39 protein-coding genes (2 of these 39 cut by a window edge) are annotated in these 57,671 nt (G+C 65.8%); 12 read left to right on the top strand and 27 right to left on the bottom strand.

Translation table 11 applies throughout. From position 1 onward, the window contains the following. The 4 genes from ACFYOW_RS38695 to ACFYOW_RS38680 all read right to left on the bottom strand — a co-directional run. Positions 1–24,891, bottom strand: the 5' portion of a protein-coding gene (locus ACFYOW_RS38695; protein ID WP_387295187.1) for a hypothetical protein. The gene continues 1,668 nt to the left of window position 1, outside the view; the window shows 24,891 of its 26,559 coding nt (coding positions 1–24,891); the start codon lies at positions 24,889–24,891; its stop codon lies beyond the left edge, outside the window. Positions 24,892–24,907: 16 nt separating this feature from the next. Continuing rightward, positions 24,908–25,423 (bottom strand): YbaB/EbfC family nucleoid-associated protein, encoded by a 516-nt coding sequence (locus tag ACFYOW_RS38690; protein ID WP_387295185.1) that lies wholly within the window; start codon positions 25,421–25,423, stop codon positions 24,908–24,910. Between the two features lie 10 nt (positions 25,424–25,433). After that, on the bottom strand, positions 25,434–25,748 hold the full coding sequence (locus ACFYOW_RS38685; RefSeq protein WP_387295183.1) for a hypothetical protein: 315 nt from the start codon (positions 25,746–25,748) through the stop codon (positions 25,434–25,436). Between the two features lie 150 nt (positions 25,749–25,898). Further along, on the bottom strand, positions 25,899–26,810 hold the full coding sequence (locus ACFYOW_RS38680; RefSeq protein ID WP_387295181.1) for a cupin-like domain-containing protein: 912 nt from the start codon (positions 26,808–26,810) through the stop codon (positions 25,899–25,901). A 242-nt stretch (positions 26,811–27,052) separates the two neighbouring features. Here ACFYOW_RS38680 and ACFYOW_RS38675 point away from each other — a divergent pair, with 242 nt between their 5' ends. The 3 genes from ACFYOW_RS38675 to ACFYOW_RS38665 all read left to right on the top strand — a co-directional run bounded on the left by ACFYOW_RS38675 (position 27,053) and on the right by ACFYOW_RS38665 (position 31,045). Further along, positions 27,053–28,810 carry a hypothetical protein gene (locus ACFYOW_RS38675; protein WP_387295179.1) on the top strand — a complete coding sequence of 586 codons (1,758 nt, stop codon included), beginning with the start codon at positions 27,053–27,055 and terminating at the stop codon, positions 28,808–28,810. 45 nt (positions 28,811–28,855) lie between these two features. Further along, entirely contained in the window at positions 28,856–29,287 is a 432-nt protein-coding gene (dtd, locus tag ACFYOW_RS38670; protein WP_040686614.1) for a D-aminoacyl-tRNA deacylase, read from the top strand. Positions 29,288–29,542: 255 nt separating this feature from the next. Beyond that, the gene (locus ACFYOW_RS38665) at positions 29,543–31,045 is read left to right on the top strand and encodes a hypothetical protein (RefSeq protein ID WP_387295177.1); all 1,503 of its coding nucleotides are present in this window, start codon (positions 29,543–29,545) and stop codon (positions 31,043–31,045) included. A 63-nt stretch (positions 31,046–31,108) separates the two neighbouring features. Here the strand turns inward: ACFYOW_RS38665 and ACFYOW_RS38660 are convergent, their stop codons facing one another. From ACFYOW_RS38660 to ACFYOW_RS38650, 3 genes are read right to left on the bottom strand one after another with little or no spacing between them, the layout of a single operon-like run. Beyond that, the gene (locus ACFYOW_RS38660) at positions 31,109–32,401 is read right to left on the bottom strand and encodes a glycoside hydrolase family 130 protein (RefSeq protein WP_387295175.1); all 1,293 of its coding nucleotides are present in this window, start codon (positions 32,399–32,401) and stop codon (positions 31,109–31,111) included. Further along, complete coding sequence (locus ACFYOW_RS38655; RefSeq protein ID WP_387295173.1) at positions 32,401–33,411, bottom strand: glycosyltransferase; 1,011 nt, start codon at positions 33,409–33,411, stop codon at positions 32,401–32,403. Before ACFYOW_RS38655 ends, ACFYOW_RS38660 begins: the two co-directional genes overlap by 1 nt. Beyond that, complete coding sequence (locus tag ACFYOW_RS38650; protein WP_387295171.1) at positions 33,408–34,589, bottom strand: glycosyltransferase; 1,182 nt, start codon at positions 34,587–34,589, stop codon at positions 33,408–33,410. Before ACFYOW_RS38650 ends, ACFYOW_RS38655 begins: the two co-directional genes overlap by 4 nt. 245 nt (positions 34,590–34,834) lie before the next feature. Between ACFYOW_RS38650 and ACFYOW_RS38645 the strand changes: the two genes are divergently transcribed. Continuing rightward, the gene (locus ACFYOW_RS38645) at positions 34,835–35,926 is read left to right on the top strand and encodes a glycosyltransferase family 4 protein (protein ID WP_387295169.1); all 1,092 of its coding nucleotides are present in this window, start codon (positions 34,835–34,837) and stop codon (positions 35,924–35,926) included. A gap of 17 nt (positions 35,927–35,943) precedes the next feature. On the opposite strand, the gene ACFYOW_RS38640 is transcribed toward ACFYOW_RS38645, so the two are convergent. The 3 genes from ACFYOW_RS38640 to ACFYOW_RS38630 form a co-directional block, all read right to left on the bottom strand. Then, the gene (locus ACFYOW_RS38640) at positions 35,944–36,393 is read right to left on the bottom strand and encodes a DUF5994 family protein (RefSeq protein ID WP_387295167.1); all 450 of its coding nucleotides are present in this window, start codon (positions 36,391–36,393) and stop codon (positions 35,944–35,946) included. Positions 36,394–36,434: 41 nt separating this feature from the next. Beyond that, entirely contained in the window at positions 36,435–36,884 is a 450-nt protein-coding gene (locus tag ACFYOW_RS38635; RefSeq protein WP_357466739.1) for a DUF5994 family protein, read from the bottom strand. Positions 36,885–36,970: 86 nt separating this feature from the next. Then, positions 36,971–37,093: a DUF6131 family protein gene (locus ACFYOW_RS38630; RefSeq protein WP_387295164.1), complete on the bottom strand. Its 123-nt coding sequence runs from the start codon at positions 37,091–37,093 to the stop codon at positions 36,971–36,973. Positions 37,094–37,154: 61 nt separating this feature from the next. Here ACFYOW_RS38630 and ACFYOW_RS38625 point away from each other — a divergent pair, with 61 nt between their 5' ends. Continuing rightward, positions 37,155–37,868, top strand: a complete 714-nt coding sequence (locus ACFYOW_RS38625; RefSeq protein WP_387295162.1) for a TetR/AcrR family transcriptional regulator C-terminal domain-containing protein — start codon at positions 37,155–37,157, stop codon at positions 37,866–37,868. A gap of 14 nt (positions 37,869–37,882) precedes the next feature. On the opposite strand, the gene ACFYOW_RS38620 is transcribed toward ACFYOW_RS38625, so the two are convergent. Both ACFYOW_RS38620 and ACFYOW_RS38615 read right to left on the bottom strand, forming a co-directional pair. Then, positions 37,883–38,296 (bottom strand): DUF5994 family protein, encoded by a 414-nt coding sequence (locus ACFYOW_RS38620; RefSeq protein ID WP_387295160.1) that lies wholly within the window; start codon positions 38,294–38,296, stop codon positions 37,883–37,885. Then, positions 38,262–39,047, bottom strand: coding sequence for a TetR/AcrR family transcriptional regulator (locus tag ACFYOW_RS38615; protein ID WP_387295158.1), 786 nt, complete (start codon positions 39,045–39,047; stop codon positions 38,262–38,264). Before ACFYOW_RS38615 ends, ACFYOW_RS38620 begins: the two co-directional genes overlap by 35 nt. 173 nt (positions 39,048–39,220) lie before the next feature. On the opposite strand from ACFYOW_RS38615, the gene ACFYOW_RS38610 reads away from it, so the two are divergent. The 3 genes from ACFYOW_RS38610 to ACFYOW_RS38600 all read left to right on the top strand — a co-directional run bounded on the left by ACFYOW_RS38610 (position 39,221) and on the right by ACFYOW_RS38600 (position 41,596). Beyond that, complete coding sequence (locus ACFYOW_RS38610) at positions 39,221–39,394, top strand: hypothetical protein (RefSeq protein ID WP_387295156.1); 174 nt, start codon at positions 39,221–39,223, stop codon at positions 39,392–39,394. A 20-nt stretch (positions 39,395–39,414) separates the two neighbouring features. Next, positions 39,415–40,641, top strand: a complete 1,227-nt coding sequence (locus ACFYOW_RS38605; protein ID WP_387295154.1) for a fatty acid desaturase family protein — start codon at positions 39,415–39,417, stop codon at positions 40,639–40,641. 133 nt (positions 40,642–40,774) lie between these two features. After that, the gene (locus ACFYOW_RS38600; protein WP_387295152.1) at positions 40,775–41,596 is read left to right on the top strand and encodes a class I SAM-dependent methyltransferase; all 822 of its coding nucleotides are present in this window, start codon (positions 40,775–40,777) and stop codon (positions 41,594–41,596) included. Positions 41,597–42,129: 533 nt separating this feature from the next. Here the strand turns inward: ACFYOW_RS38600 and ACFYOW_RS38595 are convergent. The 11 genes from ACFYOW_RS38595 to rpsH all read right to left on the bottom strand — a co-directional run bounded on the left by ACFYOW_RS38595 (position 42,130) and on the right by rpsH (position 48,227). Then, positions 42,130–42,477: a type II toxin-antitoxin system PemK/MazF family toxin gene (locus ACFYOW_RS38595; RefSeq protein ID WP_387295150.1), complete on the bottom strand. Its 348-nt coding sequence runs from the start codon at positions 42,475–42,477 to the stop codon at positions 42,130–42,132. Continuing rightward, on the bottom strand, positions 42,474–42,692 hold the full coding sequence (locus ACFYOW_RS38590) for a ribbon-helix-helix protein, CopG family (protein ID WP_387295148.1): 219 nt from the start codon (positions 42,690–42,692) through the stop codon (positions 42,474–42,476). Before ACFYOW_RS38590 ends, ACFYOW_RS38595 begins: the two co-directional genes overlap by 4 nt. A gap of 44 nt (positions 42,693–42,736) precedes the next feature. Further along, on the bottom strand, positions 42,737–43,534 hold the full coding sequence (gene map / locus ACFYOW_RS38585; RefSeq protein ID WP_063046906.1) for a type I methionyl aminopeptidase: 798 nt from the start codon (positions 43,532–43,534) through the stop codon (positions 42,737–42,739). A gap of 6 nt (positions 43,535–43,540) precedes the next feature. Further along, entirely contained in the window at positions 43,541–44,086 is a 546-nt protein-coding gene (locus tag ACFYOW_RS38580) for an adenylate kinase (RefSeq protein ID WP_063046905.1), read from the bottom strand. Next, positions 44,083–45,405: a preprotein translocase subunit SecY gene (secY, locus tag ACFYOW_RS38575; RefSeq protein WP_387295145.1), complete on the bottom strand. Its 1,323-nt coding sequence runs from the start codon at positions 45,403–45,405 to the stop codon at positions 44,083–44,085. Before secY ends, ACFYOW_RS38580 begins: the two co-directional genes overlap by 4 nt. A gap of 138 nt (positions 45,406–45,543) precedes the next feature. Continuing rightward, positions 45,544–45,987, bottom strand: coding sequence for a 50S ribosomal protein L15 (gene rplO, locus ACFYOW_RS38570; RefSeq protein ID WP_063046903.1), 444 nt, complete (start codon positions 45,985–45,987; stop codon positions 45,544–45,546). A gap of 1 nt (position 45,988) precedes the next feature. After that, positions 45,989–46,168, bottom strand: coding sequence for a 50S ribosomal protein L30 (gene rpmD, locus ACFYOW_RS38565; protein WP_387295143.1), 180 nt, complete (start codon positions 46,166–46,168; stop codon positions 45,989–45,991). 2 nt (positions 46,169–46,170) lie between these two features. After that, complete coding sequence (gene rpsE, locus ACFYOW_RS38560; RefSeq protein WP_063046902.1) at positions 46,171–46,833, bottom strand: 30S ribosomal protein S5; 663 nt, start codon at positions 46,831–46,833, stop codon at positions 46,171–46,173. 31 nt (positions 46,834–46,864) lie between these two features. Next, positions 46,865–47,272 (bottom strand): 50S ribosomal protein L18, encoded by a 408-nt coding sequence (gene rplR / locus ACFYOW_RS38555; protein ID WP_063046901.1) that lies wholly within the window; start codon positions 47,270–47,272, stop codon positions 46,865–46,867. A gap of 2 nt (positions 47,273–47,274) precedes the next feature. Next, positions 47,275–47,814 carry a 50S ribosomal protein L6 gene (gene rplF / locus ACFYOW_RS38550; protein WP_063046900.1) on the bottom strand — a complete coding sequence of 180 codons (540 nt, stop codon included), beginning with the start codon at positions 47,812–47,814 and terminating at the stop codon, positions 47,275–47,277. A gap of 14 nt (positions 47,815–47,828) precedes the next feature. Further along, positions 47,829–48,227: a 30S ribosomal protein S8 gene (gene rpsH / locus ACFYOW_RS38545; RefSeq protein ID WP_062983150.1), complete on the bottom strand. Its 399-nt coding sequence runs from the start codon at positions 48,225–48,227 to the stop codon at positions 47,829–47,831. Between the two features lie 274 nt (positions 48,228–48,501). Here rpsH and ACFYOW_RS38540 point away from each other — a divergent pair, with 274 nt between their 5' ends. Both ACFYOW_RS38540 and ACFYOW_RS38535 read left to right on the top strand, forming a co-directional pair. Continuing rightward, entirely contained in the window at positions 48,502–51,273 is a 2,772-nt protein-coding gene (locus ACFYOW_RS38540) for an ATP-binding protein (protein ID WP_387295140.1), read from the top strand. Positions 51,274–51,470: 197 nt separating this feature from the next. Next, positions 51,471–52,124, top strand: coding sequence for a Uma2 family endonuclease (locus tag ACFYOW_RS38535; protein ID WP_387295138.1), 654 nt, complete (start codon positions 51,471–51,473; stop codon positions 52,122–52,124). 129 nt (positions 52,125–52,253) lie between these two features. Here ACFYOW_RS38535 and ACFYOW_RS38530 read toward each other — a convergent pair whose 3' ends face one another. From ACFYOW_RS38530 to rplN, 4 genes are read right to left on the bottom strand one after another with little or no spacing between them, the layout of a single operon-like run. Next, complete coding sequence (locus ACFYOW_RS38530) at positions 52,254–52,439, bottom strand: type Z 30S ribosomal protein S14 (RefSeq protein ID WP_014981705.1); 186 nt, start codon at positions 52,437–52,439, stop codon at positions 52,254–52,256. A 4-nt stretch (positions 52,440–52,443) separates the two neighbouring features. Beyond that, positions 52,444–53,007, bottom strand: a complete 564-nt coding sequence (rplE, locus tag ACFYOW_RS38525) for a 50S ribosomal protein L5 (RefSeq protein ID WP_062983164.1) — start codon at positions 53,005–53,007, stop codon at positions 52,444–52,446. Position 53,008: 1 nt separating this feature from the next. Further along, on the bottom strand, positions 53,009–53,326 hold the full coding sequence (gene rplX, locus ACFYOW_RS38520) for a 50S ribosomal protein L24 (RefSeq protein WP_040686592.1): 318 nt from the start codon (positions 53,324–53,326) through the stop codon (positions 53,009–53,011). A gap of 1 nt (position 53,327) precedes the next feature. Beyond that, a complete protein-coding gene (gene rplN / locus ACFYOW_RS38515) occupies positions 53,328–53,696 on the bottom strand; it encodes a 50S ribosomal protein L14 (protein WP_040686591.1) in 369 nt (122 codons plus the stop codon). Between the two features lie 344 nt (positions 53,697–54,040). On the opposite strand from rplN, the gene ACFYOW_RS38510 reads away from it, so the two are divergent. Both ACFYOW_RS38510 and ACFYOW_RS38505 read left to right on the top strand, forming a co-directional pair. After that, the gene (locus ACFYOW_RS38510) at positions 54,041–56,086 is read left to right on the top strand and encodes a M13 family metallopeptidase (protein ID WP_387295135.1); all 2,046 of its coding nucleotides are present in this window, start codon (positions 54,041–54,043) and stop codon (positions 56,084–56,086) included. A gap of 98 nt (positions 56,087–56,184) precedes the next feature. Further along, positions 56,185–57,671 carry the 5' portion of a M13 family metallopeptidase gene (locus ACFYOW_RS38505; RefSeq protein ID WP_387295133.1) on the top strand. 550 nt of this gene lie beyond the right edge of the window, so only the first 1,487 of its 2,037 coding nucleotides appear in the window; its start codon is at positions 56,185–56,187; its stop codon lies off the right edge, out of view.

The raw sequence follows: 57,671 nt of genomic DNA, 5'->3' as shown, positions 1-57,671 counted from the left end.
ACGCGCTGCGCCGTCGGGGGACTCGTCACTCGCAGAATCACGACGACCCGCATCCTCGGGCAGATCCTGGCCATGCTGCGCGCCCGGATCCGTGGCCGACTGATCGTCTGTGCCCCGCAGCTCACCGGGTTCCGAACCTTCGCGAACCGGCGGCACCTCGGGCGCGGACGATTCGCCATCGCGATCACCATGGGCCGTGGCTTCAGACGAGTCGGCGCGATCGCGGCTGTCTGCGGTGTCCGGCAGACCATGACCGTACTGCGGGCCCGGATCGGTGGTCGAGCTCTCGTCTGTGGTCAGCGGCTGTGTCGGCTCCGAATCTTCGCGAACCGCAGGCACTTCCGTTGTCGGCGGTGGCGCGGTGGCCTCGGAGGGCGAAGGTCGTGTTTCGGCCGGTGCTGGTTGTGGGAGTTCGTTGATTGGGGTCGGGGGGAGAGCGAGGGGGGCGTCGGGGTTCGGGAGTGCGGGTGGGGGAAGTTGGGGTTGGTGGTCTACTCGGGGTGGGGCGTAGGGGATTTTGGTGCGCCAGTCGGTGCGGGGTGGGCGGTTGGCGTTCCAGTCGAAGCCGATGCGGATGGCGTGTTGGTTGGCGTCGTGCCAGGCGGCGATCGGATTGTGCCGCAGGTAGTTCGATTCGGCGAGGGCGTCCTGCAGGAGCAGGATGTCTTGTGGCAGTGGGGTGCCCGCGATCAGGCGGTTCCATGCCTCGGCGACATCGGCGACGGCGTCGAGTGGGCGGCGACGGAGGATGCCGTCGTTCGGGTCGTGCACCAGATGCGGATCGCGCATGAGGTGGTTCTTGATCCGCTCGATCTCGGCGTGGGTGAAGGCGGGAGTCGAGCTGTCGAGTCGGTCGGCGACCAACCTGGTCAATTCGGCGCGGTCGGCACCCAGGTTGCCGAGCTGATCGCAAAGATTGTCGACCAATCGTCTTGCGTCACCCGGCTGTTCGCCCCGCAGCTGGCCGGTGAGCGCGTCGACGATCGGGTCGAGGTCGCCGGAGCTGTCGAGTCTGCGGGCGATCTGATCGACGATCTCCGCGGCCCGCACGGCACGTGCCGCACCTTCCGCATCCGGATGCGCGGCGAGGTGATCGACGATGCTGTCGATATCGCTGTCGTCGGCGCGGAACCGCTGGTATTCGGTGTCGGCCCAGTCCTGCACGCGCGCCCACGCCGCCTCCTGATCCCGTTGGCGCTGTTTGTATTCCTCCGACAACTCGCCGCGATCGGGCACCCGATCCTGCGGATCCCATTCACGCGCCATCGGCTGCACATCGGCCGCGCGCGGACGGAAGTAGGGATGTCCCTTGAATCCCGGACTGATACGGCCCGGATGGTCCTTATCGCTGCACCAGGTGAATCCGGACAGCTTCGCCGATTCGAGGATGATGCGCATGGTGTTGTAGAACACGCCCGCCATCGGCGGCTCGAAGGTTGGCACACCCGGATCGAGTGGGTCCATCCCGGGGATCCGCGGCAGTAGTTCCTCATCGATCGCACCGGGTGGCGGATCCAGGAACGGGTCGACAATGGACGACTGGAACGGATCGACCGCCCAACCACTGACGCCCTCCGGAAGTACGCGCGGCTCGAATGCCTTTGGCACCCTGGGACCTTGGCGGTTGGTCGTCCAGTCCGGGCGGGTCGGATTTACCGGATGCCAGTCACCATTGGCGTCCTGCCACCGGGTGAGATGGATGCCGGGCGAGCCTTCGCGCCAGCCCGCGGTGAGATAGTCGCGAAGCGGTGGTGCGAGTTCCTCGATGCGCACCGGCATCTCGCGCTCGGCGACGATCACGCGATATTCGATTCGCGTCTCAGGTCTTGTCATCGCCTGTGCCACTGCGGAATTACGTCGGATCGCATCGGCGAGTGCCGCATCGTGGCCCGCGCGCGGATGCTCCAATGTGCCGCGCGGGGCCACCACGATGATCCGCGGATGTTCGCCCTCGACGAGGCCGACGCGATCCGTGATCGGCCTAGCGCCCTCGGCGGCGAAGACGTCGCGACACGCTCCCGCCAGTTCGGCCATCAGATCCTGGATGCGGCCGATCCTGTTGTCCGCCTGGTTGACTCGGTCGGCGGCCGCACGCAGCAGTCGCAGTTGCCTGGTGTTCTCCTCGGTCGGCGCGAGACGGTTCGCCGCATCGCGCAGGGTCTGGTCGATCTCCGCGGGGCCCAATGCGTCTCGGTTCACGCCGAGGCGGTCTGCCAGGTCGTCGCACATCCCGCGCCATGGCTTACTGGCGAGCACTTCGGTGGCCCGTTCGGCACCGAGCCGGTCGAGCTCGGCGCGTGTTTCTGCCGACAGCGGCTGGTGTGCAATGACATCCGCGCCCTCGAGTGCGGCAATCCGCCGATCCAGTTCGGCGAGGGCGGAATCGGCTTCGTTGAAGCGCTCCGCCGCGTCTTGCAGCTTGAAGATGTTGTTCTCGCGCTGGGTGCGTTCGGCCGAGCCCACCAATTCCGGTTCCGGCCTCGATGTTTCGTCGCCGGTGCCCGCAATGTCCCTGGTGCCGACCATATCGCCGCTGAGCTGCCGCAGCGTCGGCTCCAGGTTGTCCTGGTTCAGGGCGTGATCGGGATCGCGAATATCGAAGCGTTCGGCGCGGTCATTGCGCTTGGCCCGCCAGAACTCGCATTCGGCCGCCATTGCGGCACGTTCCCGCACCAATGCGGCGTGCACGGCCTCCGGTGTTCCGGACAGTTCGAGCGTCGCGATCGCCTCGTCGAGCCGCGCCACTTCGGCATCGGCACGGTTGAATTCGTCGGCCGCGCGCTCGAGTGCGTCGATCCGCGCATGCCGCTCGGCCTGCTCATGAACCAGCATGGTCTGGTTGCGCAGCTCTTCGAGGGTCGTCTCCAGCGGCAGGCCAGGCCGCAGCCCCTGCTCGACATCGACCGGTAGTCCTTCGGCACGAAGCCGGCGGAGATCGCGCAATTCCTCGCGATCGGCGACCGCCACGGCACGTTCCGCACGCAACCGCTCGAGTTCGGCTCGGACCTCGTGGGTCAGAGCGTCCGGATGCGGCGCAGTGTCGGGCGCGGTTCCAGGGTCCGGCTCCGAACCGTCAGCGTCTCGTGGTTCGAGCGTGGAGCGCGTGGGATCCGAATCGGCCGCGCCGGTGGTCCGTGTTTCCGGCGAAGGTCGCGTCGGATCCGAGCTGTCTGCAGCGGCGTCCCGTGTCTCGGGCGCAGATCGCGTCGGATCCAAACCACCCGCATCAGTGCCCCGTGTTTCGGGCGCGGATCGCCTTGGATCCGAACCATTCGCATCGGCCCGGGTCTTGGGCGCTGACCGTGTCGGATCCGAACCGTCCGCAGTAGGCCCCTGCGCCCTGGATCGCGTCGGATCCGAACCATGGGTATCCGCGCGAAGTGTTTCCGGCGATGACTGCGTCGGATCCGACTGTGCCGCAGCGCGTTCCGGCGGCGCTGCGGAACCCGAGCCCGGTTTCTCCGGCGGACCTGTCGGGCGAGCCGGTACCGCTTCTTCGTCGGGCGGGCGGATCGGGGTGACGGTGACGACTCCGGATTCGTCGACCACGACGTGCAGATAGTCGACCTGGACGCCCTGATCGGTCAGCTGTCGGCGGAGCTCGGCGGGCATGACCTGCTCGGGTGCCGACGACGGCGACGCGACAACCACGCGCTGCCCATCAGGTGCGATCCCGACGCCCTCGGCGACCATATGCGCCTGTTCCCCGGCCAGCACGTCGCGAGACGCGAGCACGGCGGCGCGCTGCCGGGCCACGTTCTCCTCGCCCATCGCGTGGATGTAGCGGCGCAGCTCGGCCTGATATGCACTGGCCGCATCCCTGACCTGGGCGGCACGTTGCTCGGCGGCCCGGAGATCCGCGAAATGCTGCACCATCTCGTGGCTCGGGACGTTTTCACGATCCCGTATCGCGGCAGCCTGATCCTCTGCCTCGCCCACCAAATCGTTGACGGCACGCTGTATTTCGTGCGGACTCAAACCGTCAGGGTTGACTCCGAGCCGCCTCGCACCTTCGGCGATGCCCGGTTCCATGGCCTGGCGGGCAGCCGCAGTCTCCGCAATCCGCACGGCCAAACCAGGCAGCGCATCACGCAATTCCGGTGTGACAGGCTCGTGTATCCGCGAGGGCCCATCCTGCGGCCAACCGCCCGAACCCGAATCCCCCGGTTCCGGTTGCCCTGGACTTGGCGGCTCCTGCGGCGGATGCTGGGATCCCCCATCACCACCGGCCTCCGGCGCACCCGCTCCCTCCTGCCCACCGAGTGGCCAAACCCGCACGTCCCCGGGCTCACCACCGCGCCGCCCGCTCGCCTCCTCCGACGCCGAATCCCGCCGTGATGCCGACGACTCCTCGCCGACACCCAAGGCCGAATCACCTGGTCGCCCAGTAAACGACCCCTCATCCGCTGCCGAGGCGGAATCCTGCCTCCCCGCTGACGATTCACCGTCCACCGGCAACGCCGAATCACCGGACTGCCCCGCGTGCTGTTCCTGGGCCGCCGCCGGACCCGAATCGGGCTGGCCGCGCTCCAGAGCACGACCACTCGCGTCGGAGTTATCCCCCTCCAGCACTGTCGCATTCAACCAACGGTTGAACTCGTCGAACCTGCGTTGATTCGCCGCCAAAGCCTGTTCGTGCCAGGCATCGATCCGCTGCTGCAACTCATCCAGCCCGGCCCGGGCACGCTGGCGAAGCTCGTCGATCCTGCGCAGTAGATCGCTCTGCTCGGCGCCATCGTCCGGTAGCGGCCGCTCAGCCAGTGCCCGGAGGGCTTCTTCATGCCTCCGCTGGTTGGCCGCCAGCGCCTCCGCATGCCACGTATCGATTCGCCGCTGCAACTCATCGAAGCCAGCGGCGGTGCGTTGGCGGATCTCTTCGATCTCACGCACCGGATCACTTTGCCGTGCAACAGGATCCGCAGCTAGCGGGTCAGAACTCGTCGGCGGACCGGGATCAGCCAAGGCACGCATGGCCTCGTCGAAGCGACGCCCGTTCTCTGCCAACGCCTCCGCATGCCATGCATCGATCCACTGCTGTAGCTCATCGAATCCTGCCTCGGCACGCTGCCACGTTTCCTCGATCCGCCGCACCGGATCAGAGCCGACCACATCCGGATGTCGCGAAGTCGCAGAATCAGGTTGCTCGACACCGTCCGAGAGCGACGCTTCCCGCACCGGAGTCGATGAATTGTCGCGCCACACCGGCGGCTCCGGCGCACTCAGCGAGTTGATGGCCTCCTCATAGCGGCGCTCGTTTTCCCGCAACGCTTCCGCATGCCAGGCGTCGATGCGGCGCTGCAACTCATCGAAACCGGCCTCGGCGCGCTGACGGGTCCGCTCGATTCCTTGCACCGGGTCGGTGGGTTCGTCCGGAGATGCCGGGGTCGGGGGATCTTGGGGTGGACGTCGTGAACCACCCTCACCAGTCGCTTCGGGCGAGGTATCAGTACCCGAATCACCGTGCCGTGTACGCCCATCCACCGAATCATGATGGTTCGCTTCAGTTTCCGCGATGTCGTTGGCGACCGCACGGCTCAGTTCCTCGTTCAGCCGCGTCAGTTCTGCATCGGCCTGGTCCAATCGGCGTGGGGCGGCCTGTTGTGCGTCCGCGTGTTCCAGGCTCGGGTCGGCCATAGCCTCGTCGAGGGCGGTGCGCGCGTCTTCGCGGGCGACGAAAGTAGCCGCCCATTCGTTCGCGATGCGCCCGATTTCCGCCTGTCGAGCGGCCGCATCGGCATCACGCCCCGGCGCAGCGCCTTCCGGTTGAACCTCCGGCACGGATTCCGGCTCCGCACCGGGTCGCGTACTTCCAGCGGAGCTCGGCGGATCCGGCGGGTTGGCACCCAACTGCGGCACATCCGGCGGCGGTGGCAGCTCGGGCCCGGCGTGCTGGTCGGGCGGCGACCAGGACGGATCAGGCGCGACGATGTCGACGGCGTAGGGAATGCCCGCACGCCAGTCGGTGAGCGGCGGGCGGTCCGCGTCCCAGTGGAAGCCGAGGCCGATGGCGTGGGTGTTGGCGGCGCGCCAGGTGGCACCGGGATTGGCGCGCAGGAAGTCGGATTCGGCGCGCGCATCCTGCAGCAGGACCAAGTCTTGGGGCAGCGGTTCGCCGGCCATCAACCGGTTCCATGCCTCGGCGACATCGGCAAGGCGGTCCATCGGGCGACGGACATACGCGCCATTGGGATCGCTGTAGTCGCGCACCAGATGCTCATCGACCATCAGGTGGTTCTTGATCTGCTCTATCTCGGCGCGCGTGAAATCCGGTACGTCGTGGCGCATGTGCTTGGCCAGGATCTGGGCAATGGCGTCCGGATCCGCGCCCGCGCGCAGGAGTTCGCGAATATCGGCGATGGTGTCGCGCACCGCATCCGGATCATCGACCGTGAATCGATTCGCCAAATCGTCTGCGACACGGTAATTTTCGTCCTGCATCCGCAACAACTGCGCATCGACATCGCGGGTCGGATCGATACCGCGATCGGCGGTAACCAGCCTGTCCTGCACGGTCCCGACCACATCCCGTGCCGCGGCCACCTGCTGGGCGCGGCGGTGGGCGTCGAGCCCGTCCATGATCCGATCGATATCACTGTCATCGGCGCGGAACCGCTCGTACTCGGCATCGGCCCAGTCCTGCACGCGACGCCAGTTCGCGACATCGCGGTCCCATTCCCGTTGCAGCCCTTCGGAAATATCCACCCGATCCGCGGGATTGCCGTGTTCGGCCGGATCCCACGGCCGATGCATGGGCTGAATATTGCGCTCCGGTCCCGCGAACCACTCATAGTTGCGGAAGACGGTGCCGAACGGCGGAATCTTCTGCAGCCACGGCCGGGCCTGCACCCACTCACCGATCTCCGGATGCGCCTGGATCCAGGCCTTCACCGCCGGATGCTTCGGCGTCTGCGCGGCCATCAGAATCAGCCGGGTGATGTTGTAAGCGTCGCCGCCCCAATGCTGTTCGAAGATCGGTGTCCCCGGCGGCACGGACGACGTGTCGTAGCGTGACGGCGCCTGCGGCATATTGACCGGCAGCGTGCTCTCCGCGATCTCACCCGGCGGCACATGATCGGTCGGCAGGGTGATGTCGTTGACGACATCCTCCATGGCCCAGCCGCTGACACCGTCCGGTGGGTCCTTGGGCGTGAACTTCTTAGGCACGGTCCCGGCATCGCGATTGCCGACCCAATCCGGGCGGGTCGGATCGACATGGTGCACAGTGCCTTCAGCGTCGACCCACGACGTCATATCCATGCGTCTGCCGTTGTGCCAGCCGGTGCTCAGTCGTCGGATCTCGGGTGGCGGCATTCGCAGCGTCCGGGTACTGCCCTCGCGATCCGCGAGCACCTGGCGGTATTCCACGCGGGCTTCCGGACGCACCATCGCCCGGGCGACCGCGGGATCGCGACGCAGCGCATCGGCGAGGGCTCGATCGTGATCCGCACGCGGCGACGCCGGATCAGGGCGCGGACCGTACACGATGATGCGGGGCCGCTCGCCCTCCACGATGCCGACCCGGTCGGTGATTATCCGGCCGCCCTCGGCCTCGACCTGCTGCCGCCATACGCCCGCGGCTCCGGCCATCTCGTCCTGGAGTCGGCCGATCCGATTGTGCGCCTGGTTGACATCGTCGGCGGCCTCGAAGAGTCCGTCGATCTCACGATGGCGAGCCTCCGACTCATCCGGAGACATCGTGCCATCGACCACCTCCTCTTCCACATCGAATCGCAGGTTGTCGATCGTTCTGCGCAGCCGATCCGGTTGCAGCGCAGCCTCATCCGGATTGCCCGACTCATCGACGACACCGAGCCGGACGGCCAGATCGTCGCGCATGGCCCGCCGGGGCTTGATCTGCCGGAGTTCCTCCGCCCGCTCCCGTGCCATCCGATCGATCTCGGCAGCACCCTCCTCCGACGGCGGGCGGTGCCGCGCGACGCCCTGGTCCTCCAACTCGGACAGCCGCTGATCCACACGGCGGACCTGATCGTCGAGGGATTCGAAGTCCTCGGTCGCCGCAATGAGTTTGCGCAGCGCCTCTTCGCGCCGTCCCTGCTCACCGGGCTCGACCGGGCTGCGCACCTGCCGGTTCGCCTCCTCGAGACCCCCGAGGACATCGACGACATCGGTCCGTGCGTGGGCATGCAGTGCTTGAATCGCCTCGTCGCGCGCATCCGGGTCGCCGCGCACCCATTCGGTCGAATCGTCCAGACCCAAATTGACGGCGCGCTCATTGGCCTTGGCGCGGACGAACTCGCGCTCGCGCACCAGATCTCGTCGCTCCTGCAGCAGCCGGTCGTACTCGTCGACCAGTCCGATACGTGCCGCGAGCTCGCCGACCTCGGCATCCACCCGTGCGAATTCCGGTGCGAGCCGCTCCAATTCGGCTACAACGGCACGATCGGCATCCGAAAGCAGTCGCCGCCCCACGAATTCGGCAACGGTCGCCCGAATTCGGCGCGGCGTCCACGCATCCGCATCCTCCTGTGCCGGAAGTCGATCGGCCAGCTCAGCGATCCGGGCCGCCAGCGCATCCCGCCGCGCGACCGCATCCGCATGTGCCCGCACCGCCTCCTCATGCTCCGGTCCGGTCCGGGCTTCGGCCCCTGGCTCCGAGTTCCCGGCTGTTTCCGTGTCATCCCGCCGGTTATCCGCGCTGCTCTGTTCACCATCCTGGTTCCGACCCGATGGTTGCTCCGGCGCGGACGTCGGCGGGGCAGGTAAGTCATCGCGCCGGTTATCCGCGCCGCGCTCTTCATCACCCTGGTTTCCACCCGACGGTTCCTCCGGCTCGGACGTCGGCGCGGCAGGCGGGTCAGCGCGCCGGTTATCCGCGCCGCGCTCTTCATCACCCTGGTTCCCGCCCGACGATTCCTCCGGCTCGGACGTCGGCGCGGCAGGCGGGTCAGCGGGCGGCTTCTTCGAGCCACCAGCAGATTCCGCGACCGGTTCGGTGCCCTCATCCGGACCCGCCTCTTCCGGACGAACCGGCTCCACACCATCTGAATCGTCGTCGAAACGAACCAGTACAGGCTCCTCGGCGCGCGACGGCTCGGACGGCTCCGGGATCGGTTTCGCACCAGAAGCCGGACTGTCCGACGGATCGTGTCGCGGTCCCGATGGCGATGCCGTCGGCTCAGGACCATCCTCATCCGACCGCGGCGGTTCCTCGGAAGCCCCCTCGAGACGCCGCACCATCTCATCGAGTTCGTTTACCAACGCTCGATACTCGGCGTCTTCATCCTGATGATGGACCGAATCCTCGCCATCCGCCGAATCACGGGTCGACGCCTCATCTACAGGTGGCTCGGAATCAGCCGAATCCGGTTCCTGACGCACAGGCTCCAGACCGTTCGAAGCCTCGTCAGCGCCAGCCGGATCAGGCTGCTTCCCCGCCTCGGCGCGGGGCGGCTCGGATGGTGGCTCCGAAATATGGTGCGGGACATCGCCGGATCCGCCGGGCCACAGTTCGACCGGCACGGACGGATGTTCGGCCGGGTTGGCCGACGACTTCGGTTCTCCCCCATCGGTATTCGTATCACGAGCGCCGTTCGCCTCATCCGGGACGGGGATCGGCTTCGCGCCGGAGGCGGGGCTGTCCGGTGGGTCGTGCGGCGGGGCGGGCGGTGTGGCTGCGGGATCGGGGCCGTCCTCATCCGGTCTTTCATCCAACTGTCGGAATTCGTCGGCCGCCTGCTCGAGTCGATTCGCCACCTCATCGAGGTGATCCATCAACTCCTGATGCTCGGCCTCGGCCTGCTCATCGCGACGCCGGAATTCCTCCTCGGCAGCAGCCTGCTCACGCGCCAATGCTGCTTCGATCCGCGACGGCGGATCGGCCTCTGGCGCAGCGGTTTGCGGGTCATCGAGATCTCCGAACCGCTCCTCGAGCCGACGGGACAGCTCGTCCAGATGATCCATCAACTCCTGATGCTCGGCCTCAGCTTCCTCATCACGACGCCGAAACTCCGCTTCCGCGGCGGCCGACTCACGCGCCAACGCGTCATCGATCCGGGACCGTGGATCCGCCGAATCTTGCTCCGTTGCAGTATCTTCCGGCTCGTCGGCAATTTCCTCCAGCCGACGCGCCACCTCATCGAGGCGATCCATCAACTCCTTGTGCTTGGCCTCGGCCTCCTCATCACGACGCCGGAACTCCTCCTCGGCAGCAGCCGACTCACGCGCCAACGCAGCGTCGATACGCGACCGTGGATCCGCCGAATCCTCGCCCCCACCCATCTTGGCGACCCACTCATCGAGTTCCGCATGCATGCGCGCGTTCCACCCGGCCTGTTCGGCATCCATCTGCCGCTTCCAGTCCGATCGAGAATCCGGCTCGGACGCCGCGTCCGACTCGCCGCCCCCGGGCCTGACTGGCGGATCGCCCACACCACCCGATCCAGACTCCTGCTGGACACCAGGTTCAGACTCATCGCCCCCAGACCGGACAGCGGGATCGACCGCACCGCTCGACCCCGGGCCGACGGGCTTGGGCCCGGGTCCGCGCTCGTCCGGCCCACCCAACCCGCGGGGCGCACCAGCCAACTCACTCGGAGCGTCATAGAACTCATCGAGGAGCGCCGCGAGATTTCTGATCTGTTCGGCGCGAGTCTGGATCTCCGCGCGCATGCGGCCGAGTTCCGCGGTCAGTTCGCTCGGACTGAGCCCCTCGTGCTTCTCGATCTTTCCATCGCGGTAGGCCTCGTACACCTTGCGGAAGGTCGCATCGTCGGCACCCGCGATATCGACACCGACGAGCCGGGCCCAGTCGCGATTCGGTTCGGGCCGCCCCCGCCCCTCGGCGGATGCGCCGTCGGTGCGGCCCGGATGTCCCGCGAGCACACTTCCGAGATCGAGCGGATCACCGGATTGCATTGCCTCAGTGAGGAGTTCACGCAACGCCTGCACGCATGCCAGTTCGTGGACAGGCGGCTCGCCGGCGGCCCGCGGATCGGCGGACAGGTCGCCCCGCGGCACATCGGAGTACGGATCGACATCGATCAGCGCGCGCATATATTCGGTGAGCGCGTCCACCACCTGATCGTGCTTACCGTCACCTTCGAGGCCCGCGATCACCTTGCGCAGCTTCGCCGGATCGAGTCCGTTCGCGTCCAGTCCGCGCAGGATCTCACCGTCATCGGCGATCCGAATCTTGGGCGGCTGCAACGATTCCGGGCCGGCCAGGCCGAGCTGTGCGGCCAAGCGATCACGTGCGGCATTGACCGTTCCCAGATCGATATCGCGCAGTTGCTTGGCGTAATCGGCCAGATCCTTGAATTGCTGTTCGCGGCGCGCACTGCGCCATTCCGGATCGGCCAGCGCCTCGGCAACCCGCCGAGGCGTGAGCTCTGACTCCGGAATATCGAGCCGGTGCGCGAGTTGGCCACGCGCATCGCCGATATCGTTGAAGTTCTCGATCTCGTTCATCGTGCGCGCGAAGTCGGCCAGCGCCTCGACCTGACCGGCGCGCAGAGCATTGGCCAGCTTCAGTTCCGCGATGGTCTGCGCCAGCCGATCGGGATGCAGCGCCTCCGGTCCGAGGCCGAGTTCGTTTGCCAGATCGACGATTTCGGCGACCATCTCGGCCCGAGTGCGCGGCGGCGCATCGCTTTCGTGGCCGGGCGAATGGCTCGTCGGCTCCTCGACGGGTGCCTGCACGGCGCGCCACTGACCGTCGTTGTCGCGCACCATCGTGACGACCAGCTCGCGGCCATCGATCGTCTCCCGATGGTGGTACACCTCGGGTGTTTCGACCGGATCCAGATGAATCTGGCCCACGCGATCCGTGCGCGCGTTCCGGTAATCGAGTTCGACCTCACCACGATTGAGCGCATCGGCCAGGGACGGATCATCGGCGAGCGCCCTGGCCAGCGCATCCGCCCGGTCCAGCGGCCCATTGATCACCACCAGCCGGTCCGGCGCGCCCTCCTCGACAGGCACCCGAGCGACCTGATCGCCGTGGATCTCCCCGACCGGCTCCTGCTCTCCGGCACGCAGATGAGGTTCGGCGGCATCGGCGAATTCGGCGACCCTGGCGGCGCGCGCGTCGTTCTCGGCCCACAGCCTGCGCAAAGTGGCATCGAGATTCCGCGGGTTCACATCGTTGAGGTTCAAGCCGAACATCTGCGCCCACGTGGACGCCTCGTCGCGAAGTTGGTCGCGGCGCAGGGCATGCTCGAAGTACACCCTGGGCCCCTGGTCGCGGCCCAGTTCCTGGCCATCCCCGATATCGCCCCATTCGCGCAGCGGGTCGGCGCCATTGCCGACGGGCCGGAAGTTCTGCAGACCGGGATCGCCGCCGAAGGCTCTGATCAGCTCCTTGAGGAAGCGGCCCATCGGATTGTCGTCGAAGATGCTGACCTGATCGGCCAGCGGCACCGGACGGCCCGCCGCATCGGGCGCGCCCAATTCGGGGCCGGACTCACTGGTCGGTTCGTCCTCCTCGTAGTAGTCCTCGTCCTCATCGAGCCGCCGCGCATCGGGATCCTCGATCTCCCCCGCCACCGGCTGTCGACCGTGCAGCTCGGGCGCCGAGTCACCCAGCAGGTCGGCATCGACGTACGGACGCGTGACCTCCTCGTTGAAGCGATCGGCCGCCTCCGCGAGGCCCGCGATCGCGGCCGCCTCACGCATCGTCCGGTATTCCTGCTCATCGAGCACCCGGCGAATGGTCTCCGGACTTTCGTCGGCCAGGTCGAAACCGAGCCGGTGTGCCTTATCGGTGAGTGATTCGTCTTCCGGTGGCGGACCGTCGAGTTCGGTGGTCGGCTCCGGATGCGTCGGCTCGTGCTCGAGTGCCCTGGCCTCCTCGTCGGAGATCAGACCGAAGTTCTCCAGGTCATCGATGATCCGCTGTCGCTGTTCCGGATCGGCGACGGCCAGTGCCTCTTCCAGCACCGCCCGCGCCTCTTCCGGCGCGATGGCCTCGACCTCGAGCAGTTCGGTGACGGTCTGGCGCACCAGATCCGGATCGGCATCGCTGACCCAGAACCGGTATTCCTCGCCATCGGGTGTGCGCGGCACGACGAAATCGCCTGCCACATCCCGAATTCGACTAGAGAGCCTGTTCAGGATCGGCAGATGCTCCCGGTTGCGCCAGGCGGTCCAGCCCTCCTTGGCGATTCGGGCCATATTGAGGCCCCCGCCTTCACTCTCCGGGGCCGGTCGAGCGACGGTTTCGTGCCCCGGTGTCGCCTGCGGCGGATGTGGCGTATTCGGATGCGATTCGAACAGGTCCGGCGTATGCTCGACGCCGTCCTTCAGCGCGTTCTGCCCGCGGCGGTCCTCACCCGAACCCGACGGGTACTTCGGGTAGTCGCCCACGTAACCACGCACGCGCACCTTCTCCCGAATCCGCTCCCACGCTCGGCGCAGCGGCGACTTCTTCTCGGGTGGCTCGGAATCTGCTGGGCGAGCGGGTGTTCCGGATTCTTCGGAAGCTTCGACTCGCCAGTGCCCCTGGTCGTCGGGCCGCACCTGTAGCGGCACCTCTTCGCCGTTGGCATCGATGACGACGCGGCGCGGCTCGTCCGGATTCGCCGGAGCGAACGGCCGTCCCGCCGCCTCCTCGGATCCGTTGCCGGAGTTCGCATTTCGTGAGTGATCCGGATCGTCGGGCATCCCGGCGGGGACGGGAGGCTTGGACGGCGGCTTCTTACCGCCCCCACCGGCCTCGGCGGGCCGCTCGACCTCTTGCCGCGCCCCCGGATCATCGACGCGCAGCACTCGTGTCTCGCCTTGCGCGCCGATCCGCAACTCGCGTACGACAGTGCCGTGTTCGGCGCGCAACTCCGCGAGCTGCGGATGTCGAGCGGCAGCATCGTCCAGCACGCGAACCGGATCACCGTCGCCCCAGCCGACCACGAACACGCGCGCCGGCTCATCCGGCACCACACCGACCCGATCGGTGACCGGAATCGCGCCGGCCCGCAACAGCGCATCGCGCTGCAGTGCGATCGCAATCGCCTCGTCGAGCCGTGCGACCCGCTCCTCGGCCCGCGCGATGTGTTCCGGATCGCCTGCGGCCCTTGCCTCGTCGCGCTCGCGCACCGCCGCCGCATTCTCGGCCGCCAACCGATCCAGCACGTCTTGTCGCTGCTGCTGGGCCTGTCGCCGCTCTGCGCCGTCATCCGGATGTGCCGGTGGGAACTCCGGTGCGTCGAACGAATCGTCTTCGGGCCGTGGACGATCGATCGGTCGTGGCGCGGAATCGCCCTGGTCGGAGGGATTTCCGAACGACAGTCGGTCGGTAATTCTGCGCAGCAGGCCCTTCGGCGCACTGTGGTCGTGCAGATCGGCCGAACCGTCGAGCAGGATTCGGGTTATCCGCTCCCCGAGCCGCCCGGTATCGGTATCGGACATGCCCTGGAACTGTCTGGCCAGCACATCGCCCGCACTGCCATCTCCGGTGGGCGGCGCCACCCGCCAGCCGCCATTGCCATCGGACTGCAGTACGACCGGGAAATCCCACGCCCGCGTCTTAACCTCGGTTCGAGTGAACTGCGGCCAGCGACGTTCCCGACCCGCCGCATCAGCTGATTCCGGCATGGCCACCTGTCGCGTCAGCAGACGACGCGCCACCTCCGCCGGATGCGGCTCGCCGATCGACGGATCCGCTTCGGCCAATTCGTAACCGCGGGCCATGAAGTCCAGACGCAGTCTGCCTTCGAGGTTCGGGGACGCATTTTCCCTGGTATCGAAGGCATCCGGGCCGAGCTGGCGCACCCAGGCATCGAACCCGAGATCCGTGTGTCCGGCGGCGCGGTAGCGCAGGTAGTGCGCGAGTAGTTCGGTGGCCGCCTCGTCTTCGCTCGGGCGACGGTAGGGACCCTCGGCAGCGTCGGCGTCGATGAACCGGGCATCGTGCAAACCATCGGAACCCGGCCCCACTTGCAGATATTCGATCCGTTGCGTGCCGTCCCACAGCACACTGGTGTATTCCGGATGCGTCGCGGCCAGTTCGCGCAGCGCGTCCATGTGCTGACCCTCGGGTGCCACCACAACCAGACGTCCGCGTCCCACGGGCTGGTGACCCGGAAATTGGGCGACCCGTTCGGTGCGCCGGGCGCCACCCGGATCCCGCGCCAGCTCGTCGTCGAGGGCGCGACGTACCCGGTCCGCGGCTTCCTCGGAACTCATCTGGCGCGGCGGCGCATCCTGATCGGCCGGACGCCCGCTTTCGGGCTCGGACGTATCCGTCCACGGGCGATAGTCGTCGACGTTGTCGCCGGCGTGCCGAGCGACATCGAACGCGACCTCGGCGGGTTCCAGACCGACCTTGTCGATGTACTTGCGCAGCGCTTCGCGACCGGCTTCGTAACCCGCCCGCTCCGGCCGGATCGCCGGATCATTCGAGCGAGCCGCGGCCCGCTCCGCACGCTGATAGGCGCGATCGTAGGCGTCGACATAGGCGCGTTCGGCCGGACCGACCGGCACGAAACGACCCGAATCACGCAGCAGCCGAAGGGATTCGATCTCCACCGCGTATTGACGGCTGCGCTGATCCCGGATCGCCGGGGTGTCGGTGTGGCGCGTCGACGGCCCCTCGCCGGGTGCACGGGTGATTCCACGCGCGCTGTCCCACTGCGCCCGATAGAACGCGGCGAGGTCATTACCGTCGACGCGCGGCCCCAACTCCACCAACCGACTTCGCACTTCACGGGCGGCGGCATGGTGTGCGGCCGCATCGATCATGCTGTCCGCTACCTCACGGTTGTCGCGGTAGGCCCGCAAGGCTTGCTGCTCCGCCCGTTTGAAGGCGTCCTCATATGCCTTGGACAGCAACGTTTCCGGAGCCGGTGATGCTTCCGTCCCGAACTGCCGCCACCGGTCGAATTCGAAGGCTCTGGCCTGCGCCACCGCCTCCCGATCCAACATCAGATCGACGTATTCGTCACGCCCGAGCGTGAATCGCTCGAGCGGACCGTCGCCGAGCTGTTCGGCCAGATATGCCGCCCGAATCGCTTCCGCCGCATGCTGGGACGGTGCATCGGTCAGGCCGAGCAGCACGGTATTCGAGGCCGGGTCGTATCCGGCATCGACGCCGCGCTGCTGTCTGCCGTCGTAGCGGCTGGAATCCACGTCGAGGCCGAAGCGGATCTCGACCCCGTGTCTGGCCAGTACCTCGGTCGCCCACCGTCCGAGTTCGTTGCCCCTGAGGATGCGCTGCAGCCGGTCCGACGCCACCTGCGCGGTGTCCACTATCGACTGGTCTGGCAATGCCGCGGCGGGTTCGTCCGGCGTTCGCGGTGCCACCAAGTGGTCGACCTCCGCGCGCACATCCGCTGCGGCCGCGTCGACCCAGGCGGCGCGCAGATCCACCGGCTCCCGGCGCACCTGGACGGCCCCGGAATCGTCGACGCTGACCCGGACCCGTTCCGCGACGGCATCGCCGTAGCGGATGGCGCGATGCAGGTCGCTGCCTCGATCCGCCGCCGCGCGCGATATCGCGGCATGGTCACCGCGAGCATCGACCACGATCACTCGCAGTGGTTCACCCGGCAGCACCGCGACGCGGTCGCTGACCCAATGCTGCTCGGGGACTTCCGGACTGAGCACGTCCCGACCGACTCGTGCCGCGATCTCATCGAGCAGATGGTTACGCCGCGCCTGCACCTCGGTATGTCGACGGGTCGCCTCGACCAGCGCTCGCACCTGCGCGGGGCGCTCGGAATTCAGTGCGCCCACCGGCCGGATTCTGTCGTCCGCCACCGCCTGTCGGCCGCGCTCGAAAAGCTCCCGGTCGCCGCGGTGGGTTTCGGGGTCGAAGGCGCCGAACCGCCGGACCGCACGATCCCAATCGCCCTCGACCGCACGCAGTTCCCGGGTGAGCGCCGCATATTCGCGGACCAAGCGCTGTAGTTCCCGTGCCGATTCCGGGGAAGTCGGCTCGTGCATTCCATCCGGATGCTGATGGGCATCCCAGGTACCGCCGTGGATATCCCGCAGACTCGCGCCCTCGCTCGGATACAGCGGCGAGTCGAACAGATCGCCGGACAGCAGCGCCTCGATGCCCGCCTCACGGCCGATTCGGCGCAGTTCGTGCTCGCCCAGGCCCGGATCCGCCGCGGCCACGGCCGCGTCGCGGGCAGTCAGATACTGCTCGTGCAAGGCACGGGTGTAGGCCGAATCCGCAACATCGTGTGTGGTCGGGGCCGGTTCCGGATATCCGGCCGCACCCAGCTCACGGCGCAACTCGGCCTGCCTGCCGAGCACCTCCGCTTCCGTGCGCAGCTGTGCGTCGACATAATCCGCGCGATCGGTGGCGCGGATACGGGCCGGATCCACCTCGACCCGACCGGACAGCACGGCGTCCGCGAGTACCGCCGCACGTACCAGCGCCTCCGCCTGGGCGGGCTGGCTGCGGTCATCGGTGTCGACGGACACGTCCATGGTCCGGCCGTTGAACGAATCCGGCCGGCCACCTTCGAAGCGCACCGCAGCACCGGCGGCCCGAAGTGCATCGGCCGCCTCGCGTCCGGTTTCGCTGCGCCCCAGCAGTTCCCACACCGGACCACCGGTCATATCTCGCGGCCGGACCTGCCAGACCCCGGCGTCCGGTTCGGGATTGTCGCCGGTCGGCCGGAACTCGGGCGAATCCGCGCCGTCGCCCGGCGCTTCGGGCCGGACCGAGGTCTCCGGCCTGCTGAAATACGCGACGACCTTCTCGTGCGCGCCCGGCCGACCGCGCATCGCATCGTGATCGAAGCTCACCTCGGTGAAGCCGAGTTCGACGGCCAGTTTTCCGGTGAAGGTGTTGCGCGCCGCCTCCTCCGGAGTCAGGTACAGCTCCTGCATACCGGCATTGAAGGTGTCGAGGTTGTCCCGGACCCGGTCGTCGGCGTTCCATTCGGCACGGATCTCGGTCACCTTATGTCCGAGCTCACGCATCATGTCTCGGAACATTTCGCGCCCGGTCGGCGTGCCGTCACCGACACGCACCGTTGCGCGCAGTACGCCATCGGCGTCGACCCAGCCGTGGATGCCGTGCTGGTTGTCGCCGCCGTACCGGTTGGTGTAGGCGTTCGGGCGCTCGTCGAAATCCGCGTCGTGCCTGCTCGAGTCCTCCGGCCGCACTGCGGTATCGCCGTGGGACGGCAGATCGGAGGCGTGCGCACGGATTTCGGCTAGGCGCGCCATCACTGTGTCGTGCCAGTGGCCGCGACCGTGCATGTCGAACTCCGGTCGCAACGCGGCCACGCGTTCGGTGATCGCGTCGATCACCGTGCGCGACAGATGGTGGTCGATGACCTCGATGCTGTCGCCATTGCGCCGCAGGAAGTGTTCGGCGAACGGGCTCAATGCATTTCGCGCGGCGTCGCTCTCCTCGAACCCACGACTGTGGTCGATGCCGAGCACCTCACCCTGTGGGCCGATCATCCAGCCCTGTCCGTCGCGGTCCGGAATCCGGATCAGCGCGTCCAGCAGGCCGAGCGCACGACCCGCGACGGTATCGGCGTAACCGAGCTCGTGCACATCGATGAACTGCGGATGCCGTTCGGCCGCAACACGTCCCGCCAACTTCTCCATGTACACGACATTGGATTTGGCGTGGAACACCTCGGGCACATTCGCGCCGATAGTACGGCCGAGCAGCGACGCCAACCGCTCGGCGACGGCGTGGCGCGGATTCATGACGGTCTTGCGGATCAATTCGGTGCCATCGTTGAAGGTGACAAGCTCCACCTTCCTGGCGGCATGCACCGAGGAACCCTCGCTGAGCACCGTGACCGAACGCTCACCGGAAGCGATGGCGGAGCGGACGATATCGTCGAACGAGCGGATGCCGTGCGCGTCATCCCAAGCGTGGCCGTAGAACTCGGCATGGGTTTCGGTCGAATGCTCGAGACGATGCCGAGCCACCTCGGGGCGGATGGCGTCCAGGCCCGTATCATTGGCGATTCGATCGAGTTCTGGTGCGGACGCTTGCGGATTCTCTTCGTGCGCTCGGGCTCGGGCTTCGTCGTAAGCTGCGGTGTAGGCACGCTCCAGCGGAGTTTCCACGAGATCATGTCCGGCCGCCCTGAGTTGTTTCGCCGCAACGATTTCCAGCGCGTGCGCACGGGCTTCCTCGTCGAGCATGCGCGTGATGTATTCCTCGCGCGGCAGGCGCATGCGTTCCTGCGCACCGCCGGGAGTCTCACGGGTATGTGCCAATTCGACGTGGATGGCGCCGTGTACCAGCGCGGCCATCTGTGCCGGATCGGAGGCGCCGACATCCAGGGCGAGGGTGCGGCGGCTCGGGTAGTAGCGGTCGTCGGCGCCGGACTCGTGCACGATATCGACGTCGTGGCGGGTGAGCACCTCGTCGGCCCAGCGGCCGACTTCGGTCTCCCGCAACTGTTCTCGAATCCGGGCGATACGTTCCTGGGCCGCCTGACCCGCACGGTCCGGTGGCGTGAGATCGGTGGCGCGATCGAATTGGTTGGGTGACGGCTCGTCGATGGACTCGACCCTGATGCGGCCGGCCTGGTCGGCGTCGACGTTCAGGTGCTCGCGCACGACCTCGGGCCGGTCGAGCAGTTCGCGGATTTCGGGGTGCTGCTGGGCATCGCACAGGACGCGCTGGTGGTCATCGGTGCCCGACGCGATGACCAGCCGGTCGGGCTCTCCGGGGATATGCACGATGTGTTCGTTGAGCATCCGCGCATTCGGGTTCTCACGTACGTGTTGGGTGAGCACCTCTTCGATCGCCGCATTCGCCACCTGGTCGGCGCGGTGGTCATAGGTCGCCTGGGCATGCTGACGCTGGTCGGCCAGGTCGGCGAGGATGCGTAACTCGTGTTGTTCGGTACGCAGTTCGGCCTGCCGCTCGGGCGGAACATCAGGTCCGGCAAGTTCATTCGTGATGCGCTGCAGGCGGTCGGTGATCTGGCGTTGCAGCGGCTGTCCAGCGAGGGTGGGATCGAGGCCGAGGGCGGTCGCGCGCTCGGCGAGTTCTTCCGAGGTGTTGCGCAGGTCGCGGAAGGCCGACTCGCGGTCCAGCGCCGCGGTACGCAGGCTTACGGCGATATCCGCAGGGGTGTCGTGCATGCGCGCGCCCGACGGGAGTTCGGCACTGGCCGCATGCACGCGATCCCAGGCGTCGCCGTAGTAATCGGTATAGTTCTTGCCGTTTTGCCACTCGTGGGTTGCGATTTCCTGGCGTAGCGCGTCGACGGCAACCTCATGTGCGGCCTCGCGGGTCTCGGCCGGGGTAAGCGACGAATCGCTTGCCGACAGATCGGCGGCGGCGCGGTCATAGGCGGCGGTGTAGGTTTCCTCGAGCGGGTGCACGGCGATGTCGTGGCCGAGATCCCGGAATTCCTGGGCCAATTGGAAGCGGCGGCCCGTTGCCGCAGCCTCTTCGTCGACCATGGTGCGCACGAATTCGTCGCGTGCCATCCCCCGGACATCACCGGTTCGGCCCTGGACGTACCGTTCGGCGTGCACGGATTCGTGAGCCAGGGTGAGCGCCTGCTGGACATGATCGGCACCCGAGGTGAAGGCGACCGCGGTCAATTCGCGTCGCCGGAATTCACCGGCTCGGCCGTCACCCGCGGACGGCTCGAATCCGTCGCGAACGGGACTGTTGTCGAAGCTCGCCGCGATCCGCCGCCCGGTCTCGGTCTGGCGCAACAGTTCACGGACCTGATCGGGCTGCGCATCCAGCGAGCGGCCGATGCGGGCCCCGGGATCGGTCGCAAGTGGATGCTCGGAGCCGAGCTGGTGCAACGGATTTCCGGCCGAGTCGAAGGCGATGGCGTACGTGCCACGGAGTTCGCGCGGCACCGTCGGCGGGAAGCCCTCCACTCGGCCCGCCCCCGGATCGCGCACCACGATCCCGCCGTTCTCGTGCACCAGCACATACGCGTGCGCGCCGACGTTGTACCTGTCGACCGCACCGCTGTATTCATCGACAACCAGCGCCGAAGACCCCTCCGGCATGGAAAGCAACAGCCGCGCGATCTCGGCATGACCCTCATACGAACGCAACTGCCCACCCGCCGCCGTCTGCACCTCCGCGGCCGTCATCCCGTCCAGCCCGATCACCCGCTCCGGCAACCTGATCGCCGAACTCCCGGTGAGCGCCTTGATCAACCGCAGCGACAACTCCGCGCACCGACCACGATTCCGCACCGCAATCCGAGGCTCATCGCCCCCTTGCCGCTGCTGAACATCCGCCCCCTCGCGTGACCTATCCGCAGGCGCATCCCCCGCGGTCCGCGGCGTATGCGGCTCGGCCACCGGCTGCGGCACGAAAGCCGCTGCAGGATCAAGAGATTCAGCCCGCTGCCGCGCCGCCTCCCGCCGCACCTCGACCTCCTCCCGCCGCGCCGAATCATCGGCACGATGCGACTTGGCAGGCTCGGCATCCACCCCCCGATGCGCCCCGTCCTCCCGCGCCGTCGGATCCGCCGCATGCCGGACCTCGGAAGGTTCGGAACGCACCGGAGTGTCGTCACCCGAGCGCGCAATACCGTCGTCACCGGAGTGCGCAATGCCCTCGTCTCCCTCATTGCCGGGACGCACTGCATCATCACCGTCGGGGCGAACCACGTCATCACCTTCGTGCCGCGGAGCGCTATCACCATCGCGCAGCGCGGCGCGGTCGCCGTCGGACCGTACGGCACCTTCCCCGTGAGGTCGCGCAACGTCGCCGCCGTCAGGCCGCACCGCACTGTCACCCTCGGGCCCTACGCGCTCAGCATCTTCAGGCCGCGCGGCGGCGTCAGCCTGGGGACGCACGGCACCGTCGCGCCCGTGGCCATCACCCTCGGGGCGGTCGGCACCGTCACCGTCGGCCCGCGTGGCACCGTCACCGTCAGGCCGCGCGGCACCGTCGCTCGCCGACGGAACACCGCCGTCGCGGTCAGGCTGCACCGGACTCTCACCCTCCGACCGCAGCACATTGGCGCTGTCGGGCTGCACCGGACTCTCACCCTCCGACCGCAGCACATTGGTGCTGTCGGGCTGCACCGCGCTGTGGCTGTCCGGACGTGCCGCGCCGTCATCGTCGGGGTGCATGGCACTGTCGCTGACAGGGGGCACGGCACCGTCACTATCGGACCGCCCGGCGGTATCCCCATTGGGCCGCAACGCACCGGCACTGTCTGGGTGTGCGACGGGTTCACTGGCAGGGGGCTCGGCACCGGCACTGTCGGAGCGCCCAACGGTATCCGCATTGGGCTGCACGGCGCCGGCACTGTCCGGGGGTGCAGCGGTGTCGCTGTTGGGGCGGACGGTGGCATTGCTGTCGGGGTGGGTCTCGGCGTGGATGGGGGCTGGTGCTGCCTGTGGGCCTGCTATGGGTTCGGTGGTGGGGTGGTTGGGTGTGGATTGGGCTGCGCCCGCACGGATTTCGGGTGTGGTGCGGCGGGATTCGGATTCGGAGGACGTGTCGCTGGTGCCGTTACGGAATCGGTCCGGGCCGGGGCGGCCGTCGGTGGTGGTGCGCCCATCGGCGGTGGATGGGGTTGCGGAACGTGGGTCTGTGGTGCGGGGTTCGACGGTCGGTTGTGGGCGGGTCTGTTCGCCGCGGGAGGTTTCGGCGTTGGCGGTTGCGCCAGGGCGCATGTCGGTGGTTGAGGTTGTGCGCGGTGTGGATGGTGTTGCGCCGGTGCGTGCGTCGGGTGCGGCGTGGGTTGGCGCGGGCCCGGAATGTGTAGGAGCAGTGCCGGTTTGGAGTGGGGTCGACGCTGCGGCGGCGCCTGCATGCGCGGCCGCGTTGTCGCCGGAGATGCGCGAACCATCGGCGTTCGTGTTCGAAGTGTGTTCCGGGCCCGCAGGGGTCAGGGAGGCCCGGGTACCGGCATCGAGGCGGCTCTGCCCCTCGCGCGCCGACGCTCCCGCGTGATCGGCCGACCCCGCACGGTCGCCGACACGGTTGGACTCGGCATTCGAATTCGCCTGTACCGCAGAGTGATCTGAATGAGTTGCGGCTTCTCCTGCGGACCGGACGGCACCCTCCGATCCGGTTCCCCCCTCCGAATTCCGGGTGCTCGACTGGTCGACTCCACCATCCGTCGTTCCATCGCCGATGCGCTGCGTGTCTGCGGAACCATCCGCGTCGGCGCGTACAGTCGAGGAACTGTCATCCCCCGCACGCGCGGTCGCACCATCGTCACCGGCACGCGCAGTAGAACTATCGTCCCCAGCACGCGCGGTCGCGCCATCATCGCCCGCGCGCACGGTCGAACCGTCATCACCAGCACGCGCGGTCGAACCGTCATCACCAGCACGCGCGGTCGCACCATCGTCACCGGCACGCACGGTCGCACCGTCATCACCAGCTCGCGCCGCGCCATCATCGCCCGCGCGCACGGTCGCACCATCATCACCAGCACGCGCCGCGCCATCATCGCCCGCGCGCACGGTCGCACCGTCATCGCCAGCCCGCGCTACCGCACCATCGTCACCGGCACGCGCAGTAGAACTATCGTCACCAGGACGCGCAGTCGCACCGTCATCACCCGCACGCGCGACCGCACCGTCATCACCAGCACGCGCAGTCGCACCGTCATCACCCGCGTGGGCGGTCGCACCATCATCACCAGCACGCGCCACCGCACCATCGTCACCGGCACGCGCAGTAGAACCATCACCGGAGGCCCCCGCCTTCGACATACCGTCATCAGCACTGTGGGCCTGCGCCGAATCATCGCTCGCACCATGACTATTCGACGAACCATCAGCCCCCGACCCGTCGTCCACGGCATGCGCTGTCGAACCATCCGCCGTACCGTCCCCACCGCCACGACCGGCGACAGGCTCCCCCGTATGCCCCGCATTCGGCGCACCTTCGCCGGTCTGCCCGGTTCCCGAACCAGCGCCCGCACGCCCACCGGCATCGGCACCAACCGGCCCGGCATCGGGGCGAAAACCAATGCGGGACAGGTCATCCGGGTTGACCCGCGTACCGCTCGGCCGGTACCAATCCGGATGCCGATTGTGATAGAACTGCTCGGCCGCCGCTCGATTCGCACCGGACATCGCGCCGTTCGAGGCTCCCGCCGTCAACATGCGCAGGTCGAATTCGGTCTTCTTCAGACCGTCGACGGCCTTGTCCCAGCCACCTTCGGGTCCGGACTTCGCCCAGGTGAACGCGAACTGCGCGCCGACGCTGCCGCCGAATCCGGCGATGGCACCCACTGTGCCCGCCGTCGCACCGGTGAGCAGTCCACGCAGCCAGGCCTTCATCTCGGTCTCGGCGAACTTCTCGCCGAGACGCTCGCCGATCGGGCTCGCGACACCGGCGCCAACCCCGGAACTGATCGCGGTGATGGCGACCTGCTCCCAGTTGACCTCTTTGCGATGTCCCGAATTCACCTGGTACTGCTGAATTCCCCAGTCCTGGACGGTGCCGAGGGCCGTGTCGATGGCAATGTGGCGGACCAGGAAATTCGCCAGTCGACGCCCGAGGAATTTGGCCACGATCTCGACGATCTTGTCCATGATCCGCTTGGCGATTATCCGGATGGCCACCCGTGTTCCGGCAATCGCCAGCGCCTCCTCTGCGGGCGCGGTCGGCGGAAAGATCCATGCGATCGCGATCTCGGCCGCAAGCAGCGCGAGGGAGGTGATCAGCATGAGCTGGCCGTATTCGATTTCGGTGCCGACGCTGGTCGCCGAATCGGCCAGCTTCTCGAAATCGCGGGCCAGCATCTCGAGTGATTGCGGACCTTCGAGATAACTGTCGAAGTTGGCGATGATCGCCTCGATGCCGTCGCCGTCCTGATATGCCTTCAGCGACGCGGTTTTCGCATCACGGATATCGGGCAGAATGTCGCGCAGTCCGGCGGCCGCTGCGCGCCAGTCATCGGCCAAACCCCACATGCCGTCGGGATCGCCCGCAGGCCAGTCGGATCCGGCGACCCATTCCAGCCATTTGAGATAACCCGGCAGCTCAGCCATCTGCGCTCACCCTCGGTCACCAGCTGGAATCGGTGACTCCGCGGTCCGTGGCCGATTGACGCGAGACGACCTCGACATTGCTGAATTCCATCGGCGCGCCGTCATTGTCGGAAACCGTTTGGCGCTCTTCGGAATTCGGTGGCGCAAGCGAGACCTTCGGCGCCTTCGGCATTTCGGAGCTCAGGTCGGGCATGCCCTCGATCAGATCCGATAGTTTGGGCAGTCGCGCACGACGGTCGTGCAGGGGCGTCATCAGCTCCTGTGCCTTGCGCATCACCTCGGCGGTCGCCTTCTGCGCCGCCTCGGTCACCGCCTTCGCGATCTCGCCGTAGCTCAATTCGTCTATGCCGGAACCGAATTTGGTTTCGATAATGGTGCCGTCGGCATTCACGGTGACCGTGATCCGCTTGCGCACGGTAGCGCTCGCGGTCAGTTCGGCACGCTGCTGCTGCACCTGCGCGATCGCCCGAAACTGTTGCTGGACTTCATCGAGCACCGCCGCCATCTCGGCCTTGGCGAATTCGTTCGTCATGGGCTACAACTCACCGGAAGCCGTCGCCGTTGGACTGGTCCATCCGCCGAAGTTCCTTGGCGGTCTTGGTCTGACCGGTGTAGAAGTTGTCGAAATTCGTCGCCGTGGTCTTGATATTCCCGGTCATCTGCTCGCGCGCGACCTTGTATCCGTCGGGGCCCTCGGCGAACTGGTGCCCCAGTTTGTCGTTCCCCCACGGCGCACCGCGGCCGGCGAGTGCGGCATCCAACGTGCTCAGCACGCCGTTCACTCGATCCCGAACGGCGCTGGTCCGCTCCGCGGCCTTCTCGAACAGATCCGCGTCGTGCCTCAACTTGTCCGACATCGCGTACTCCTCGAGCTCCAGCGGTCACCCGCACCCATCACCATCGGATCCTCTGATTCGACGATGACAGCGCTTGGCGACTCACCAGTAGCTCGAACATGAACGGCAAGTGCCGCGCCAGTTACAGCGCCCACCGACCGCGGTTCGCGGTCACTTCGGCTTGCGGAACCTGCCCATGATGCCGTCGACAATGCGCAGCACACCGCGCACCGCCATCGGGAAGAAGGCCGCCTTCATGAACTCGAAGTAGCTCGGGTTGTACCGCGCGACATACGAAATGGCCGGATCAACGGATTCGACCTGGTGCCACCAGAACATCGGGATGTAGAGGATGTCGCCGGTCTCGAGAACCACGTCGTAGTAGGACGCGTCCTGCAGCTTCTCGAAGCTGTTCACATCCGGGTCGAACTCGTCGGGGAGTCCGGTGTAGGGGTCGGAAACCTTCAACGGAATCCGGCCGTACACATTGCGGTACTCATTCGGCGGAAACAGCCGGACCCGCTTGCGGCCGTGCAGCTGAATCAGCAGGCCGTGCCATGGATCATTGTGCAGCGGAGTCAGATTGCCCTGCTGGCCGATCCACACGCTGCTCGCCGCCGGGCTCTGCTGCCGAGTGCCGACGCGCGCGGGCAGCTGATCGGCGAGCGGTTGCGGGTCCGCGGCGGCACGCGAGTAGTAGTTCTTGCCCGGCTTCGGCTCGTCGAAAACCGCTGCCATGACATCGCGGTATTCGAGTACCTCGACCGGCGACGTCTCCTGTGTGAACACGTTGGTCGCACTGGTCAGCGCGGCGACCTTCTGGTCGCCGTATTTCTCGCGCAGCGCTTCCGGCTGAAAATCCTCGAATACCGGCCAAGTTGTTGCGACACCGCGGAATACGACCGGAGTCTGTTTATCGAAGACGGCCTCGAGTTGGAACTCCCGATCGGGTACGACCAGCCCTTGCTGCCCACCCGTCGACCGATTCAGTACATCGCGAACACTTCGCCCGGCCCACAGTACGAAACTGGCTAGGAAAATAGGAGCCAGCGTGACCGGCCTCTCATCGTAACCCTTAGTCATATCCCCGTGTCTTCTAAAAGAATTGGTGCACTGCTTTGACTTTCGGTTGCTCGAAGCAACCATCACCGCGCCGTGATCCCGACCCTATCGACATCCTCGAGTCTACCGCCCCGAACCGTGCCCACTGCTGGGAAGATTGGGACGCAACTCACGGCCCGAGCAGTCGGACCTCCCACGGACGGCAACAGCCGGTGCCGGCCGGAACGCCTAGGGTCGAGGAGACGCCGATTTCAGGAGATGTCGTGGCCGACTTGCCTTCGGACCCATTGATTTCGCTGGTGACGGCGGCGGCGGAACATATGGGGTATTCGTGCCGGGCAACTGAACCCGACGAGGTGCAGTTGATGGGCCCGCGTGGGGATGGACCACATTTTCTGTGGCTTGACAACTTGCGGCGCAGGCTGAATGAGAAGCCATTCGATCAGTGGCCCGCGCTCATCGCGGATCATGTCGAAACGTTCCTGGCGCAAGTGGATCTGGATTACACCGATCCGCTCGATACCGACGAATTCACAACAGTGCGTGGATTTCTCAAGACACGGTTCGCGTCGTCGGACACCATCGCCGGTATCGACATTGTCGGGCACTACCTCGCGCCGGGCATCATCCAGGTGGTGGTGATCGAGCAACTCCGCACCGCCGAGGTCGTCACTTCCGACCAGCTCGCCCACTGGCGGATCGACACCACCGAGCTCTTCGAACTGGCCGAGGCGAACACTCGTGGCGCCGACCGCCTGGCGATCGAATGGCGGAACTACAACGATGCGCATTTCGCCATTCTGAGCGGGTCGGAGTCCGCGAGTGCCCACTCGAAATGGCTCGGCGACTATCCGGTAATCGGAACGTACGGAGCACTTTTCGTCATCTCGCACGAGGGCAACGTCTTCGCGCATCCCATTGTCGGGCCCAATGCGCTGACGGCGATGATTCTGCTGGGCAGGGTCGCCGCCAACACCTACCGCAGCGAACCGCAGCCGATCAGCCCGGCGGTCTACTGGTGGCGGGACGGGGAAATCGGCCTGGCCGCCATCACCGAGATCGATCCCGATCGCAACGTCGAGGTGCGCCCGACCCCCGAATTCGAGGCATTACTGACCAGCCTGGCGGTGACCTGTGAGTTCGCGGTAGTGCCCGCCGACGCGGTCGATACCGCGCTCGACGCGATGGAGCAGTACCAGCAGATGTGCACCGTCCCGGACGGCAGTGCGACTCCACCCGCCGTCGACGACCTCATCGCTGAGATCGACCGCAACGGCGGCGCAGTCGGATTCGTCGCCGCCGTGGCTGATTCGCGCGGAGCGGTATTGCGCACCTGGGGACCGAACCGGGGCAGGCACCTGCTGGCCGTACTGAAACTCACCAAGGACCGCGACCTCGCCGTGCTGGACGTCGAGACGGGCCACCTCTACGACCCCCGCGGCCACATCGATGTCCGCGTGACCGTCGGTGACGGCCGATCACTGCCCTACCTCACCCCCGCGCTGCTCGAGGACTTCGTGGTCGCCGCCGCCGACCCGGACGACCCGTTCCTGGTCGTCGCACGCGCGGACGAGACCTACATCCGAACGCGCCGCCACGAATGGGTCTACGAAATCGAGCACCGGGCCGGATCCGCGTCGGAACACTTTCGCGTATACACCTTGCGGCACAAAGTCGTTCGCGATGTCATCTGGGCGTGGGCCGGTGGCGACCCGTCCTGGACGGTCGCGGTGCACTGGCGGCGGGTCGATCCCACATCGCCCGGTATCGAGGCGGCATCCGGGCTGGAAATCCTGCAGGACGAACTGTCGTCCGCCGGTCCCGGCCTCACGCCCGACGCACTCGCCCTCCTCGATACCTTTCTGGCAGTTCGTGATACGCCGATCCCATCGATGGATCCGGCTCCGACCGACGCCCTTGCGATCGACCCGGCGATCTTGCGCGACCTGACGTCATCACACACCGAAGAGGCACGCCCGCTTGCCGAAGCCGAGACGCCGGACGACCCGGACGAGACCTGAGGGCAGCCGGCGCACCCGCGATCACCCGGGTGCGAGGATCGAAGCATGCGAGTACTGGTGCAGCGCGTATCCGCCGCGCAAGTGACCGTCGACGGACAGACCGTTGGCCGGATCGAACCGAATCCGCAGGGCCTGGTCACCCTGGTCGGAGTGACGCATGAGGACACGGAATCCACCGCGAAGGCATTGGCTGACAAAGTGTGGCGGTTGCGAATCCTGGAGGGGGAACGCGCGGCCGCGGATCTGGATGCGCCCATTCTCGTGGTCAGCCAGTTCACCCTGTACGCCGATACCGCCAAGGGGCGGCGGCCGTCCTGGTCCGCCGCCGCACCCGGCCCCGTCGCCGAACCGCTGGTCGAGACCTTCGCGCAAGCACTGCGCGAGCTCGGCGCAACCGTCGCCACCGGGCGGTTCGGCGCGCATATGCACGTCGAACTCGTCAATGACGGTCCCGTGACACTGCTGCTGGAGGGCTGAGCACAACCGCCCGAGCGCAACCACCCCTGACAACTTCGTGCACCGCGGTTTGCTCGGCTACACTCACGAACCACGCGGAACAGCCATGGCGTACGCGAGCGCGGTTGCCATGGCTGTCAACAGGTCGATCGCGGCGGCACCGGTCGCCGGTTGATTGCCTGCTCATTCCGGCCATTTCTATGGCAAACTCGGTCGAGCAGAATGCGGCCGCTCGACGACCGTGACGCGGAAGGTGAAGCGGGAGTTGAGGTCGCGATGGATCTGAGTGCACTCGAGCGTCGGGTAGCCGAGGATCGCCGGGCAGCGATCGACCGGACGGTCGAGAACGAATTGCGTCTGGCCTCGTCGCTGTGCGACCTCGCAAAAGGCCTGGTCGCGACCAAGAACGGCCCCGGCAGGGACCGGACGGCGGAGGCCTTGGCGCCATCGCAGGAGTCCGTCGGCATCCGGCTGCACTGGCTGGCCGCCGGGCGCGTGACCGCCGAGTTCGCGGGCGAAGTCCAGGATGCGCTACGTGTCTTCGAGCAGGCGACCCGGCACATCGGCCATCGGGAACTAGCGGCGAGCACCATCCGCAACGCCTGCCATACCTATCGCCAAGTGTCGCGGACGCATCCGCAGGTGGCCGCGGTCTGCGCGGACGGGCTCTCGAAATGCGGTGTCTGGTTGTGCCGCCTCGACCCGAAGGCCGCCGTCGCCGCCAGCGAGGACGCCGTGCGCATCCGCAGCGCGCTGTTCGCGGCGAATCCGGATCAGTCCGGAAAATATCTCGCCAGCCTGAACATGCTGCTGCGCACGCTGATGGTCGGCCGCCAGCGCAAACAGGCCGTGGCGATGTACCGCGAGCGGTATGCCGCGCTGACCTCACCTGAGATGACGGCACGGCTGCGCGAAACCCGGATCGAGGACATCGATCTCACCAACAAGACCTTCACCGCGCTCACCAAACTCGAAGCCCGGACCTTGCAGCGCGCGGGACATCTGACGCAGCAGCAGATTCTGTACCAAACCTCCGGCGATCTCGCCACGATCGAGGAGATCAACTGGAAGCTCGCTTTGGTCGGCTTGAAGCCGCTGGCCGCGGGAGCACTACCCGATCCCCCGTCCCGGCCGGTGGAAATCGGTGCGACCTTCGGCGCATTGAGTGTCCGCTGCAGCGCACGCGACGCCGTCGCCCAGGTTCGCGCCGCGATCATCGCGGCCTACGCCACCGACAACGCACGCCAGGTCGATCGCTCGGCCGTGCGCGGCGCACACGAAACCCACTGGCATACCTTCGATCCCGAACTGAACTCGACAGAATCCCTCGGCGATGACGTAGTGCTGATCGAACAGCCATACGGCGGTTCGGTTGTCGTCATGAGCCTGAACTGGGAGATCGCCCCGGTTGGCAAACATCCACTGGCACAGCATCTTTCCGCGCGTTGGCCGGTGATCAGCGTTACCGCGAACGAGAAGATGTCCTACGAGCTGTGCCGCTACGAGGACGGTGTGGCCACCCAATACGCCGCACTCGGCCGCCCGAGCGGACAGGCCCCACTCGATACCCCATTGGCACCCCTGGACTTCGCGGCCCTGGCCGACTACGGCGCGGATTACGCGTCCGAAACCCAGGTCCGCGCCGCGTTCGGCAACACAGACATGTTCGCGAAACTCACCCACCTGCCCGCCAGCGGCATTCGGCAAGCGGCCCTGGCCATTCCGCTCGCGGACTACGGCGACAACGTCCTGTTCTTCCGCAAGTCGAGCGCGGGCTGACGAACCACCCCGGCTCCTTGTGCATATCGAGATGGGCCACCCCAGATCCCGGTGCCGACAGATCTAAGCGATGAGCTGTCGGCGCAGGGCGGACAGGTCGACGAATGCGAACCTGATAGCGGAGTCGCCGCAGCCGTAGGGCAGCACCAGGGTGTTCCGGTGGACGAGCGCGCCGCACGAGTACACGACGTTGGGAACGTAGCCGTCGCGTTCGTCTTCGTTCGGGGTCAGCAGCGGCTCGCGGAGTGCGCCGATGAGTCGAGTCGGGTCGTCGAGATCGAGCAGGATCGCGCCGATGCCGTACGTGCGCATCGGACCGACGCCGTGGGTCAACACCAGCCAGCCGTCCGATGTCTCGATCGGTGGACCGCAGTTGCCGAGTTGGATCAGCTCCCAGGGTTGGGTCGGTCGATAGACGGTGACCGGCGCACGCCACACACGGGTGTCGGACGAACCGACCACACTGATGTTTTCCCGGTCCCACCGCGAGAGCATCAGGTAGCGGTCGCCGACGCGGCGCGGAAACAGTGCCATCCCTTTGTCTTCGGCACCGGACCCGGCCAGCCGAGTGCTGACGAACGTGCCGAAATCGTCGGTGCGCAACAGCCGTGGCGCGATGTGGGCGCCGTCGAAGGCGGTGTAGGTGCCGTAGTAGGCGACCGTCCCATCCGTCTCGGCGAACCGGGTCAGCCTCACGTCCTCGATGCCGCGGCTCTCGTCGGGGCTCTCCGGAAATAGCACCCGCCCCGATAGCGGACGATCAGCGGGGAAGTTCACGGTGTAGTTGCCTGCCGCCGAGGCAGCGGCCCGGCCGGTGTCCAGGAAGGGCGACGGCTTGTCGAGGCGGACCGAATCATGTTGTGCGACTGTGCCGGTCCGGAATTCGATGCTCGAAAGGTGCCCTTCGCCGAGTGCGCGCACGCTCATGACGAACCGCAGTTCGCCCGCCGCCAGGCCGGATTGGTCCGGGTGCGCGACGATCGACGGATTGAACAGCGCCGCGGCTTCGACCGCGTACTCCTGGGTGAAGTACGCGCCGATGAGCTGTCTGCGCGCGGGCGTAAGTGTTCCCCGCCGTGGCAGCAGATGTTCGACGAGCGCCGCGTGTGTGGCGAACGTCGCGTCGATATCGCGGTGGCGGTCGCCGAACCGACGGCGCACGGCAGCCAGGCCGGCCAGCATATCCGCATCGGTGAGTGCGAGCACCCGGTCGATGATGGCCTCGGCGCGTGAAATCCCCTGTCCGAGAATCTCTTGGCCGGGCAGAAATAGCCTGGCCGAGACTCTGCGGGCATCCGGCAGCAGCACCACGGTACTGCGCCGGACGAGATCGGCGGGACCGGCGGAGTTGGCCACTACCCGGCAAGCGTGAGTCGGCGCGCCTGTTGCTGCGTGGAGATCAGCGCGAGCGTCGACTCGGCGCCCTGGTTCTCGTTTCGGCCGGTGTGCTCGAGTCCGTCGCAGCAGCCGCCGCTGACCGGGTCGATGAGGGGAGTGTCGACGTCGTTCGTGCCGCGGAACCACGCCTCACACAGCAATACCGCTTCCTTCCAGTGCTGGTCGCGGGTGTCGTCGTAGGCGCGGGCGCAGGCGTCCGCCAGCGTCGCGACCTCGATGGGCTGCTGGTCGAAGCCGGGCCGGGTTTCGCCGGTCGCCCAGCCGTCGACCGGGGTGACCGATAAATGGTCACCCGAGGTCTCGATCTCGAGTAGCCAGCGCAGCATCGCGAGTCCATCGGCATAGACGCGGCCCTGTCCTGGCAGCAGCGTGCCGACCGCGAGCAGCGCTTCGGCCAGCACCGCGTTGGCATAGTGCAATCGCGGCTCGGGCCAGCGCCAGTCGAGACGGCGGGTCGGCGGGCCGATCCGGGCGGCGGCGGCCGCCAGCAGTTCACGCGCTTGCGTGTTTCCCGGCTGGACACGCAGCACCTCGGCGGCGCCGAGTGCGGCGAAGGCCATTGCCCGGGGAAATGGGGACCGCCGGTGCGCCCCGATGGTGAAGTGCGCCAACGCGACCTGCGCCAGATCGGGTTTGCGGGCGACGACGGAGCCGAGTGCCCACAGGGCGCGGCCCCAGTGATCTTCGAGGCTCGGTTCGTCCTGCCAACTCCGGTCCGTGCCCCGTCGATTGTGGCAGCTTCCGTCCTCGTTCAGCGCCGCTACGATGAAGTCCAGATATACGCCGGTGTTGTCGAGTAGTTGTTCGGTCGGCTCCGGCTCACGGACGGCCACCACCAGTGCGCGCGCGACATCGTCTACGCAGTAACCATTTTCGATGCGGGGCGTGGTGAACTTCGCGTGTTCGAAGATGCCGCACTCGTCGCTGAGTCGGTAGAGGTGCGCGTAGGAGATGCTGATGGTATTCATGCTGTAGCCAGCCTCATATCGGTTCGCAGCGTTTCCGCGGCCAGGTCACGGTACTTTCGGCCTACCGAAGTCCAAAGCAGTTCGGGGGCGATGCGTTTCGCTTCGGCGCCCATTCTCGCCGCGAGGCCCGGTTCGGTGATCACGCGGCGCAGCGCGGCGGCGATATCGGTCGGTGATTCTCGATCGACCAGCAGGCCCGCGCCGCTCGAGAGCAGTTCTTCGGCATGCGGGAAGGCGGTCGATATCACCGGTTTGCCCGCCGCGACCGCCTCGATCAGCACGCCGGATGTCACCTGCTCACGCGAATCGTAGGGCAGCAGAACGACATCGGCCTGCCTGATGAGCCGGTACAGCTCGAGGTTGGACAGGTAGCGGGCGTCGAAGTGCACGGCGTTGGCAACGCCGCGGCGCTGCGCGCGCTCGACGAGGCCGGTGCGATAGGACTCACCGTGGCGCGCATGCACTCTCGGATGTGTCTGTCCCACCACGCGGTACTGTGCTGCCGGGCGCAAGTCGGCGATGTGGACCATCGCGTCGATGCCCCATTCGATGCCTTTCCCCTCGCCGAGCAGTCCCCAGGTCAGGATTACCGGCGTCCGGGAGATCGGCTGGTGTTGGTCGCCGGACTGTCCGCAGCGATTGTCGGCGGCACCGTGCGGAATCACCCGGACCTTGGCCGGATCGACGGCGTAGTGGTCGATGAGTCGTCGGCGAGCCGTGTTCGTCATGGTGACGACGGCCGCGCAATTGCAAGCGAGCTGCTCGAGGATCATCCGCTGCTGCGGTGTCGGGGTGACCAGCACCGTATGCAGCACGGCGATGGCCGGAACCCGAAGGGCCCGAACGATTTCGAGAATATCGACGCCGTCGCGCCCACTATAGATGCCATATTCGTGCTGGATGATCGCAATATCGAAGCGGTTGAGCGCGATGGCCGCGGCGGCGGCACCGCGGTGGTCGCTGCGCTCCCACTGATGTGCCACCTCGGGGGGCGGTGTCGGATCCGGACTGTCGACCACGGCAACGACGCCTACGGTCGGGCGGCGCCCGAAATCGACCGGTACGTAATCGATTTCGCCGGGCGCGGTCAACGCATCGACGAGTGCGCCGGTGAAGGTCGCCAGCCCGCACTGGGTCGGTGAATAGGTACTCAGAACGCCATAGGACCGAGCCGACACTACGCCAGCCTTTCTGCTTCGAGGCAGCGCCGACGGTGCCGCTGTCTGCAGCCACTCAATTGGCTGATCGTGTTGCGCTGAAGCGCTTGAGAATCCGCTCCGGGAAAAGAACACGAAGGGATCGGCAACCAGGTCCCGATCATAACACTCGGATCGGCGAAAATTAGTGTGATATGATCGCCGCATCATGTTCGCCCACATCTGGGCGGCTCTCGGCGGTATTGCCGCCAGTAATCGAGGACTTTATGAGAATCGGCGTTATCGCGTCGGTCGCACACCGTACACCTCCGAAAAACTATGGCCCGTGGGAGCAAATCGCTTCGACGCTGGCCGAGGGGTTCGTCACGCGTGGGCACGATGTCACACTGTTCGCAACGGCGGACTCCGAGACCTCGGCACGGCTGGTCTCCGCCGTTCCGTCGGGATACGAGGAGACGGCCGATGCGGATGCGAAAGTCTATGAAGCACTGCATAATTCGGCGGCATTCGCGCGGGCCGGGGAATTCGACATACTCGCCAACCATTTCGACTTCATGCCGCTGACCTACAGCAGTCTGGTGTCCACACCGATGGTGACGACGATTCACGGCTTCTCTTCACCGAAAATCGTTCCGGTTTATCGGGAATTCAGTGACATCGCCCACTATGTGGCGGTCACCGATGCCGATCGCGACCCGGATCTGCGCTATTCTGCGACGATTCATCACGGTATCGATCTCGCCCAGTTCACATTTCGGCCGGAGCACGGCGAATATCTGCTCTTTCTGGGCAGAATTCATCCGGATAAAGGGACGCACCTGGCGATCGAGGTGGCACGTCAGGCCGGACTGCCGTTGATCATCGCGGGCGTGATCCAAGACCAGGAATACTTCCGCTCGGCGATCGAACCGCATCTCACCGGCACCGATGTGACCTACCTCGGTCCGGTCGGTCCGGCAGAGCGGGACGCACTACTCGGGGGTGCCCGTGCACTACTGCATTTGATCGGTTTCGCCGAGCCGTTCGGTCTGTCGGTCGTCGAAGCCATGGCCACCGGGACACCGGTCATCGCAACACCATTGGGTTCGATGCCGGAGATCATCCGCCACGGTCGCACCGGATTCCTCGTCGCCGATGTGGCGGGTGCGGTCGCGGCGGTATCGGACCTCGGGCGACTCGACCGTGCCGCCTGCCGGGACGATGTCTTCGAACGGTTCACCGCTGATCGCATGATCGATGCCTATCTAGCGCTATTCGAGCGGATCGTACGAGATTCCGGACATCGCACCGAATCGGCCGAGCCGGTACCGCAACAGGCCATCGGCTCGCCCGGACTGTTCTCGCACGCCGGACTGTAATCGACAGGGCCCCAGCGTTATCGGGTCCCAGACGGGGTGTCGATTTGGTGCGGCGTTTCGGTTCGCGACGCCAACCGCATCCGACTGTTCGCTTGATCGGGCGGGGTATCGGCGGGGATGACCAGCAGGGCCAGATGAGCGCCGCCTGCGCCTACCAGATGCATGACATCGTCTGGTTGGGCAGCGCCTGGTCCGTGCAGTCGGATGCCGTCGTCATGGTCGATGCGGCGTTGCGCGAGGCTGACCGCGTTCCAGCCGAAACCGATTCGCACGGTCGCGCCGAGGCGTGGGGTCAGGACGTTGATCAGATCGTGCAATTCGGCGGTGAGATTGGCCGTCCACGGCCACCATGCGCCGTCGACATGCCCCGAGCCGGTGCCGCTTCCGCGCAGTAGCAGGCGTGGCGTGCGGGTAGGTGTCCGGAACGGTTGCAGGTTACGTAGGGGCGGGCCGATGTTCCCGGTCATGTCCCGGTGATTGGTTATCGGGCGGTGCGCCCTGATGTGAGTCATGATCTTGTCTCGATTCCACTGGCGGCCAGGGTCGCCGGTTCGGGGGTGACGGCGGCCATCAGGGCCGCATGCGCGGTGTCCTCGGCAGTGGCCGACGGGATTACGCGGAGCACGATCAAGCCGCTGTCGCGGCCGAAGACGAACATCGTGTTCCACCGCTCGAAGCGATAGGGATCGAGCCGGACCGCGCGGTTGTCGACGGTCATTTGCTGGGGTACGCGTGACCAGCACGCGGGGTCATAGACGACGCGCCAGACCGGACCGAGCCCCACCGATAGGACCGCCAGCAAATCTGGCAGTTCGGCGGTGAGTTCGTCGGATCGGGGCCACCAGGCGCCATCGATATATCCATCGCGGTCGGCCTTCGGCTTCAGTCTCAATCGCGGCGTGTATTCCGGCGGGACGCGATGTCGAGCGGCCGGTGAGCGGATCTTTTTCGGTGCCATGATGGTGCTCCTGTTTCGGCTGTGGTGCCCGCCGATTGATGGGCGTCGCGGGTATGCGCGACGGTGCCCGCGTGCCGTCTGGACGGTCAGTAGAAGTGGCGGCGACCGCGGATGGGGTGGCCGCTGGTGCCCGCGAGCGTGAGCACCAATCCGATGACGACGACAATGACTGGTTCTTCCAGTAGACGCCGATTATGCCGTAATGTCAACGCCGTAGGTCTACGATAATGACCTACAGTGGAGATCCTGGGAACTGGAGAATGCTTCGAAATGACCGAACCACCGACCGATCACACGAACTCCCGATCCGGGCGGCCAACAGGCCGGGGCGACGGTCCGGTGACCAGGGCGACGGTGCTGCACGCGGCACTCGAGATCGTCGATCGGGACGGGATCGACGGACTCTCGATGCGGCGGCTGGCCGACGCAGTGGGCCGGGATCCGATGGTGGTCTACCGGCATGTGGCCAATAAGGCCGCGGTGCTCGACGGCGTCGCCGAGGTCATCTTCGCGCAATTGTCGGTCGATGCCTCCGACGCGGACTGGGCCGCTCAATTGCGAGTGGTCGCACGCGATTTCCGAAGCTTGGCGCTGGCCCATCCGAAGGCGGTACCGCTGCTGGTGACCCGGCCGTTGGCGACACCGTTGGGGCTGCGTCCACAGGCAGTGGTCCGCCCGCTCGAAGATATCCTCGCGCTGCTCACCGGTGCCGGGTTTTCCGGTGCGGATGCCCTCCACATCTACCGTGCGCTGTTCGGCTTTCTCTACGGTCACGTACTCAACGAATTGCAGGAGATCGTGGAGCGTCCCGAGGAAACCGACGAGGTGCTGCGCCTCGGGCTGCATCGGCTGCCCATCGCGGAGTTCCCGCTGCTGCGCGAGCTCGCTCCGGCGCTCGCGGCCTATGACGGTGCCACCGAACTCGAACGAGGTCTCGATATTCTGCTCACCGGACTCGCGGCGACGCTGCCGGGCAAAGGGTGATGATCGTTTGCCACTCAGGCCCCCGCTCCGCCTTCGGAGTCCCAACGTTGCTGTGCCACAACCATTTCCGCTTCGGCGGGGGTAACCACCACTAGCGTGAGCTCAGCACCGCTTACCCCGAGAACAACGAGCGTATGCCGGTCCTTGTGCCGGTAACCGTCGAGCCGCACCAGTCGCCCGCCACTGGCGAGTTTCCGTGGCGCTACGGCCCATTCGTCGAGGTGATAGATCACTCGATGGATCGGGCCGAGTCGGGTCGCGACCGCGGTGAGCAGATCCGGCAGTTCGGCCACGAGGTCATTGCCGCGCGGACGCCACACGCCGTCGACCGAACCGGCTGCGTCCGTTGTGAATTCGAGTTCCTGTCGCAGCCGACGGGAATTCGGTGGGTGTCTACCCGAGTCGATTCGGGTCAGTTGGTGCGTCATGGTCGACGCTCCCCTCTCGGCCGCGTGGCGGCCGGGTCATGGTGGCGGTGAGGCCGGTGAGCAGAATGTCCAGGCCCTGTTCGAGTTCGACGACGCCGTCGTAGGCAGCCAGGTCGGTGGCGAGACCGCGTAGCAGCGGGAATTCGCCGATCGGCAGGCGGTGCAAGCCCAGGCGCAGCAGGTCGGTTGCCTCTTCGGGGCGTTCGACGAGTTCCTGTCGTTCATTGAGGATGTGGCCGTAGAGAAAGCCGAACAGCGCACGGTAGATGTGCAGCGCATCGGTGCTGCTGAATTCGGCACCGGTGAGCAGCGCGAGGATGTCCTCCAGCGGACGCAGCGTGCCTACTGGTCGGAGCCCGAGCGGGGTGGCCAGCGGGTGGGTGACCAGCAGCGGAACAACATTCGGGTGGTCGACCGCGAGACGGCGGAAGTCGCGCGCGATGCTGCGCAGCTGGTGGCGCCAGTCGTGATCGGTGGTGTCGACGGTCAACTGCTCGAGCACGATCTCGGCGACTCCGTCGAGGAGCGCCGCCTTATTCGCGGCGTGCCGGTAGAGCACCATGGGGTCCCGGCCGAGGGCTGCGCCGAGGCGTCGCATCGATAGCCGGTCGATGCTGTCGCGGTCGATGATCTCGAGCGCGGCCGCCAGCATGGCGGCCCTGGTCAATGGAGTATTCCCGGCGTTGGCGCGGTGCGCGCTTCCTGCCGGATTCTTGGGGGAACCGATGGGTCCTTCCCTGATTCCGTTCATCTGATTCAGCGCCTCTCGATGAAACCGCAAACTGTTAACGATGTAAGCCTACGCCGTAGACACGCGGCGTAGATAGGGCATAAGCTGTGGATATACCGGATCGCGCAGCGGCTGGTCGGGCGGTTTCGGCTGTCAACCACCGATGCCGCGCATCCGGGGACAGGAATATTCCGATGACGATCGAAGACAAGGTCGCGCAGCAGGTTCGGGCAGTCCGCACAAGCTTGCGGAAACTGCTCGCCAAACCGGACGAAGACAGTCGGCGTCGGACCGACATCGGCGGCAAGCGCCCCAACGACGTGGTCGAACGGATCTCGAAATCGCTGCGGAACGCATTCAAACGCTGACCCGATCGGGGACATGAGGAATGGCAATCACACAGGTCGCGGTCTACGCGCATCTGACCGCGGCCGATATCGAGGCACTCGGAGACGAGCTCGATGCGATTCGCCGCGATATTACCGATCAGCGCGGTGCGCGGGATGCGGCCTACATCCGCCGCACGATCGCCTTCCAGCGGACACTCGACGCCGGGTCGCGGCTGATGATCGGTCTCAGTCGCAAGCGGACCGGTTGGATACTCGGGACTGCCGGATTGGCGATGGCGAAGAGCATCGAGAATATGGAGATCGGCCACAACGTCTGCCACGGCCAATGGGATTGGATGAACGACCCGGAAATCCATTCCAGCACTTGGCAATGGGATATGGCGGGTCTGTCGTCGCAGTGGCGGTATTCGCACAACTATCGCCATCACGTCTTCACGAACGTGCTCGGCATGGACGAGGACATCGGATTCGGTGTCATACGCGTGACCCGCGACGACCGTTGGCACCCGGGGAATCTGCTGCAGCCGTTGCTGAATCTATTGCTGGCGGCCACCTTCGAGTGGGGTATCGCGCTGCACGGCCTCGACTCCGAACACCTCCGAGCGGTGACCCCGGCCCAGAAGGCGATGCAGACCAGAGCGCTCCTCGGCAAGATCGCCCGGCAAACCGGCAAGGACTATCTGCTGTTCCCCGCATTCAGCGGGCGGCGCTGGCGGCGCACCTTGGCCGCGAACACCAGCGCCAATATCCTGCGCAACCTATGGGCCTATCTGGTGATCTTCTGCGGGCATTTCCCGGACGGCGCAGAGAAATTCGCGCCGACCGTCCTGGAACACGAGACCAAACCGGAGTGGTATCTGCGCCAGATGCTCGGCACCGCGAATTTCGACGCGGGCCCGATACTGGCCTTCCTCAGCGGCAACCTCTGCTACCAGATCGAACACCACCTGTTCCCCGACCTGCCGAGCAACCGGTACGCCGAGATCGCCCTGCGCGTGCGGGCACTATGCGACAAATACGACCTGCCGTACACCACCGGTCCATTACTGCACCAATATCTGCTGACGCTACGCACCATCCACAAACTGGCACTGCCCGACAGCCTCCTGATCGCCACCTCCGACGACGCACCCGAAACCGCATCCGAACACAAGTTCGCGGGCATCGATTCGTCCGTGGCCCTCGACGCTGATCGCACTCCGGGACGTCGCGGGTTGCGCACGGCGTTGCGCCGACTAGCGAGCAATCGTGCATTCGTCCGCTAACTACTACCTCCCACGTTATCGAACACGAAAACGCCTATCCGGCAATGGATCTCGTCGGCACGTGCCGTGACTCATGGTCATCCGCGCAGTAAATAACCTGCGTCAGCGCGGGCGGGCGCGGTAACGTCGTCGCGTGTGGGACTTCGGGCAATCCGCTGACGGAACAACGAATCCGGCCCAACTCCGCGCCGAGCGTGCCGCCTCATTCGGCGCACATGCCGCAGCGTATGCCGAGCATCGCCCTGACTATCCCACCACGGCCATTCGATGGGCGCTGGAGCCGATCGCGACACCCGCACCGGTCGTTCTCGATCTGGGCGCAGGCACCGGCAAACTCACCGAGGGGCTGCTTGCCATCTGCGCGGAAGTAATCGCCGTCGAACCCGATGCCGCGATGCGCGCCGAACTGGCCCGCCGCTTTCCCGAGGTGATCGCGTCGGCCGGTGCGGCAGAGTCGATTCCATTGGCCGACGGCTCGGTGGATGCGGTACTCGCCGGGCAGGCATTCCACTGGTTCGACAAGGAGCGGGCATTTCCCGAGATCGCACGGGTACTGCGTGCGGGCGGAGTCTTCGCCGCGCTGTGGAATGAGGATGACCTCGACGTCGAATGGGTTGCGGAGTTGCACAAGGTAACTCGGACGTCCGCGTCCCTCCCATCGCAGGAACAGCTGCCCGCGCGACTGCCCGCACATCCGTCGTTCGAAAACTTCGAGCGGGCCGACTTTCCCCACCGCCAGCGCCGCACCGCCGAATCCCTCACCGCGACAATTGGAACCCATTCGCACACGCTGGTCATCCCCACACAGGCACGCAACGAGTTGCTCGCACGAATCTCCGACTACCTGCGCGGCAGGCCCGAGACAGCGGCCGGCGAATTCGACTTCCCCATCCACACCGACGTCATCCGCACCGTACGCCGCCCGGTCGATATCCGAACACCGCAGTCGAATTGAGCCGCGCAGCGGTCTAGCGGAAGTCGCTACCTACTCGGTGCGCCACGCACCCCGCAGCACCGCCCCTGAGCTGTACGGAGACCCGTGTCGCCGCCTCTGATGCGCCCATCGAACGATCACTGTTCGTCGCAGAACTACGCAATCCCACAAGGGAATTCGAGTAGCTATCTACTCGGGTGAGCACCCCTCCCCGGGCCATACGCTTCTCCCATCGTTGAGGTTCAGCACGAATCGGAGGAGAAATCATCGCCATTGTGGTTTGCGGTCGATCCCCTGAATGACCCCGGGTTGCGGTAAGGACGCATGAGCGCGGGTGCAAGGAACGACGACACCGATCCAGCGTGAGCTGGGTAATGTCAGGGCAGGCAGCGGACGCATTGTGTCCGAAGCCGTTGCGTACCAGACATTTACGACCTGCGGGCGTCGGTGCGGCTCGGCTCCTCGCCGCGCGACGTCACCGAACTCGGAGACAGATCAGGGTGACCAACCACGCACACGACATAATGTTTGGCCAGGTCGGCAACACAGTCGAGCTACAGACTCAGGTGTAGTCGTAGCGCCCGATCGAGTTCGGCCACAAGAGTTTCGGGCAGTCGACCCAATGTGCGCCCGACTCTTTCGACCGATACTGAACGTACCTGTTCAGCCTGAGCCTTCGAAGAAACCCGCAAGCCTGGAACATCCTCCAATAAGACTTGGAACGGAAAAACCTTCTCTGTGTTACTGGTAACCGGGACAACCGTGACAACACCCCGGCCGAGTTGTGCAGCGCGACGATTCGCACCGTCGTTACTCACGACAATCGCGGGACGAAGTTTGCTGACCTCATTCCCCCGAACCGGATCGAAATCTACGAGCACGACATCGCCACGGCGCATCACATCAACCCGTCGTCGGCAGTCGCCGACCAGGCAGCTTCCTCACCGGCTGCGTCCCACTCATCCCATGCCTCTTCGTAGGCATCTTCGAGAGCACGACTACGAAGCAGCGCGATCGCCTTGTGAACGGCGGCCGACCGCCCTGGCAAGCCGGACCGACACACTTCAGCGTCGAGCGCCGCTACATCCTCGTCCGACAGGCTCACACTAAGCTTCATACCCATAATGCTACCAGGGTAGGAATAGTTGGGATACCGCTCTCTTACTCCGGACGAACCGTAAGAATCCGCGGCCCATCCTCGGTAACCGCAACCGAATGTTCCCAGTGCGCGGCCCGACTACCGTCCAGCGTCACCACGGTCCAGTCATCGTCGAGCACCTTCGTCTGCGTAGTGCCCAACGTCAGCATCGGCTCGATCGCGAGCACCGATCCGACCACGAGTTTCGGCCCCTTACCGGGCGCACCCTCGTTGGCCAGGAACGGATCCATATGCATCTCCCGGCCGATGGCGTGCCCACCGTAACCGTCGACGATACCGTAGGACCGGCCGTGCTCCTTTTCGGCCGCGCGCGTACCCATTTCGATGGCATGCGAGACGTCGGTCAGCCGGTTGCCGGGCAGCATGGCCGCGATACCCGCCTCCATCGACATCTTGGTGGCCTCGCTGAGCAGCTCATCGGCCTCGATGATCGTGCCAACACCGAAGGTCCAGGCCGAATCACCGTGCCAGCCTTCGAGAATCGCGCCACAGTCGATCGAGACCAGATCACCTTCGGTCAGAATCTCGGACGAGGTCGGAATCCCGTGCACCACACGGTCGTTCACCGATGCGCAGATCGAACCCGGAAAGCCGTGATAACCCTTGAACGACGGCACGGCGCCCGCATCGCGGATCACCTGCTCGGCGATCTCGTCCAACTCCAGGGTGGAAACACCGGGCTTGGCCGCCGCGCGCACCGCGACGAGTGCGCGGCCGACAATCGCACCGGCCGCTGCCATCGCATCCAGTTCACCTGCCGTCCGGAACGGCACAACCTTCTTCTTGCGGTTGAAGACCATCCGGCCTCAGTGTCCCAGGGCGTGCAGCGCGCGTGCGTTGACCTCGTCGATCTCGCCGACACCGTCGACCGAGACGACCAGACCGTCGTAATGCTCCAGCAGCGGCTCGGTCTCCTCGCGGTACACCCGGAGCCGGTTGCGGATCACGTCCTCGTTGTCGTCGTTGCGACCGCGCGCCATCATCCGGCCGACCACGGTCTCCTCGGGCACGACGAAGCACAGCACCGCGTCGAGCTTCTTGTCCATATCCGCGAGGATCTTCTCCAGCGCGTCGGCCTGATCGACCGTGCGCGGGTAGCCGTCCAACACAAAGCCGTTCGCGGCATCCGGCTCGGCGACCCGAGCCTCGACCATGCGGTTCGTCACATCGCTCGGTACCAGATCGCCTGCGTCGATGTACTTCTGCGCCTCCCGGCCCAGCGGCGTCTGAGCGGAGATATTCGTGCGGAACAGGTCCCCGGTGGAGATGTGCGGGACGCCCAGTTTGTCCGACAGTAGGTCGGCCTGGGTGCCCTTGCCGGCTCCCGGCGGTCCGAGCAGTACAAGTCTCACTTGAGGAACCCTTCGTAATTTCGATTCATCAGCTGGCTTTCGATCTGCTTCACGGTGTCCAAGCCGACGCTCACCATGATCAGCACCGAGGTGCCACCGAACGGAAGGTTCTGGGTGCCACCGGATGCGCCGATATCGAGGAAAAGGTTTGGCAGGACGGCCACGAGACCGAGGTAGATCGAGCCGGGGAGGGTAATGCGGCTCAATACGAAATTGAGGTAGTCGGCGGTGGGCCTACCGGGGCGATACCCGGGGATGAAGCCGCCGAACTTCTTCATCTCGTCCGCGCGTTCCTCCGGGTTGAAGGTGATCGCGACATAGAAGTAGGTGAAGAACACGATCAAACTGAAGTAGATCGCGATGTATGCGGGGTTGCCCGGGTTCACCAGGTATTTCTGGATGATCTCCTGCCACCAACTCCTATCGGTGGCGGTCTTCGAGGAGGTCAGCTGCGCGACCAGGTTCGGCAGGTACAACAGTGAGGACGCGAAGATCACCGGAATAACACCGGCCTGATTGACCTTCAGCGGCAGATAGGTCGAGGAACCGCCGTACATCTTGCGGCCGACCACACGCTTGGCGTACTGCACCGGAATTCGGCGCTGGCCCTGCTCGACGAAGATGACCGCGGTGACGATCGCGAACGCGGCCACACAGACCAGACCGAAGACCAGTCCACCGCGGTTCTGCAGAATGTTGTTGCCCTCGTTCGGGATACGTGCGGCGATACCGCCGAAGATGAGCAGTGACATGCCGTTGCCGATACCGCGCTCGGTGATCTGCTCGCCGAACCACATGACCAGTGCGGCACCGGCGGTCATCACAAGCACGATGATCACCATGCCGAAGATGCTGGTGTCGGCCAGGATGTCCTTCTGGCAGCCCTGCAGCAGCTGACCGCGGGCCGCGAGCGCGACCAGACCGGTGGCCTGCAGGATCGCCAGCGCGATCGAGAGGTAGCGGGTGTACTGCGTCATCTTGTTCTGGCCCGTTTGGCCTTCTTTACGCAGTTCTTCGAAGCGCGGGATGACGACAGTGAGCAGCTGGATAATGATGCTCGCGGTGATGTAGGGCATGATGCCGATCGCGAAGACCGACAACTGCAGCAGCGCCCCACCGGAGAACAGGTTGATCAGCTGATAGATACCGGCGGAATCACCGCCGGAGACCAGGTCGATGCATTCCTGCACGCTCTTGTAATCGACACCGGGGGACGGCAGCGAAGCACCCAAGCGGTACAGCGCGATCAACCCCAGCGTGAAGAGAATCTTCCGCCGTAAGTCCGGAGTCCGGAAGGCCGATACGAAGGCGGAAAGCACAGATCCTCCTGGCGAACGACATGGTCATGCCACGGATATAGAAAACCCATGACGAGGCTTGGCAGACAACAATTGAACTCTAACAGTGGCACCGGACGAGCTCTTCACTCGTCCGGTGCCACTATCTGCAGAGTACCGTCAGCCCAGCTCGGTGACAGTGCCACCGGCCGCGGTGATCTTCTCCTTGGCGGCGCCGGTCACCTTGTCGACGGTCACCTGGACCGCGACGCCGATCTCGCCATCGCCGAGAACCTTGACCAGCTGGTTCTTGCGAACCGCGCCGGCTGCCACCAGCTCCGCCTTGCCGATCGCGCCGCCCTCGGGGAACAGCTTGGCGATCGCGCCGACATTCACGACCTGGTATTCCGTGCGGAACCGGTTCGTGAAGCCCTTGAGCTTGGGCAGCCGCATGTGAATCGGCATCTGCCCACCCTCGAAGGCGGCCGGGACGTTCTTGCGAGCCTTGGTGCCCTTGGTACCGCGGCCCGCGGTCTTGCCCTTGGAGCCCTCACCGCGACCCACACGGGTCTTCTCGGTCTTGGCGCCAGGAGCCGGACGCAGGTGATGCAACTTGATGGTCATGTCAGACCTCCTCAACTGTTACGAGGTGGCGCACGACGTTGATCAGCCCACGGTTCGCAGGGTTGTCCTCACGAACCACGGTCTGGCGGATCTTGCGCAGGCCGAGCGTACGAAGGCTCTCCCGCTGGTTCGCCTTGGCGCCGATCGACGACTTGATCTGGGTCACCTTGAGATCTGCCATAACTACCGACCTCCCGCTGCCTGAGCGCGTGCGCGCAGCATGCCCGCAGGGGCAACATCCTCGAGGGGCAGACCACGACGGGCCGCGACCTCTTCCGGACGCTGCAGCATCTTGAGCGCCGCAACCGTCGCGTGCACGACGTTGATGGCGTTGTCGCTACCGAGCGACTTCGCCAGAATGTCATGGATACCAGCGCATTCCAGCACCGCGCGCGCCGCACCACCGGCGATCACACCGGTACCGGGCGAGGCCGGACGCAGCATGACCACACCGGCCGCCGCCTCACCCTGCACCGGGTGGGTGATGGTCGAGCCGATCATCGGAACGCGGAAGAAGCCCTTGCGAGCCTCCTCGACACCCTTCTGGATGGCCGCGGGAACTTCCTTGGCCTTGCCGTAGCCGACGCCGACCAGACCGTTGCCGTCACCGACGATCACCAGGGCGGTGAAGCTGAAGCGACGACCACCCTTCACGACCTTGGAGACGCGGTTGATCGCGACGACGCGCTCGAGCTGGTTCTTGTCGGCCTGCTGGTCACGACGGTCACCACCGCCACGACGATCGCGGCCACCGCCGCGGCCGTCACGGCTGTCGCCGCCACCGGCGGCACCATTCTGCTGTCCGGCGGGTCCGTTGCCGCCGTCACGCCTCTGACGTCCCGGCATCAGACGTTCCTTCCGTAAATGTTTGCAGTCATCAGAACTTCAACCCACCTTCGCGAGCGGCATCGGCGAGCGCCGCGATGCGGCCGTGGTAGTCGTGGCCACCACGGTCGAACACGACGGCCTCGATGCCCGCGGCCTTGGCACGCTCGGCGATCAGCTGACCGACCTTCTTGCCCTTGGCCGACTTGTCGCCGTCCAGTGCGCGCACATCGGCCTCGATCGAGGACGCGGCGGCAATGGTCTTGCCGATCGAGTCGTCGATGAGCTGTGCGTGCAGGTGACGCGAGGAGCGGTTGACCACCAGACGCGGACGCTCGGTGGTGCCGACGACCTTCTTGCGCAGACGGAAGTGACGGCGGGTCTTCGACAGACGACGCGTCGTCGACACGTCCTTGCCACGCGGAATGCGCTTGGCCTTCTGATTTTCGGTTTGCGCCATGATCACTTACCCGTCTTTCCGACCTTGCGGCGAACGACCTCGCCGGCGTAGCGGATGCCCTTGCCCTTGTAAGGATCGGGCTTACGCAGTCCGTGGATGACAGCGGAGATCTGACCGACCTTCTGCTTGTCGATTCCGGACACGGAGAACTTGGTGGGCGATTCCACCGCGAAGGTGATGCCCTCCGGGGCCTCGATCGGCACCGGGTGCGAGTAGCCGAGGGCGAACTCCAGGTTGGAGCCCTTGGCCGCGACACGGTAACCGACGCCGAAGATTTCCATCTTCTTCTCGTAGCCCTTGGTCACGCCCTCGATCATGTTCGAGACCAGGGTGCGGGTCAGGCCGTGCAGCGAGCGGTTCTGGCGCTGGTCGTCCGGGCGGGCAACCTCGAGCTGGCCGTCCTCACCCTTGGTGACGGTGATCGGCTCGGCGACGAGGTGGGTCAGGGTGCCCTTGGGCCCCTTCACCGACACGCTCTGGCCGTCGATGGCGACTTCGACACCGGCAGGAATGGCGATGGGCTTCTTACCAATACGCGACATTTGTCCTACCTCCCTTACCAGACGTAGGCGAGGACTTCGCCGCCCACGCCCTGCTTGGCCGCCTGACGATCGGTGAGCAGACCGGTCGACGTGGAGATGATCGCCACGCCGAGGCCGCCGAGGACCTTGGGCAGATTGGTGGACTTCGCGTACACACGCAGACCCGGCTTCGACACGCGCCGCAGGCCCTGCAGGCTGCGCTCACGGCTGGGGCCGTACTTGAGGTCGACGACGAGGGTCTTGCCCACGGTCGCGTCCTCGGTCCGGTAGTCGGCGATGTAGCCCTCGCGCTTGAGGATCTCGGCGATATTCGCCTTGAGCTTCGAGTGCGGAGCCTTCACCTGATCGTGGTACGCCGAGTTGGCGTTGCGCAGACGTGTCAGGAAGTCTGCGATCGGATCAGTCATGGTCATGGTTCGACCTTGACACCTTTCTCGCTGCGGTTCCCATGCAACACCGGCACACCAATAGGCGTGCCAGCCGTGGGCCTACAGCAATTCGGCGGTCCGGCCGACATTTGCCGACCGGATTGAGTTCTCATATGAGCTCTCGGTGCGAGGGCCGTCCACACGTCGATGCAACAGCGCATCTAGGACATGCGGACACAGAGGTGCCCGAGCAACCGCTCTAGTGTAGGCAAGGTCGCTACCAGGACAAAATCCGGGTCCGGCCCCTTACACTCACCGCGTGCAGGATTGTCTCGCGACCGCGTTCGTGGGTCGCGAAGCCGAACTGGCGAGTCTGGCGGCACTCGGTCAGCGGGCGGCCGCCGGTCACGGGTGCGTCGTTTGGATCGAGGGCGAGCCGGGGATCGGCAAATCGGCGCTGCTGGAAGCGGCGCGAATTCCATTTGCGGCCGCGGGTCTGCACATCCGTGTCGGTGCAGCCGAGGAGTTGCGGCAGGGTGTGCCGTTCGCCGGTGTGCGCTCCTGGCTGGACGACATGGGCACGACCTCCCCGATCGACGCGTTGCGCAGCGGAGATCGCGTGGGCGATGTGGCGGCAACCCATGAACTCGCCATCGCCGAGGCGATTCTGGACCAGATCGATACCTGGTGCGCGGCGGGCCCGATCGCCCTGGTCATGGACGATGTGCACTGGGCGGATCGTTCGAGCCTGGCGCTGTTGCACCGGCTCTGCACCCTCGTCGACGAGCTGCCGCTGCTGCTGGTGCTCGCGGCCCGGCCACGTCCGCACGATCCGGACTTCGCCGCACTATCGGCCGAACTGGTGGCACGACAGGCACCGGTGCTGCGGCTCGGCGCTCTGCCCGACCCGGATGCCGCGGAACTGGTGCGTCATCTGGTCGGTGCCGAACCGGGTCCTCGGTTGTTGGAAAAGGTGGCCGAGGCCGGTGGGAATCCGCTGCACGTCACGGAATTGGTGGCCGCTCTGGTGCGTGACGGGGCGATCAGGGTGATCGCCGACACTGCCGATCCGGCGGGCGCTGCTGGCGCGAACCCGTCCGCGTCGTTGGCCGAGGCGATTACACAGCGGCTGGATTTCCTGTCTCGTCCGACGCGGGATGTGCTGCCGATGGCCGCGGCCCTCGGTCCGACCATTGATGTCGCGGACCTGGCGGTGGTGTTGAAGATCCCAATTCTGGATGCCTGGAGCGCCGTCACCGAGGCGCTGGACGGCGGGCTGCTCGTCCGCGTCGACTCCGAGTTGGTGTTTCGGCACGATCTGATCCGGCACGCGCTGGCGGATCGGCTACCTGCTTCGCTGCGGTCGGATCTGCTCCGGCAGGCCGGACAGGCGCTCCAGTCGACCGATGCGCCGATTGAGCGGGTTGCCTATTACTTGTCGGTCGCGGATCGCGAATTGGATGCGACCAGTCTGAATTGGCTGGTCGATGTCGCCGACAAGCTGATCGTTCGCGCGCCCGAGCTGGCAAAACGATTGTTGAGCCGCGTCGCCACCGCACCGGATCTCGACGCTGGAATGCGTTCGGTACTGATCCGACTGAGAATTCACGCCCTGCTCTGGGATGGAAACACCACCGAGGCCGAATCGGTGGTGCGTGAGGCACTGCTCACACAGCCGGACATCGAACTTCACTGGCTGCTCGCCCAGATCTATCAAGCCCAGGCCCGGCTGACCGATGCCGTCGCACTGGCCGAGGAGGTGCTGTCCACCGGGGAACTCGACGACGAGGACGCCGCACGTTTTCTCGGCATGTCCGGACTCGGCAATTTCTTTCTCGAGCGGTTCGCCGCGGCCGAGCGGGCCGGTCGGCAAGCCGCGGTACTCGGCGAGAGCGCCGGGAACCCGCTGGCCACCGGATACGGGCTCACGGCGGTGGGGGCGGTGCGCTACACCCAGGGCAGGCTCGACGAAGCGCTGGACCTGAGCGCGCGCATCCCGGCCCTCTTCGAAGACGGAACCGGACCCGACCAATTCGATCCGTACGCCCTCTACGCCCACTGCCTGATCGAACTCGACCGGCTGAGCGACGCCGAGGAGGTTTTGCAGACAGCCATCGGGCGCAACCGCCGCTTCCGCGGTGTCTATCTGTCCTCGAACCTGGTGGCCAAGGCGCGGATGTATCTGGTGGGCGGGCGCTGGGACGACGCGCTGGCCGAATGCACGGCGAGTATGCAAACCCCCGATGTACTCGGTTACGCGACAGTCGCGCATACCGTCGCCGCGCTCATCGGAATTCGCCGCGGCACCTTCCTGCCGGATCCCGACGGCCTGCCCGCACCCGACGCTCGCCTGGGCAATATCGGCTACGCGCATTTCCATCCATGGGTCAAGGCACTGACACACGAAGCCCGCGGCCGCCCCGACCTGGCACTGGAACTACTCGTCGACACGCACAAGCGCCTTTCCGACGGATTGGCCTCAGCCACACTGCATTACATCTACCCGGACATCGCGCGCTTGGCCGCGGAAATCGGCGACGCGCACGCGGCCCGAGCGGTAGCCACGAGCGCGGATCTGCTGCTCACGCGACAGTCGACCGCATCGCGCACCGGAACCGCCCTGCTGTGCCGCGGCCTCGCCGACTCCGATCCCGACGCCCTCCTCGCGGCCGCCCACGCCTTCCAACGATCCGGCCGCCCATTGTTCGAAGCCCAAGCACACGAAAACGCCGCCGTCCTACTCGCCGCAGCAGAGCGCGGACCCGAGTCCCGCAACGCACTGGACGCGGCGGTCGAACTGTATTCCGCTCTCGGCGCATCCTGGGATTCCGCCCGCGCGGTAGCCCGGGTGCGCCCCTATGGAATCCGCCGCGGCGTCCGCGGCCCCCGCAACCGCCCCAAATCCGGCTGGGCCGCCCTCACCGACACCGAACGCAAGGTCGCCACCCAAGTCGCCGAGGGCCTGTCCAACGCGGATATCGCCGCCCAAATGTTCTTGTCCCGCAGGACAATCCAATCCCACGTATCGAATATCCTCGCGAAACTCGATCTCCACTCGCGCCGGGAAATCACCACACCGCAGGCTCACTGAACCCCGGCTCGAAAGCCCACTCCCGCATACTTTCGAAGGCGTCGCAGAGCAAATGACCACCTCGCACAGCGCACAAGCTATGCGAGGGTGATACCCGTTCTGCGGGAACGTCATTGGCTGCGCGGCGCCGCCAACCGGTCTGCGGGAGACCACCGCAACCAGGGCAAATAGTCGCCCTGCCCGGCTAGCATTGCACCATGTCGAGTCCGCAGATCGAGCGTCCCGACCTCCCGGAGTACATGACCTGGGAGGAGCTGGAGCAGCTGCCCGAAGAGATCGCGGAGCAGATCGAACTCTGGAACGGGCGCGTCGTGTGGCTCCGACGCGGGCCTGCCGAGCACCAAGCTTTCACCTTCGCGTTGACAAGCGCGCTCAAAAGCAGCGCCCGCAAGGCCATGACCGAACAGCCGCAACAGTGCTGGCGTGTGGACTTCGAGACGAATGTGTTCTTCGGCGACGCCGGAAAGTCCGATTTCGTCACACCGGACTTCCTCGCCTATCGCTGCCTCGACAAGCCCTACCAGGACATCCGCGCAGCGGACGTGGTGCTCGTCGGTGAAGTCCTGTCACCCTCCAATTCCCAGACCGATATGGAGGAGAAGAAGGCGAAGTACGCCCAAGCCGACATCCCCTGGTATTGGGAAATCGCACTCGCCCGGGAAAAGAGCGAAATCGCCTACGTCCACGCCTACGCCCTCGCAACCGAGGTCGACCACCTCCCCGCCGGCGTTCGGGCCTTGTACCCCGCGAACTACATCCTGACCGGCAAGTGGTCGCCCAACGATTCCGCCGCTATCACAATCAACTTCCCATTCCCCATCACCATCCCCTGGTCCGAACTCGAATTCTGAACCGCGGCAAGCGAATCGACACCCCTGGAAACCGGATGGGCGGGTACTGAAACGCGCAAGGGCACGGCCTCCGCTGGAGGCCGTGCCCTTGTTCAGTTTCGTGCGGGTGCGCTCACAGTGAGCGCAAGCTCACCAGGAGCTCTTGTGCACGCCCGGGAGTTCACCGCGGTGCGCCATTTCGCGCAGGCACACGCGGCACAGGCCGAACTTGCGGTAGACGGCGTGGGGACGGCCGCAGCGCTGGCAGCGGGTGTAAGCCCGGACCGCGAACTTCGGCTTGGCGTTGGCCTTGTTGACCAGTGCTTTCTTAGCCATGTGCTCAGTTCTCCTTGAACGGGAAGCCGAGGTGCTTGAGCAGGGCACGGCCTTCTTCGTTGTTGGTCGCGGTGGTCACCACGGTGATGTCCATACCGCGCGGGCGGTCGATGGAGTCCACATCGATCTCATGGAACATCGACTGCTCGCTCAGGCCGAACGTGTAGTTGCCGTTGCCGTCGAACTGCTTCGGCGACAGACCGCGGAAGTCGCGGATACGGGGCAGCGCGATGGAGACCAAGCGGTCCAGGAACTCCCACATGCGGTCGCCGCGCAGGGTGACCTTCGCGCCGATCGGCATGCCCTCACGCAGCTTGAACTGCGCGATCGACTTGGTGGCCTTGCGGATCTCGGGCTTCTGACCGGTGATCAGTTCCAGGTCCCGGACCGCGCCGTTGATGAGCTTGGCGTCGCGCGCGGCGTCACCGACACCCATGTTCACGACGACCTTGACCACGCCCGGGATCTGCATCACGTTGGCGTAGTTGAACTCGCTGTTCAGCGCGTCCTTGATCTCGGCACGGTAGCGCGCCTTCAGACGCGGCTGAGTCTTCTCAGAGGTGGTCATGTCAGATGTCCTTCCCGTTCTTACGGGAGATCCGGACCCGCTTGCCGCTCTCCTCGTCCGCCCGGTAGCCGACGCGGGTCGGCTTGCCGTCGGAGTCGACGACCATCACGTTGGACACGTGGATCGGAGCTTCCTGGGTCACGATGCCGCCCGAGGAGGCACCACGCTGGTTGGTGGAGTTGGCAACGTGCTTCTTGATCCGGTTCACGCCCTCGACCAGGACCCGGTTCTCCTTCGGGTAGGCCTGGATGACCTTGCCCTTGGCGCCCTTGTCCTTACCCGAGATGACGAGCACCGTGTCGCCCTTGTGCACCTTCATGTCAGAGCACCTCCGGAGCCAGCGAAACGATCTTCATGAACTTCTTCTCGCGCAGCTCGCGGCCGACCGGGCCGAAGATACGAGTGCCACGCGGGTCGTTGTCCGCCTTGATCAGCACGGCCGCGTTCTCGTCGAACTTGATGTATGAACCGTCCGGGCGACGACGCTCCTTGACGGTGCGCACGACGACGGCCTTGACGACCTCGCCCTTCTTGACGTTGCCACCGGGGACAGCGTCCTTGACGGTGGCGACGATGATGTCGCCGATGCCGGCATAGCGACGCGACGAACCACCGAGAACGCGGATGCAGAGGATTTCCTTCGCACCCGTGTTGTCGGCGACGCGCAGTCGCGACTCCTGCTGAATCACTTCAGCCTCCTTGACCTGGATGTATACGCACGCCGGATTGCCGACCCGACGGGCATGGTCGTGTCACCATCCGAACGCGCGCCTGCCAGCGGTTTTCTCGATCGGATGGATCAACCACTGGGGGTTCGCGGCCGGATTGCGGGCACAGCTCCCGCAGGCAACCGGTTCAGTGTAGGGGAATCCCCAGGTCGGTCCCAAATCGGGCCTGCGCGGGCGCAGCCTGAACTTCCGCTGTGAAACCCGCGTGGATCAGTGCTCTCGGGCCGTCCCGTTACTACCCTCGGAACAAGCAAGATCACCGGATGAGCTGCACATTCCATATCGTCGCTGAATAGGGGGTTTCGTTGAGTTCGTCTGCGCGTCCCACCCGGGTCGGTCGTCGCACCCTTTTGATCGCACTCGGTGTGATTCCAGCCACTACCGCGCTGGTCTCCTGCTCGCGGGAGCAGTCGGTGCGGCTCACCGGTGTCGATATGCGGGGCGAAGACCCGGCGATTCGGCCACAGGACGATCTGTTCCGGTACGTCAACGGAGCCTGGCTGCGCGATTTTCAGCTGCCGCCGGATAAGCCGTCCTTCACCACCTTCGACGAGGTCGGCGACCGAGTGGAACAGCAGCTGCGCGAGATCATCGACGGTATCCACGAGCCCAAGGCCGGGACCGCCGAGCAGCAGATCCGCGATCTCTACGACGCGCGGGTCGATCTGGCCGAAATCGAGCGGCTCGGCGTGGCCCCGCTGGCGGATCTGTTCGCGGCGATCGACGGCGCGACGACCAAACCGGATCTGGCCAAGGTGATGGGCGGGCTGCCGATCGGCGGGCTCATCGGCTTGTCCGTCGGGGTCGATCAGAAGAATTCGGCCGAATACGTCGCCGGCATCTCCCAGTCCGGTATCGACTCGAATATGGGCGAGCAGTATTACCGCAAACCCGAATACGCCGAGCAGCGCGCCGCGTATCAGACCTATCTGCAACGCGTCGCCGCGGGCGCGGGCTTTCCCGATCCGGCAGGTACCGCCCAGCGGGTATTCGAACTCGAAACCAAGATCGCCACCGGCTTCTGGGACGATGTTCGGCTGCGCAATCCCGATGCCGTCTACAACCCGATGAGCTGGACCCAACTGACCGCGCTCGCACCGCAATTCGATTGGGAGCCATGGCTGGCGGGCAATACCGACCGGCCGCGTGCACTGTTCGATCGCGTGGTGGTCGGCCAGCCGTCCTTCGTGTCGACGGCCGGAAAGCTCTGGGCCGAGGTCGATATCGCGGCCTGGCGGGAGTATCTGCGCATGGCGGTGGTCAAACAGTTCGCATCGCTGCTGCCCAAGGCCATTGCCGATGCCGAATTCGATTTCGTCGGCAAGGTGCTGCAAGGGTTGCAGGAGCGTCCGGAGCTGTGGAAGGACGGGATCGCGACCCTCAATGCGAACCTGAGCCAGCCGCTCGGGAAACTCTATGTGGACAAACACTTTCCGCCCACGGCCAAAGAGCGCGCCTTGGCGATGGTCGCCGACCTCATATCCGCCTACCGGGCCGACTTCACCGATTCGACCTGGATGTCGCCGCCGACCAGACAGGCCGCCATCGCGAAGCTCGACAAGATCGTCACGAAGATCGGCTATCCGGACAACTGGATCGACTACTCGGGATTGACGATCGCACGCGGCAAATTGATCGAATCCGTCCGCGCCGCACAGCGTTTCGAGACCAAGCGCGGTTTCGCGCACCTGGGCACCCCGGTCGACAAATCCGAATGGCAAATGCCACCGCAGATGGTGAATGCCCAGTACAACCCGAATGCGAATTCGATCTCGTTTCCGGCCGCCATTCTGCAGCCGCCGTTCTTCGACTCCGATGCCGCGACCGCGGTCAATTACGGCGCGATCGGGGCGGTCATCGGTCATGAGATCGGACATGGCTTCGACGATCAGGGTTCGCGCTACGACGGTGACGGCAATCTGCGCGACTGGTGGACGCCCGAGGACCGGACCGCATTCGAGGCCAAGACCAAGCAGCTCATCGATCAGTACAACGCGCTGGTCCCGACCGGTCTCGACCCGAGCAAGCACGTCGACGGCGCGCTCACGGTCGGAGAGAATCTCGCGGATCTGCGCGGTCTCGGTATCGCCGTGGCCGCCCTCGGCATCGCCGATAAACGCGACGGCAAGGGCGACCCGGACAACCGCGCGCTGTTCCTGTCCTGGGCCCGGATCTGGCGGGAGAAATCGACGAAGCAGCACATGGAACTGCGACTGGCCATGGATCCGCACGCGCCCAACGAGTTCCGCTGCAACCAGGTGGTCCGCAATATCGACGAGTTCTACACCACCTTCGCCGTCGAACCGAGCGACAAGCTGTACCTGGCCCGGGACCAGCGGGTCTCGCTTTGATCCGACGGGCTGGCAACGCCGGAGACAGGTAGCCTCGGGCCAGCACTATCGCGCCTGACGAGGATGCGGCCGGGACCGCATCGGGAGAGGAAATCCTCGTGACATCAACCGGTCGTCTCGGTCAGCTGGACCGTCGTGCCTTCCTGATCGCGCTCGGGGTGGTGCCCGCGGCCGTCGCTCTGGCCTCCTGCACCAAGGATGAGCATCAGGTGCAGCTCACCGGGGTCGATATGGGCGGCGCGGACGAGGCGATCCGGCCGCAGGACGATCTGTATCGGCATGTCAACGGCAAGTGGCTGCGGGAGTACCAGCTGCCGCCGGACAAGGCCGCGGTCGGCGCGATCAGCGATGCGAGCGATCGGACGCTGGATCAGCTGCGCGAGATCATCGAGGGCATCAAGGATCCGAAACCGGGTTCGGAGGCGCAGCAGATTCGCGATCTCTACGATGCGCGCCTCGATGAGGCCGCCTTCGAAACGCTCGGCATGTCACCGCTGACCGATCTGTTCGCCAAGATCGATGGCGCGGCGACCAAACCGGATCTGGCCAAGGTGATGGCCGAGCTGCCGATCGCCGGGCTGATCGGTATCGGAGTCGGCATCGACCGCAAGGACTCCAATTCCTATATCCCCACCATCAGCCAGTCGGGCATCACGCTGAGCGAGCAGTACTACCGCAAGCCGGAATACGCCAAACAGCTCGCGGGCTACAAGACCTACCTCGAGAAGATGTCCGCGGGCGCTGGGTTCGCCGATCCGGCGGGGATCGCGCAGCGCATCGTCGATCTGGAGACCAAGATCGCGGCGGCGCATTGGGACAGCGTGCGCAATCGCAATACCGATGCCACCTACAACGTGATGGGCTGGCACGATCTGGTCGCGCTCGGACCGCAATTCGATTGGGATCCGTGGATGGCGGGCAATACCGATCGGCCGCGCTCGCTGTTCGACAAGATCGTGGTGGCGCAGCCGTCGTTCGTGACTGCGGCCGCGCAACTGTGGGCCGATACCGATATCGCACTGTGGCGAGAGTATCTGCGGGCCAATGTGGTCGCGGAGTTCGCTCGATTCCTGCCGAAGGCGATCCGCGACGCGCGGTTCGATTTCGTCGGCAAGGTGCTCAGCGGACTCGAGGAGCGGCCGGAGACCTGGAAGTCCGGCGTCGGCGTCGTCGACGACAATCTCGGTGACCAACTCGGCAAACTGTATGTGGACAAGCACTTTCCGCCGGCCGCCAAGGATCGGGCCAAGGAGATGGTGGCCGACCTCATGGCCGCCTATCGGGAGAACTTCACCAATTCGACCTGGATGTCCAAGCCGACCAGGGACGCCTCGATCGTCAAGCTGGACAAGATCGAGGCCAGGATCGGATATCCGGATAAGTGGGACGACTACTCCGCGCTGAAGATCACCCGGGGCAAGCTGATCGAATCCCTGCGCGCCGTCAATGCTTTCGATTCCAAGAAGGCGTTCAACCGGCTCGGCACTCCGGTCGACAAGTCCGAATGGGGTATGTCGCCGCAGACCGTCAATGCCTACTACTCACCCACCAGCAACCAGATCACCTTCCCCGCCGCTTATCTGCA

Source organism: Nocardia sp. NPDC006982 (assembly GCF_042869435.1).
Taxonomy (GTDB): domain Bacteria; phylum Actinomycetota; class Actinomycetes; order Mycobacteriales; family Mycobacteriaceae; genus Nocardia.
The sequence above is the reverse complement of the archived record's forward strand: the minus strand, read 5'-3'. Positions and strand labels throughout refer to the sequence as shown.

Excerpts from the sequence above, each read along its gene's own strand:
- ACFYOW_RS38690 (WP_387295185.1), bottom strand. The coding sequence starts at position 25,423 with ATGACGAACGAATTCGCCAAGGCCGAGATGGCGGCGGTGCTCGATGAA.
- ACFYOW_RS38685 (WP_387295183.1), bottom strand. The coding sequence starts at position 25,748 with ATGTCGGACAAGTTGAGGCACGACGCGGATCTGTTCGAGAAGGCCGCG.
- ACFYOW_RS38680 (WP_387295181.1), bottom strand. The coding sequence starts at position 26,810 with ATGACTAAGGGTTACGATGAGAGGCCGGTCACGCTGGCTCCTATTTTC.
- dtd (WP_040686614.1), top strand. The coding sequence starts at position 28,856 with ATGCGAGTACTGGTGCAGCGCGTATCCGCCGCGCAAGTGACCGTCGAC.
- ACFYOW_RS38665 (WP_387295177.1), top strand. The coding sequence starts at position 29,543 with ATGGATCTGAGTGCACTCGAGCGTCGGGTAGCCGAGGATCGCCGGGCA.
- ACFYOW_RS38655 (WP_387295173.1), bottom strand. The coding sequence starts at position 33,411 with ATGAATACCATCAGCATCTCCTACGCGCACCTCTACCGACTCAGCGAC.
- ACFYOW_RS38645 (WP_387295169.1), top strand. The coding sequence starts at position 34,835 with ATGAGAATCGGCGTTATCGCGTCGGTCGCACACCGTACACCTCCGAAA.
- ACFYOW_RS38640 (WP_387295167.1), bottom strand. The coding sequence starts at position 36,393 with ATGACCGGGAACATCGGCCCGCCCCTACGTAACCTGCAACCGTTCCGG.
- ACFYOW_RS38635 (WP_357466739.1), bottom strand. The coding sequence starts at position 36,884 with ATGGCACCGAAAAAGATCCGCTCACCGGCCGCTCGACATCGCGTCCCG.
- ACFYOW_RS38625 (WP_387295162.1), top strand. The coding sequence starts at position 37,155 with ATGACCGAACCACCGACCGATCACACGAACTCCCGATCCGGGCGGCCA.
- ACFYOW_RS38620 (WP_387295160.1), bottom strand. The coding sequence starts at position 38,296 with ATGACGCACCAACTGACCCGAATCGACTCGGGTAGACACCCACCGAAT.
- ACFYOW_RS38615 (WP_387295158.1), bottom strand. The coding sequence starts at position 39,047 with ATGAACGGAATCAGGGAAGGACCCATCGGTTCCCCCAAGAATCCGGCA.
- ACFYOW_RS38610 (WP_387295156.1), top strand. The coding sequence starts at position 39,221 with ATGACGATCGAAGACAAGGTCGCGCAGCAGGTTCGGGCAGTCCGCACA.
- ACFYOW_RS38605 (WP_387295154.1), top strand. The coding sequence starts at position 39,415 with ATGGCAATCACACAGGTCGCGGTCTACGCGCATCTGACCGCGGCCGAT.
- ACFYOW_RS38590 (WP_387295148.1), bottom strand. The coding sequence starts at position 42,692 with ATGAAGCTTAGTGTGAGCCTGTCGGACGAGGATGTAGCGGCGCTCGAC.
- map (WP_063046906.1), bottom strand. The coding sequence starts at position 43,534 with ATGGTCTTCAACCGCAAGAAGAAGGTTGTGCCGTTCCGGACGGCAGGT.
- rplO (WP_063046903.1), bottom strand. The coding sequence starts at position 45,987 with ATGACCATCAAGTTGCATCACCTGCGTCCGGCTCCTGGCGCCAAGACC.
- rpmD (WP_387295143.1), bottom strand. The coding sequence starts at position 46,168 with ATGGCAGATCTCAAGGTGACCCAGATCAAGTCGTCGATCGGCGCCAAG.
- rpsE (WP_063046902.1), bottom strand. The coding sequence starts at position 46,833 with ATGCCGGGACGTCAGAGGCGTGACGGCGGCAACGGACCCGCCGGACAG.
- rplR (WP_063046901.1), bottom strand. The coding sequence starts at position 47,272 with ATGGCGCAAACCGAAAATCAGAAGGCCAAGCGCATTCCGCGTGGCAAG.
- rplF (WP_063046900.1), bottom strand. The coding sequence starts at position 47,814 with ATGTCGCGTATTGGTAAGAAGCCCATCGCCATTCCTGCCGGTGTCGAA.
- rpsH (WP_062983150.1), bottom strand. The coding sequence starts at position 48,227 with ATGACCATGACTGATCCGATCGCAGACTTCCTGACACGTCTGCGCAAC.
- ACFYOW_RS38535 (WP_387295138.1), top strand. The coding sequence starts at position 51,471 with ATGTCGAGTCCGCAGATCGAGCGTCCCGACCTCCCGGAGTACATGACC.
- ACFYOW_RS38530 (WP_014981705.1), bottom strand. The coding sequence starts at position 52,439 with ATGGCTAAGAAAGCACTGGTCAACAAGGCCAACGCCAAGCCGAAGTTC.
- rplE (WP_062983164.1), bottom strand. The coding sequence starts at position 53,007 with ATGACCACCTCTGAGAAGACTCAGCCGCGTCTGAAGGCGCGCTACCGT.
- rplX (WP_040686592.1), bottom strand. The coding sequence starts at position 53,326 with ATGAAGGTGCACAAGGGCGACACGGTGCTCGTCATCTCGGGTAAGGAC.